Annotated in this window: 54 protein-coding genes (1 of these 54 running past the window's edge); 44 read left to right on the top strand and 10 right to left on the bottom strand. The window is 33.6% G+C overall.

Annotation, left to right across the window (positions count from 1 at the left end; genetic code table 11):
- The 3 genes from Q0845_RS23685 to Q0845_RS23675 form a co-directional block, all read left to right on the top strand.
- On the top strand, positions 1–463 hold the 3' portion of the coding sequence (locus Q0845_RS23685) for a UDP-3-O-(3-hydroxymyristoyl)glucosamine N-acyltransferase (protein ID WP_298519078.1). 479 nt of this gene lie to the left of the window's left edge; only the last 463 of its 942 coding nucleotides appear in the window; its start codon lies off the left edge, out of view; it ends in the stop codon at positions 461–463.
- A 104-nt stretch (positions 464–567) separates the two neighbouring features.
- Positions 568–1,440 (top strand): succinate--CoA ligase subunit alpha, encoded by an 873-nt coding sequence (gene sucD / locus Q0845_RS23680; RefSeq protein ID WP_298519076.1) that lies wholly within the window; start codon positions 568–570, stop codon positions 1,438–1,440.
- Between the two features lie 1,364 nt (positions 1,441–2,804).
- Complete coding sequence (locus tag Q0845_RS23675; protein WP_298519073.1) at positions 2,805–5,714, top strand: pitrilysin family protein; 2,910 nt, start codon at positions 2,805–2,807, stop codon at positions 5,712–5,714.
- 83 nt (positions 5,715–5,797) lie between these two features.
- Here the strand turns inward: Q0845_RS23675 and Q0845_RS23670 are convergent, their stop codons facing one another.
- The gene (locus Q0845_RS23670; protein ID WP_298519070.1) at positions 5,798–7,723 is read right to left on the bottom strand and encodes a S9 family peptidase; all 1,926 of its coding nucleotides are present in this window, start codon (positions 7,721–7,723) and stop codon (positions 5,798–5,800) included.
- A gap of 245 nt (positions 7,724–7,968) precedes the next feature.
- On the opposite strand from Q0845_RS23670, the gene fabG reads away from it, so the two are divergent.
- The 5 genes from fabG to Q0845_RS23645 all read left to right on the top strand — a co-directional run bounded on the left by fabG (position 7,969) and on the right by Q0845_RS23645 (position 14,868).
- Complete coding sequence (gene fabG / locus Q0845_RS23665) at positions 7,969–8,715, top strand: 3-oxoacyl-[acyl-carrier-protein] reductase (RefSeq protein WP_298519067.1); 747 nt, start codon at positions 7,969–7,971, stop codon at positions 8,713–8,715.
- Positions 8,716–8,735: 20 nt separating this feature from the next.
- On the top strand, positions 8,736–9,272 hold the full coding sequence (locus Q0845_RS23660) for a hypothetical protein (RefSeq protein WP_298519064.1): 537 nt from the start codon (positions 8,736–8,738) through the stop codon (positions 9,270–9,272).
- Positions 9,273–9,396: 124 nt separating this feature from the next.
- Positions 9,397–11,313: a VWA domain-containing protein gene (locus Q0845_RS23655; protein WP_298519061.1), complete on the top strand. Its 1,917-nt coding sequence runs from the start codon at positions 9,397–9,399 to the stop codon at positions 11,311–11,313.
- 19 nt (positions 11,314–11,332) lie between these two features.
- Complete coding sequence (locus Q0845_RS23650; RefSeq protein WP_298519058.1) at positions 11,333–14,050, top strand: T9SS type A sorting domain-containing protein; 2,718 nt, start codon at positions 11,333–11,335, stop codon at positions 14,048–14,050.
- Between the two features lie 5 nt (positions 14,051–14,055).
- Positions 14,056–14,868 (top strand): prohibitin family protein, encoded by an 813-nt coding sequence (locus Q0845_RS23645; RefSeq protein ID WP_298519055.1) that lies wholly within the window; start codon positions 14,056–14,058, stop codon positions 14,866–14,868.
- Positions 14,869–15,059: 191 nt separating this feature from the next.
- Here Q0845_RS23645 and Q0845_RS23640 read toward each other — a convergent pair whose 3' ends face one another.
- Both Q0845_RS23640 and Q0845_RS23635 read right to left on the bottom strand, forming a co-directional pair.
- Positions 15,060–15,635 carry a hypothetical protein gene (locus Q0845_RS23640; protein WP_298519052.1) on the bottom strand — a complete coding sequence of 192 codons (576 nt, stop codon included), beginning with the start codon at positions 15,633–15,635 and terminating at the stop codon, positions 15,060–15,062.
- A gap of 56 nt (positions 15,636–15,691) precedes the next feature.
- The gene (locus Q0845_RS23635; protein WP_298519049.1) at positions 15,692–16,537 is read right to left on the bottom strand and encodes an OmpA family protein; all 846 of its coding nucleotides are present in this window, start codon (positions 16,535–16,537) and stop codon (positions 15,692–15,694) included.
- 336 nt (positions 16,538–16,873) lie between these two features.
- Between Q0845_RS23635 and hisG the strand changes: the two genes are divergently transcribed.
- The 11 genes from hisG (at position 16,874) to Q0845_RS23580 (ending at position 26,478) form a co-directional block, all read left to right on the top strand.
- Positions 16,874–17,731: an ATP phosphoribosyltransferase gene (hisG, locus tag Q0845_RS23630; RefSeq protein WP_298519046.1), complete on the top strand. Its 858-nt coding sequence runs from the start codon at positions 16,874–16,876 to the stop codon at positions 17,729–17,731.
- Entirely contained in the window at positions 17,731–19,014 is a 1,284-nt protein-coding gene (gene hisD, locus Q0845_RS23625) for a histidinol dehydrogenase (protein WP_298519043.1), read from the top strand. Before hisG ends, hisD begins: the two co-directional genes overlap by 1 nt.
- A gap of 54 nt (positions 19,015–19,068) precedes the next feature.
- Complete coding sequence (gene hisC / locus Q0845_RS23620; protein WP_298519040.1) at positions 19,069–20,115, top strand: histidinol-phosphate transaminase; 1,047 nt, start codon at positions 19,069–19,071, stop codon at positions 20,113–20,115.
- Positions 20,116–20,243: 128 nt separating this feature from the next.
- The gene (hisB, locus tag Q0845_RS23615) at positions 20,244–21,377 is read left to right on the top strand and encodes a bifunctional histidinol-phosphatase/imidazoleglycerol-phosphate dehydratase HisB (RefSeq protein WP_298519037.1); all 1,134 of its coding nucleotides are present in this window, start codon (positions 20,244–20,246) and stop codon (positions 21,375–21,377) included.
- Between the two features lie 169 nt (positions 21,378–21,546).
- Entirely contained in the window at positions 21,547–22,128 is a 582-nt protein-coding gene (hisH, locus tag Q0845_RS23610) for an imidazole glycerol phosphate synthase subunit HisH (RefSeq protein ID WP_298519034.1), read from the top strand.
- 82 nt (positions 22,129–22,210) lie between these two features.
- Positions 22,211–22,966, top strand: a complete 756-nt coding sequence (gene hisA, locus Q0845_RS23605) for a 1-(5-phosphoribosyl)-5-[(5-phosphoribosylamino)methylideneamino]imidazole-4-carboxamide isomerase (RefSeq protein ID WP_298519031.1) — start codon at positions 22,211–22,213, stop codon at positions 22,964–22,966.
- Between the two features lie 78 nt (positions 22,967–23,044).
- Positions 23,045–23,800 carry an imidazole glycerol phosphate synthase subunit HisF gene (gene hisF / locus Q0845_RS23600; protein ID WP_298519028.1) on the top strand — a complete coding sequence of 252 codons (756 nt, stop codon included), beginning with the start codon at positions 23,045–23,047 and terminating at the stop codon, positions 23,798–23,800.
- Positions 23,801–24,105: 305 nt separating this feature from the next.
- Positions 24,106–24,750 (top strand): bifunctional phosphoribosyl-AMP cyclohydrolase/phosphoribosyl-ATP diphosphatase HisIE, encoded by a 645-nt coding sequence (gene hisIE, locus Q0845_RS23595; RefSeq protein ID WP_298519135.1) that lies wholly within the window; start codon positions 24,106–24,108, stop codon positions 24,748–24,750.
- A 168-nt stretch (positions 24,751–24,918) separates the two neighbouring features.
- Complete coding sequence (locus tag Q0845_RS23590) at positions 24,919–25,302, top strand: hypothetical protein (protein WP_298519025.1); 384 nt, start codon at positions 24,919–24,921, stop codon at positions 25,300–25,302.
- Between the two features lie 76 nt (positions 25,303–25,378).
- The gene (locus Q0845_RS23585; protein ID WP_298519022.1) at positions 25,379–26,167 is read left to right on the top strand and encodes a tRNA pseudouridine(38-40) synthase TruA; all 789 of its coding nucleotides are present in this window, start codon (positions 25,379–25,381) and stop codon (positions 26,165–26,167) included.
- Between the two features lie 143 nt (positions 26,168–26,310).
- Entirely contained in the window at positions 26,311–26,478 is a 168-nt protein-coding gene (locus Q0845_RS23580; protein WP_298519019.1) for a hypothetical protein, read from the top strand.
- 112 nt (positions 26,479–26,590) lie between these two features.
- Here the strand turns inward: Q0845_RS23580 and Q0845_RS23575 are convergent, their stop codons facing one another.
- Complete coding sequence (locus Q0845_RS23575) at positions 26,591–27,901, bottom strand: DEAD/DEAH box helicase (RefSeq protein WP_298519016.1); 1,311 nt, start codon at positions 27,899–27,901, stop codon at positions 26,591–26,593.
- Positions 27,902–28,093: 192 nt separating this feature from the next.
- Between Q0845_RS23575 and Q0845_RS23570 the strand changes: the two genes are divergently transcribed.
- The 3 genes from Q0845_RS23570 (at position 28,094) to Q0845_RS23560 (ending at position 31,831) form a co-directional block, all read left to right on the top strand.
- The gene (locus Q0845_RS23570) at positions 28,094–30,799 is read left to right on the top strand and encodes an FAD-binding protein (RefSeq protein ID WP_298519014.1); all 2,706 of its coding nucleotides are present in this window, start codon (positions 28,094–28,096) and stop codon (positions 30,797–30,799) included.
- A gap of 63 nt (positions 30,800–30,862) precedes the next feature.
- A complete protein-coding gene (locus tag Q0845_RS23565; protein WP_298519011.1) occupies positions 30,863–31,093 on the top strand; it encodes a hypothetical protein in 231 nt (76 codons plus the stop codon).
- A gap of 54 nt (positions 31,094–31,147) precedes the next feature.
- A complete protein-coding gene (locus Q0845_RS23560; RefSeq protein WP_298519008.1) occupies positions 31,148–31,831 on the top strand; it encodes a DUF2461 domain-containing protein in 684 nt (227 codons plus the stop codon).
- 2 nt (positions 31,832–31,833) lie between these two features.
- On the opposite strand, the gene Q0845_RS23555 is transcribed toward Q0845_RS23560, so the two are convergent.
- Positions 31,834–32,403, bottom strand: coding sequence for a hypothetical protein (locus Q0845_RS23555; RefSeq protein WP_298519005.1), 570 nt, complete (start codon positions 32,401–32,403; stop codon positions 31,834–31,836).
- Positions 32,404–32,521: 118 nt separating this feature from the next.
- Positions 32,522–32,941 (bottom strand): glyoxalase, encoded by a 420-nt coding sequence (locus Q0845_RS23550; protein WP_298519002.1) that lies wholly within the window; start codon positions 32,939–32,941, stop codon positions 32,522–32,524.
- A 158-nt stretch (positions 32,942–33,099) separates the two neighbouring features.
- Here Q0845_RS23550 and Q0845_RS23545 point away from each other — a divergent pair, with 158 nt between their 5' ends.
- The 9 genes from Q0845_RS23545 to Q0845_RS23505 all read left to right on the top strand — a co-directional run bounded on the left by Q0845_RS23545 (position 33,100) and on the right by Q0845_RS23505 (position 39,342).
- A complete protein-coding gene (locus Q0845_RS23545) occupies positions 33,100–33,999 on the top strand; it encodes a DUF72 domain-containing protein (protein WP_298518999.1) in 900 nt (299 codons plus the stop codon).
- A gap of 144 nt (positions 34,000–34,143) precedes the next feature.
- Positions 34,144–34,542: a hotdog domain-containing protein gene (locus tag Q0845_RS23540; protein WP_298518996.1), complete on the top strand. Its 399-nt coding sequence runs from the start codon at positions 34,144–34,146 to the stop codon at positions 34,540–34,542.
- 527 nt (positions 34,543–35,069) lie between these two features.
- On the top strand, positions 35,070–35,807 hold the full coding sequence (locus Q0845_RS23535; RefSeq protein ID WP_298518993.1) for a hypothetical protein: 738 nt from the start codon (positions 35,070–35,072) through the stop codon (positions 35,805–35,807).
- A 163-nt stretch (positions 35,808–35,970) separates the two neighbouring features.
- Positions 35,971–36,630, top strand: a complete 660-nt coding sequence (locus tag Q0845_RS23530) for a hypothetical protein (protein WP_298518990.1) — start codon at positions 35,971–35,973, stop codon at positions 36,628–36,630.
- Positions 36,631–36,738: 108 nt separating this feature from the next.
- A complete protein-coding gene (locus Q0845_RS23525) occupies positions 36,739–37,209 on the top strand; it encodes a Na(+)-translocating NADH-quinone reductase subunit F (RefSeq protein WP_298518988.1) in 471 nt (156 codons plus the stop codon).
- A 183-nt stretch (positions 37,210–37,392) separates the two neighbouring features.
- Positions 37,393–37,842, top strand: coding sequence for a hypothetical protein (locus Q0845_RS23520; RefSeq protein ID WP_298518985.1), 450 nt, complete (start codon positions 37,393–37,395; stop codon positions 37,840–37,842).
- Complete coding sequence (locus Q0845_RS23515; protein WP_298518980.1) at positions 37,842–38,042, top strand: helix-turn-helix transcriptional regulator; 201 nt, start codon at positions 37,842–37,844, stop codon at positions 38,040–38,042. Before Q0845_RS23520 ends, Q0845_RS23515 begins: the two co-directional genes overlap by 1 nt.
- A 75-nt stretch (positions 38,043–38,117) precedes the next feature.
- A complete protein-coding gene (locus Q0845_RS23510; protein WP_298518977.1) occupies positions 38,118–38,567 on the top strand; it encodes a hypothetical protein in 450 nt (149 codons plus the stop codon).
- Entirely contained in the window at positions 38,554–39,342 is a 789-nt protein-coding gene (locus Q0845_RS23505) for a tRNA(His) guanylyltransferase Thg1 family protein (RefSeq protein ID WP_298518974.1), read from the top strand. The genes Q0845_RS23510 and Q0845_RS23505 overlap by 14 nt, the downstream gene beginning before the upstream one ends.
- A 3-nt stretch (positions 39,343–39,345) precedes the next feature.
- On the opposite strand, the gene Q0845_RS23500 is transcribed toward Q0845_RS23505, so the two are convergent.
- Complete coding sequence (locus Q0845_RS23500; protein ID WP_298518971.1) at positions 39,346–40,419, bottom strand: adenylate/guanylate cyclase domain-containing protein; 1,074 nt, start codon at positions 40,417–40,419, stop codon at positions 39,346–39,348.
- A gap of 80 nt (positions 40,420–40,499) precedes the next feature.
- Here Q0845_RS23500 and Q0845_RS23495 point away from each other — a divergent pair, with 80 nt between their 5' ends.
- The 5 genes from Q0845_RS23495 to Q0845_RS23475 all read left to right on the top strand — a co-directional run bounded on the left by Q0845_RS23495 (position 40,500) and on the right by Q0845_RS23475 (position 45,828).
- On the top strand, positions 40,500–41,417 hold the full coding sequence (locus Q0845_RS23495; RefSeq protein WP_298518969.1) for a hypothetical protein: 918 nt from the start codon (positions 40,500–40,502) through the stop codon (positions 41,415–41,417).
- A gap of 122 nt (positions 41,418–41,539) precedes the next feature.
- Positions 41,540–42,853 (top strand): DEAD/DEAH box helicase, encoded by a 1,314-nt coding sequence (locus tag Q0845_RS23490; protein ID WP_298518967.1) that lies wholly within the window; start codon positions 41,540–41,542, stop codon positions 42,851–42,853.
- A 126-nt stretch (positions 42,854–42,979) separates the two neighbouring features.
- Positions 42,980–43,177 carry a hypothetical protein gene (locus Q0845_RS23485; protein WP_298518963.1) on the top strand — a complete coding sequence of 66 codons (198 nt, stop codon included), beginning with the start codon at positions 42,980–42,982 and terminating at the stop codon, positions 43,175–43,177.
- 150 nt (positions 43,178–43,327) lie between these two features.
- Positions 43,328–43,660: a hypothetical protein gene (locus Q0845_RS23480; RefSeq protein WP_298518961.1), complete on the top strand. Its 333-nt coding sequence runs from the start codon at positions 43,328–43,330 to the stop codon at positions 43,658–43,660.
- A 323-nt stretch (positions 43,661–43,983) separates the two neighbouring features.
- A complete protein-coding gene (locus tag Q0845_RS23475) occupies positions 43,984–45,828 on the top strand; it encodes a hypothetical protein (protein ID WP_298518958.1) in 1,845 nt (614 codons plus the stop codon).
- A 42-nt stretch (positions 45,829–45,870) separates the two neighbouring features.
- On the opposite strand, the gene Q0845_RS23470 is transcribed toward Q0845_RS23475, so the two are convergent.
- Positions 45,871–46,497, bottom strand: coding sequence for a TMEM175 family protein (locus Q0845_RS23470; RefSeq protein WP_298518956.1), 627 nt, complete (start codon positions 46,495–46,497; stop codon positions 45,871–45,873).
- A gap of 93 nt (positions 46,498–46,590) precedes the next feature.
- On the opposite strand from Q0845_RS23470, the gene Q0845_RS23465 reads away from it, so the two are divergent.
- Together Q0845_RS23465 and Q0845_RS23460 are read left to right on the top strand one after the other, a co-directional pair.
- Positions 46,591–46,926 carry a DUF6660 family protein gene (locus Q0845_RS23465; RefSeq protein WP_298518953.1) on the top strand — a complete coding sequence of 112 codons (336 nt, stop codon included), beginning with the start codon at positions 46,591–46,593 and terminating at the stop codon, positions 46,924–46,926.
- A 114-nt stretch (positions 46,927–47,040) separates the two neighbouring features.
- Positions 47,041–49,245, top strand: a complete 2,205-nt coding sequence (locus tag Q0845_RS23460; RefSeq protein ID WP_298518950.1) for a TonB-dependent receptor — start codon at positions 47,041–47,043, stop codon at positions 49,243–49,245.
- A 110-nt stretch (positions 49,246–49,355) separates the two neighbouring features.
- Here the strand turns inward: Q0845_RS23460 and Q0845_RS23455 are convergent, their stop codons facing one another.
- Complete coding sequence (locus Q0845_RS23455; protein WP_298518947.1) at positions 49,356–51,404, bottom strand: sensor histidine kinase; 2,049 nt, start codon at positions 51,402–51,404, stop codon at positions 49,356–49,358.
- 253 nt (positions 51,405–51,657) lie between these two features.
- Between Q0845_RS23455 and Q0845_RS23450 the strand changes: the two genes are divergently transcribed.
- From Q0845_RS23450 to Q0845_RS23440, 3 genes are read left to right on the top strand one after another with little or no spacing between them, the layout of a single operon-like run.
- Complete coding sequence (locus Q0845_RS23450) at positions 51,658–52,551, top strand: tetratricopeptide repeat protein (protein WP_298518944.1); 894 nt, start codon at positions 51,658–51,660, stop codon at positions 52,549–52,551.
- A gap of 5 nt (positions 52,552–52,556) precedes the next feature.
- Positions 52,557–53,558: a sensor histidine kinase gene (locus Q0845_RS23445; protein ID WP_298518940.1), complete on the top strand. Its 1,002-nt coding sequence runs from the start codon at positions 52,557–52,559 to the stop codon at positions 53,556–53,558.
- A complete protein-coding gene (locus tag Q0845_RS23440; RefSeq protein WP_298518937.1) occupies positions 53,552–54,226 on the top strand; it encodes a LytTR family DNA-binding domain-containing protein in 675 nt (224 codons plus the stop codon). Before Q0845_RS23445 ends, Q0845_RS23440 begins: the two co-directional genes overlap by 7 nt.
- Positions 54,227–54,234: 8 nt before the next feature.
- Here the strand turns inward: Q0845_RS23440 and Q0845_RS23435 are convergent, their stop codons facing one another.
- Positions 54,235–55,089 (bottom strand): DUF5694 domain-containing protein, encoded by an 855-nt coding sequence (locus Q0845_RS23435; RefSeq protein ID WP_298518934.1) that lies wholly within the window; start codon positions 55,087–55,089, stop codon positions 54,235–54,237.
- 398 nt (positions 55,090–55,487) lie between these two features.
- Here Q0845_RS23435 and Q0845_RS23430 point away from each other — a divergent pair, with 398 nt between their 5' ends.
- The 3 genes from Q0845_RS23430 to Q0845_RS23420 all read left to right on the top strand — a co-directional run bounded on the left by Q0845_RS23430 (position 55,488) and on the right by Q0845_RS23420 (position 57,513).
- Positions 55,488–56,525 (top strand): helix-turn-helix domain-containing protein, encoded by a 1,038-nt coding sequence (locus tag Q0845_RS23430; protein WP_298518931.1) that lies wholly within the window; start codon positions 55,488–55,490, stop codon positions 56,523–56,525.
- Positions 56,526–56,656: 131 nt separating this feature from the next.
- Complete coding sequence (locus Q0845_RS23425; protein WP_298518929.1) at positions 56,657–57,010, top strand: hypothetical protein; 354 nt, start codon at positions 56,657–56,659, stop codon at positions 57,008–57,010.
- Positions 57,011–57,039: 29 nt separating this feature from the next.
- Positions 57,040–57,513 (top strand): YHS domain-containing (seleno)protein, encoded by a 474-nt coding sequence (locus Q0845_RS23420; RefSeq protein WP_298518927.1) that lies wholly within the window; start codon positions 57,040–57,042, stop codon positions 57,511–57,513.
- The last annotated feature ends 158 nt before the right edge of the window (positions 57,514–57,671 follow it).

Here is a 57,671-nt window from a genome sequence, read left to right as displayed (position 1 = left end):
TGCATTCTATTATAAAAAACGTCCTGAAGGATTTGATAAATTAAAATCTGGAGGTCGTGTAGTATTAGAAGACAATGTTGATTTAGGATCGTTATGTACGATAGATAAAGGTGTAACAGGAGATACAACGATCAAAGAAGGAACCAAAATTGACAATCAAGTGCATGTTGGACATGATACTGTGATTGGAAAAAAATGTTTAATCGCATCACAAACAGGAATTGCCGGTTGTGTTGTCATTGAAGATGAAGTCACTATTTGGGGACAAGTAGGAATTACAAGTGGAATCACGATAGGAGCAAAGTCTGTTATTTCAGCACAATCGGGCGTCAGTAAAAGTCTAGATGCTGGAAAAAGCTACTTTGGAACACCTGCGGATGATTTTAGAAAAAAATACAAAGAAATTGCGTCAATTCGACAAATACCTGAATTGATAAAGAGAATAGAAAATTTAGAAGAATAGTTGGGTTTCAAAAGCATGCGAAATATTTCTTGATAAATCTCAAAAAATACTTTACAAATACTTTAGAAAAAACTATTTTTGTTCAGCCAAAAAACAAATATCAAATGAGCGTTTTAGTAAACAAAGATTCAAAAATAATTGTTCAAGGATTTACAGGAAGTGAAGGAACATTTCATGCAGGTCAAATGATTGAGTACGGAACTAACGTTGTTGGTGGTGTAACTCCAGGAAAAGGTGGACAAACACACTTAGACAAGCCAGTTTTTAATACAGTTGCAGAAGCTGTTGAAAAAGTAGGTGCTGATACAACAATCATCTTTGTACCGCCAGCATTTGCTGCCGATGCAATTATGGAAGCTGCCAATGCAGGAATTAAAGTGATCATCACTATTACGGAAGGAATTCCTGTAGCAGATATGACAAAAGTTGCTGCGTATATCTCAACGAAAGACTGTCGTTTAGTAGGTCCTAACTGTCCAGGTGTTATTACACCAGGTGAAGCTAAAGTTGGTATCATGCCAGGATTTGTTTTCAAAGAAGGTAAAGTTGGAATCGTTTCTAAATCAGGAACATTAACATATGAAGCTGCAGATCAGGTAGTAAAACAAGGATTAGGAATTACAACTGCAATCGGAATTGGTGGAGATCCAATCATTGGAACAACTACAAAAGAAGCTGTTGAGTTATTAATCAACGATCCAGAAACTGAATGTGTAGTAATGATCGGTGAAATTGGTGGACAATTAGAAGCAGACGCTGCTAAATGGTATCAAGAAAGTGGAAGTAAAAAGCCAGTTGTTGGTTTTATCGCAGGAGAAACAGCGCCAGCAGGACGTACAATGGGACATGCAGGAGCAATTGTTGGTGGAGCTGATGATACAGCAGAAGCTAAGAAAAGAATCATGCGCGAATGTGGAATTCACGTAGTAGATTCTCCAGCAGAAATTGGAAAGAAAGTTGCTGAAGTGATGGGATAATATCACTTTTCAAAATATACAAAAGCGCATTATCAATATATTGGTAATGCGCTTTTTAGTTTGTTGTTAATTCTAATCTAAATAATTAGATCACTAATTATCATAACATTCTGGATTATGAACATGTATGTTTCCTCCTGAAACACTATCTAAGTTCTTGATTTGATATTTTTTTAAATTTTCTAACATATTTCAATTTTTTAAGATTTATAATTTTATTTATTGATTCTCAAAACATTCTGGATTGTGAGCTTGATGTCTCCCTCCTGAAATAATTTCCTGATTTTCGATTTTGTATTTCTCTAAACTTTCTAACATATTTATTTTTTTATGATTACTAATTCTAATTTGTTTCTCCAAAACAATCTGGATTATGTGGTTCATTTTCTCCTCCAGTAATTTGTTCTTGGTTTTCGACTTGATACTTTTTAAAATTTTCTAGCATAATAATTTTTTTAAAGACTTATAATTTAATTCCCTTCATTTCTAAAACATTCTGGATCAACAATTATATTTTTTCCTCCAGTAATTTGTTCTTGGTTTTCGACTTGATACTTTTTAAAATTTTCTAGCATAATAATTTTTTTAAAGACTTATAATTTAATTCCCTTCATTTCTAAAACATTCTGGATCAACAATTATATTTTTTCCTCCAGTAATTTGTTCTTGGTTTTCGACTTGATACTTTTTAAAATTGTCTAACATAATAATGGTTTTAATAATTAATATGTCTAAAGGTATCTCATAAAAACCGAAAAATTATAGCTTAAATACTAAGTGTAAACCTAAATTCTTTAAAATAGGTCACTATAAAATGATCAAATAGAAATACTATAAAGACGAAAAAAATAGGAGGAAATGATGTTATAAGGTTGTTTTTTGATAAAATATTTCCATTCTAGTATTAAAGAGTGAAAATACAATATTTTTAAATTTAATGAATTGAAAATAAGAATGTTAGATCTTGTTTTTAGTGCTTAAGATTTATGAATCTGGAGTATGATTTCTTTTAAAATTGCTTTTTGATGTGTAGTTTTAGTATTGAAAAAGTTTAGAACATTTACCATGAAAAAAAGTTTTAGACAATTTCATTTCCAGGTAATGGAAACTGCTAGTAACATAGCAATCATGAAAAAAAGTGGAAAAGTGAACTTCGGTTCACTTTTTTTAGTTTTATAAATTTTCCTTCTTATAAAATCAGTTAAAAACTATTAAATTTCCTTCCATAAAAATGCACTCATAGAAAATGCCTGATCTGGCTTTGTAGAATGCGGTTTCCTCTTAAAAATGTAATATATTGCTATACGATACATACATTACAAATCAATGTAAAGTGTATATATGCTACTAACTAATCTAAAAGAATGAAAAAAAATAATCTTCTGCTGTTAATTGCCTGTCTTTTTGCAGTTTTCGGTTGTAAAAATAGCAGTTTTTCCTATGAAACTGTAGCAAACGATCCAACAGGTTTGCGATTGTATACTTTAGAAAATGGCTTAAAAGTTTATTTAAGCAAAAATACTGATGAACCTAAAATACAAACCTTTATCGCAGTACGTGCAGGTTCTAATTACGATCCTAAAGAATCTACAGGTTTAGCACATTACCTAGAACATATGTTGTTTAAAGGAACCGATGAGATTGGAACATCTGACTGGGAAAAAGAAAAAGTGGAATTAGAAAAAATCTCAGCCTTATACGAACAGCACAGAGCTGAAACGGATCCTGAGAAAAAGAAAATCTTATACAGAAAAATTGACAGCGTTTCTTTGGTTGCGTCTAATTATAGCATTGCGAATGAATACGATAAAATGACAAGTTCCTTAGGAACTACAGGTTCTAACGCGCATACGTGGTTTGAAGAAACTATTTATAAAGGTAAAATTCCTTCCAACGAGTTAGATAAATGGTTAGACTTAGAAAGCGAACGTTTCGGGCAATTAGTACTGCGCTTATTTCATACAGAATTAGAAGCTGTATTTGAAGAGTTCAATAGAAGTCAAGATAACGATTACCGAAAAGGGTTTTACGCATTGATGGATGCTTTATTTCCAAGCCATCCGTATGGACAGCAACGTACTATTGGAATTGCCGAACACCTTAAAAATCCTTCACTAGTAGATATTAATAATTATTTTGATAAATATTACGTACCAAATAATATGGCAATTGTTTTAGTAGGAGATTTGGACTTTGAAAAAACGATTGAAAAGGTGAACAATACTTTTGGGAAAATGAAGAAAAAGGAGGTAACACATCCTACATTGCCAAAAGAAAAACCAATCACAGCGCCGATAGAAAGAGAAGTTTTTGGGCCAACGGCAGCGAATGTTTTTATCGGATTTCGTTCTGGAGGAATCAATTCCGAAGATGAAATTTTACTAACACTAGCCAATAAAGTCTTGACAAACGGAAATGCTGGTTTGATAGATCTACATCTAAATCAACAACAGCAAATACAATATGCTACAAGTTCCACAACATTTCTGAATGATTATGGATATCAAATGTTTCGCGGTTTCCCAAAAGCAGGACAAGCCTTGGATGAAGTAAAATCCTTGATTTTAGCACAAATTGAAAAATTGAAAAAAGGAGAATTTGATGATTGGATGATTGATGCTGTAGTAAATGATTTGAAACTGAATCAAATAGAAAATTTCGAAAGTAGTTCTGCACTAGCAAAATCATATTATGAAGCGTTTATTCATCATGAAGATTGGTCGAAAAGAGTAGAATTCTTAGGCAAATTGGAAAAGATTACAAAACAAGATTTAGTTGATTTTGCAAACAGATTCTATAAAGACAATTATGTAGTTACCTATAAGCGAAAAGGAGCAGATGATAACGTCGTAAAAGTAGAAAACCCAGGAATTACACCCGTAAATCTAAATACGGATAAAAGTTCGGCGTTTTTGCAAGCATTTAATGCAAAAGAATCTGAAGCAATACAACCAGTATTTCCAGATTTAGAATCACAAATTAAACAAACACAACTCACCAACGGTATCAAGGTTTCTTTTATTGAAAATGAACAAAATGATTTATTTGAATTGGATATCATTTTTGATATGGGAAGTGATCATAATAAGAAACTTGGTTTGGGAGTTGGTTATATGCGATATTTAGGAACTGATACGTATACCGCAGAAGAACTAAAGAAAGAGTTTTACAAATTAGGAATTAGCTATTATGTAAGAACAGGTGCAGAAAAATCATATGTGGGTTTAAAAGGATTAAAAGAAAACTTACCGAAAGGATTAGAGCTGTTAGAACATTTATGGAATAACGCAGTGCCAAATCAAGAAGCATATGATAAATATGTGGCACAAATCACGAAACGAAGACAAGACAATAAAGTTCGTAAAGGAACTATTTTAAACAGAGGGTTGATGAATTATGCAAAATATGGAGAAAACTCTCGTTTGCGTAATATATACAGCAGAAGTGAGTTGCTTGACATGAATCCACAGGAACTGGTCGATTTAGTAAAAGATTTAAAAAATTACGAGCAACGTATTTTCTATTATGGAAAAGATGTAGGTCCTGCGATTGCTGCTTTAAATCAACATCATAAAGTTGCAGGTGAATTAAAGCAATATCCAGAAGCTACAGCATATGTAGAGCAAAAAACAGGCGGTTCTGTATTCTTTGTTGATTATGACATGGTACAAGCGCAAATGTTATTTTTAGCAAAAGGAAGTCCGTTAAAAATCGAAAATATGGCAGCTTCTAGTTTATTCAATACCTATTTTGGAGATATTGTATTCCAGGAAATTAGAGAATCAAAATCATTGGCGTATTCTGCATATTCCTATTACGAAGATGCTTCCAAAAAAGAAAAATCAGACTATATCATGGCATTTATTGGAACGCAAGCTAACAAACTTCCGGAAGCGGTAGATGCAATGATGGAATTGCTAAATAATATGCCTGAAGCGGAAGAGCAATTCAATGCGGCTAAAGAAGCTACATTAAAACAAATTGCGGCAGATCGTATTACAAAATCAAATATATTTTGGACACATGAAGACTTCAAAGAAAAAGGAATCAAGGCCGATGATATTGAAAAAATGTACAAAGCCATTGAAAAAATGACATTGGCAGACTTAAAAAAGTTCTTTGATCAAAACATAAAAGGACAGCAATACAATGTCATGGTTATTGGAAATAAAGAAGATGTTGATATGGAAGCATTGTCCAAACTTGGAGAAATTAAAGAAATGGATGTAGATTATCTGTTCAATTATGAAAAACCAAAAATCATCAAGCAATAATCAATTTTAAAAATATATAATGCAAACAAAAAGCGCTTCCATAGAGAAGCGCTTTTTTTATAGTTGTAAATTATAGATGCAAATTATCCTTTGATCTTAGTTTGCATATTTTCGTTTAAGAATGTGATCATAGAATTGTAAAAATCAAATCGATTTTCCTGATTTCTAAATCCGTGACCTTCATTTTCTTTCAACATATATTCTACAGTAACTCCGTTCTTTTTCAACGCTTCTACCATTTGATCAGATTCTGCTTGTACCACACGTGGATCATTAGCTCCTTGTGCAACAAACAATGCTGCTTTAATTTTATCTACATGGAATACAGGACTATTCGCCTTCATCATAATACTATCTTTTGTATTCGGATCTCCCACCATTTCGTATAACATTTTCTTATATGGTTCCCAATATGGAGGAATCGTTTCCATAAACGTAAATAAGTTAGATACACCAACATAATCAACTGCTGCTGCATATAAATCTGGTGTGTTTGTAATTCCTGCTAACGTAGCATAACCACCATAACTTCCACCATAAATTGCGATACGATCTTTATCAGCAATTCCTTCTTTAATTAACCATTGTACGCCATCGGTAATATCGTTTTGCATTTCCTGTCCCCATTTCTTAAAAGAACTTTCCCAGAATTTCTTTCCGTATCCAGTAGAACCTCTAAAATTCATTTGCAGTACCGCAAAACCTCTATTTGCTAAAAACTGTACCTCAGGATTGAATCCCCAATTATCACGTGCCCAAGGACCTCCGTGTGGATTTACAACAACAGGTAAGTTTTCTGCTTTTACACCAACAGGTAAGGTCAAATATCCATTGATTTTCATTCCATCTCTTGAAGTGTAGGAGATAGGTTTCATGTTGGCCATGTGATCAGAATTGATCCAAGGACTTAAATCAGCAAGATGTTTTAAATTATCTTTTTGAGCATCATAAAAATAATACGTTCCTCTTGTTTTGTCGTTTCCAGCATAAATTAAAAACTTGTTTTCATCTTTATTGCTTGAAGTAAGATAATATTCATTGTCAGCACCTAACTTTTCTTCGAGCATTTTAAAAAGATTCTCAGCATCTTTATCCAAAAACTTTCTGTTTAATTTTGCTCTAGTATAGCTGATGAATGTTGGAACTTTTCTTTTTGAAGAATACGATATACCATCAACATCAACTTCTGTGTCTACAAAAATCTCTTCAATTTCTGTATTATTTTTTAAATCATATTTTACAATTGCTGCTTTATCTCTTCCTAAGTTAGAAGCTGCGTACACAACATCGCCATTGTCAAAATCGAAGTATTGTGGTGCTAAGGTTTGTTTAAAGTTTGTAGTAATTACTTCCTTAAAAGGAGCATCTTCTGTTGGTCTGTATAAAATAGTATTATCAACACCATTGGTCATATACGCTAAACGTAATTTTCCATCGTGATCTGTTTGCCAACCTGTAATATTTCCTGGGTTTTCATAAAGAATGTTCATTTCTCCAGTATTAATATTCAGGCGATACGGATCAAATACTTGTGGAATTCTTTTGTTCAATCCAATAATCATTTCTGCCTGATTTTCTTCAAGTGCATCAATAATTTGTGAACGCACACCATCAAAAGGTGTTAAGTCTTTTTCGTTACTTCCATCTTTATTTACAGCAAAAAGGTGAAAATTTTCGTTACCTCCTTTATCTCTAATATATACCAAACGGTCATTGTTTGCCCAGAAATATCCCGAAAGATCTCGATCTTCTACACTAGTGACTCTAGTAACATCGTCACTGCCAATTTTTTGGATATGAATATTCATTCTATCCTTATAAGGTGCTAGGTATGATAAATATTCACCATTTGGTGACAAACGAAAAGATGTCTTTTCTGAATTCTTAAAAAAATCTTCAACTGAAATTTTTGGTGCAGGTTTCATTTCTGCAAGCTCGGTTTGTTTTTTTGGTTCCTCTTTACATGCTATAAAAAGCATCACTAAGGAAAAAAGCAGTAGTTTTCTCATGATTGTGTTTTTTGTATGATATTCCCGTATGACGCCAATAAACAAAAAATGTTACACTATGAATCTTATAATTTTCATAAAATTATCACAACTTCTTCCTTTTTTTGATACATTTATAAACTGTTGCTTAGGAAATTATTAGAATGGAATCCTTTGATTATTTTATGAATAATCCTAAAACTAACTATTGCAAACCTAACTATTCTAACTATATTTGACTAAATAAAATCAACCATAAATTACGTATGAAATTACTAGAAGGCAAAACAGCCATCATTACAGGCGCAAGTAGAGGAATTGGTAAAGGAATTGCGCAAATATTTGCAGCTCATGGAGCTAATGTTGCTTTTACATATAGTTCATCTGTTGAAGCAGCTAACGAATTAGAAAAAGAATTAAACGGATTAGGTATAAAAGCCAAAGGATATCAAAGTAATGCAGCAAATTTTCAACAAGCACAAGACTTGGCTGCCGAAGTATTAAAAGAGTTTGGCTCGATTGATGTATTAATTAATAATGCAGGAATTACCAAAGACAACTTATTAATGCGTATCTCAGAAGAAGATTTTGACAAAGTAATTGAAGTTAACTTAAAGTCAGTTTTCAATATGACCAAAGCAGTACAACGTACCATGTTGAAACAACGCAAAGGTTCTATTATCAATATGAGTTCTGTGGTAGGTGTAAAAGGAAATGCAGGACAAACAAATTATGCAGCTTCTAAAGCAGGAATTATTGGTTTTTCTAAATCAGTAGCTTTAGAATTAGGTTCTAGAAACATTCGTAGCAACGTGATTGCACCAGGTTTTATAGAAACTGAAATGACTGGGAAATTGCCAGAAGATGTAGTAAAAGGATGGAGAGATGCTATTCCATTAAAAAGAGGAGGAACTCCAGAAGATGTAGCAAATACCTGTGTATTTCTTGCAAGCGACATGTCAGCGTATATTACAGGGCAAGTGCTCAACGTTGACGGTGGAATGTTAACTTAGTAAACCACAACAATAATAATATGAAGAAAGCACTTTTTTTAATGGTAGTATTTTTTCTGTCGTTCAATGCTGTACAGGCACAAGACTGGGAGAAATATAAAGCAGAAGACTTAGATTTTGTAACTTATTTTCCTGGTGAACCCAAAAGAACTGTTCAAAAAATTAATACAGCAGTTGGTGAACTAGACATGCACATGATTATGTATGCACCAACTTCGGGTGATGATAATATGGTGTATTCTGTAATTCGCTCAGATTACCCTAAAGAACAATTCGAAAATGCAGATGAAGAATACAACAATACTGTTTTAGATGGTGCTGTTAAAGGAGCGGTGGCAAATGTAAAAGGATTTTTGAATTTTGATCATCCAGTCAAATTCAATGGATATCCTGGTAGAAGTATAAAAATTCAAATGGAAAAAGGATTTATATACATCAATGCATATCTAGTAGAAAATTCTATGTTTATCACACAAGTAATTTGTGAGGCAGACAAAGATCATAACAATAGTATTTTCCGCTTCTTAAAATCTTTTGAAATCATAAAAACAAAATAAACTATTGCAAACGACCACGATCGTATACATCTGTATAGCAGCTATAATATCAGCACTTGTTGCGATATTTCACTATTATTACAAAACGAAAAAACGCACTAAAAAATTAGTGCTTTTTTCGTTTTTGAGATTCTTAAGTGTATTTGCCTTATTACTCTTAATTATCAATCCAAAATTTAAACAAAAAAGTTATTATACCGAAAAACCAATATTGACCATTGCTGTTGATAATTCTTCTTCGGTAGCGGAATTGGGATATGATAGAAAAGTCACGGAAGTTGTAGGGATATTAAAAAACTCAAAGGAACTTCAAGATAAATTTGACATTGACACGTATTCGTTCTCAAAAGAAATAAAACAAAGTGATTCTATCAACTTCAAAGGATCGCAAACAAATATTAGCAAAGCACTAAAAGATATCAATAAACTCTACAAAGATGCCATTGCACCAACCATTCTAATTACTGATGGAAACCAAACCTATGGAAATGATTATCAGTTTCTATCTTCAAAAATAAAACAACCCATATTTCCTGTCGTAGCAGGAGATACAACAACTTATGTCGATTTAAAAATCGATCAGCTGAACGCAAACAAATACGCGTATTTAAAGAATAAATTTCCCGTTGAAGTCATTGCTACGTATACCGGAAACGAAACGATTCAAACAAATTTAGTACTAACAGCCGATGGAAAACGCTTGGCTAGTGAAACATTGACGTTTTCGCCAACAAACAATTCCAAAGTAGTCAACCTAAATATATCTGCGACCAAAATCGGAGTTCAAACACTGCGAGCGACTTTAACACCATTAGATTCTGAAAAGAACAAACAAAACAATTCACGCTATTTTGCCGTAGAAGTCATTGATCAAAAAGTGAAAATAGCATTGATTTCAGACATGATTCACCCAGATTTAGGTGCACTGAAAAAAAGCTTAGAAAGCAACGAATTACGCGGTGTAGACATTTTAAAACCTAATGAAGCTTCAAGTCTGTTGAATGAGTATCAATTGGTCATTTTATATCAGCCAAACCGAAAATTTCAAGAAGTATACGAAAGCGTAAAGCGTTTGACAAAAAATACATTGACCATTACAGGGACGCAAACAGATTGGAATTTCTTAAATGACATACAAACAAGTTTCCGTAAAGATGATTTGCAAGAAACAGAAGAAGTACAAGGACAACTCAATACAAATTATACAAACTTCTTAATTGAAAACATTGATTTTTCAGACTATCCGCCATTGGAAAATGCTTTTGGTGAAATAGAATTCAATGTCGCTCATGAAATCATTCTATCGCAAATAATTTCGGGTGTTTCAACGAATTCAGCCTTATTAGCAACGTATACAGATGATAATAAGCGTGCAGCCATCTTAGCAGGAGAAAATATATGGAAATGGCGCGCAAATAGCTTTTTAGCACAGGAAAACTTTATTGAATTTGATACATTTCTTGGGAAATTAGCACAATATTTGGCGTCCAATAAAAAACGGGAGCGATTGACTGTTGGTTATGAATCATTCTATTATGGAAATCGTGAAATTCAACTAACGGCACAATACTTCAATCCATCGTACGAATTTGATGCGAATGCGAATTTAACAGCCATCATCAAAAACAAAGATTCAGAGGAAATAACAACGTATCCAATGTTGTTAAGTGAAGGTTTTTATACAGTCGATTTGAATAACTTGCCGCCAGCATCGTATAGTTTTACCGTAAGAGCTGAAGGGAAAAATATCAGTAAATCGGGAAGTTTCAAAATTCTGGAATTCGATATAGAAAAACAATTCTTAAATGCAGATACGCAACGTTTACAAGCAATTGCAGCTTCCACTAGTGGAAAAACATTTCATATCAATGACAATTCGCAAAATCTAATCTCAGCACTTGTAAACGATCAACGTTTCAAAACGATTGAAAAAAGTAATGAAAAGGTCGTATCTTTGATAGACTGGAAATACTTACTGGCATTCATTGCAGTATTCCTTGCATTGGAATGGTTCTTAAGGAAATTTTACGGTTTAATATAACCAACTGATACAATTTTACATGAAAAAAATAATACTTCTAGTTGCATTACTTTTTAATGTCACAATTTCTTTTGCGCAATTACCTAATTATTATGAAGATGTTTATGTGAATGATTCACAAGGTATTGACATGTCTAGTTCTTACTTTGCTTATGATGCCTTATCTTTTTATTATGATGTCAGTATGCGAATGGATGCTTTGTTAGTGATGTATGAAAATACGGGGAATACTTATTATTTAAATCGTTTTTTGTGGAATGCTAATAGAACACTCAACAGACGTGATGATAATAGAAGTGATGTCATTCCAATTTCTGGCGCTGCAACTGTAACGTATGATCCTATAGAACCATATGATGGTAGTACTACGTTACATCCAGTTTGGTCCACCAGATACTATAACAAAGCCTGCCCAAGATATGAAGGTTTTGGAGGAGATGACGATTGGCATACAAATACGGATGATGAAACCAGGGAGTTTACAACCTGTCCAGTATGTAAAGATATTCCACACCTTATTGGAAACGCCAATATCATCTATACATTTGCAAAATTTCACAATATTATTCAAGCTAATCCTGCTATTCAGACTAATACCTTTAATCATTTTGGTCAAACGGAGAGTGATATTCAAACTTATTTGCAAATTGCAACTACGTTACGAATCGCTGCCGAACAGACATATTCATATTTCAATGCTTTTTGGGAAACTACTGTAGATGGTGCAGATACATTAGGATATTATAGACAACATAGTGGAACAGATGCGCTGTTAACATTTAAAGGCGCTAGATTACCTTTAAATATGCAAGCAAGCATGGGAAGAGTGTTTGTGCAATTATATATGGCTACTAATAGTTTAGAGTATTCAGATAAAGCTGAACAATTAGCTAATTATATTAAAAAATATTCTCCTAATGATGGATTTATAAAACAATGGACGTATTGGGGATATCCAGATCCACTACCTAATGGATTAATAAGTTCGCACGCTGATGCTGAACATCCCGATCCAGATAGAAGTGATAATCCATTACGAGAAGACATTTCACATTCGGCATTAACGGCTGCATTTGCCTATGAATGTTTTGATAATAACATTGCTGGAACCTTTGACGCTACAGATGTACAACAATATGCCAATACATTTTTGAACGATATCTATAGAGATGTATTACAACTGAATGATGGTGTATATAATGGGCATACAATTAACAATATGTGGAATTTTAAAAACAACTTAAATACACATCCTGCGGATGAATTTGATATGGCTCAAACGGAGGCTCCAGATGGGTATTTATATAATTATTGGATGCAGTACACAACTATAGATGCTAGAATTCATCAAGTGCTTTCGGATTTTAATACTACAAATTACTATCCAGTATTAAACTCTGCAGATAATTTTTCACGAAATCTTAGACGAGGAATAACTATTGCTCATTTACGCAAAACACAAGGATTATTTGCTCCAATAGCATCTGAGCATAAACATGCTGACAATATAAATTGGTGTGGTGTAGATGGTGGCGATTTTTATGGTGATACTACAGAAGAATTTGTATATGCGAATAGAAGAGAAGGAACTATCAGAATAGGAACAATAACGGCTGATAATGAAATAAAAGATGACGGACTTACGCCATTTTCTCACGGAGGTAGTTTTGATTGGGGAAATCTTGCTGCTGGAGATTTTTATGGTGATGATAAAGACGAAATTGTTATTGTCTCAAATGAAGTCGGAAAAAATGGATATTATATATATAGTATTTCAGGAGAAAGTATAGTTCAGGATACAGAAGCTATCGGTTGGGGACCCGCTTCTGATTGGGTAGGTGCCGCCGCAGGAGATTTTATAGTAGGTCACAAAGATGAATTTGTAATAGCTCGAAACTATAACTTAGAATTACGACTCTATAAATATAATGGTCTTGGGCAAAGAATCGCTGGACCAACTACCTTATTAACATCTTTTGGAATACCTGGAGATGCAACAATTGTAGGTTTAGCCTCTGGAAATGTTATTGATAATATACAAGGAGATGAATTGGTTGTATTGGTAAATTCTCCGAAACATGAATATAACGGTTATTTTGTATTCTCTTTAGATGCTACTACTGAGTTATTTACATTAGAAACACAAAATGTAGGCTGGGGAACAGGTCATAATTGGCAAGCATTGACTGTTGGAGACTATGATGGAGATGGAAAAGATAATATCATAATGCATAGCAATCTCAATTCAACATACAGAGTCTACCATGTAAACGAAACAGGAAGTACCTATATTATTGGAGCATTGGGAACAGAAACATTTCACAAAAAACAAATTGAAGGAAATATATTAGGAAGTGGTAACTTTAATGCTTCAACGAATAATGATGAACTCATTTCTTTGCGAAATACAGATGGAGGTATGATTGTATATACCTATAATGATAGATCGCTGGTATTTCCTAGAACCAACAATTCTGACACAGGTTTAATCATCGAAAATCCAACAGATTCAACAGATGAAATTACCATATATCCAAATCCAACAAAAGGAATTTTAACAATCAATGTAACAAATGATATTGCCAACATACATATCAATAACTTACTTGGAGAATCTATAAAAACAAACAGAAAAAAGAACACAGTTAATATATCGTCACTATCAAAAGGTGTCTATATAGTAACTGTAACACTAACAAACGGAAAATTAATCACTAAAAAAATAATCAAAAACTAAAAGAAATGGACAAATTACCTAAAATTGGAATCCCAATACTAATCGTAGTAATCGTAGTAATTGTACTAATTGCAAAATCAGCAGTAACCATAGGACCTGGAGAAGGTGGTGTTTTATTCGAACAATTTGGAGACGGAATTAACACCGAAAAAACATACGGAGAAGGATTTCACATCGTTGCTCCTTGGAATAATATGATTATTCGTAAAGTACGTCAGCAGTCAATTTCAGACGAAATGAATACATTATCTGTAAACGGTCTGCAAGTACAAGTAAACGGTACAATATGGTATGAGCCTGAGTTTTCAAATCTTGGAAAATTAATAAAAACTAAAGGAGAAGATTACGAAGAAGAATTACTAGATCCAGCAATTAACGCCGCAGCAAGAAGTGTTGTAGGTCGTTACACGCCAGAGCAGTTATATTCAAGTAAAAGAGATGTTATTGAACAAGAAATCTTGGATGAAGTTACCAAATTACTACAAGGACAATACGTAATTGTTAAAAAAGTATTAGTGGAAGATGTAATATTACCTCCAACAATTAAAGAAGCTATTGAGCGTAAATTGAAACAAGAACAAGAATCTTTAGAATATGAATTTAGACTTGTAACAGCACAAAAAGAAGCTGAAAAAGTACGTATTGAAGCACAAGGTAAAGCAGATGCCAACAAAATTTTAAGTGCTTCGCTAACAGATAAAATTCTTCAAGACAAAGGAATTGAAGCGACAATAAAATTATCTGAATCGCCAAACTCAAAAGTAATTGTAATTGGTTCTGGAGAAAGCGGAATGCCTTTAATCTTAGGGAATCAATAAGAAGAGAACAACAAAATAATACATAAAAGAAAAGGGAAACTGGCTTAAAGTTTCCCTTTTTTAATTCTGAGTAATTCTAGGTAAGGAGGAAGCTACAATTTCACTTAGCTAACCTTAATCTTAAATATTGTATAAAAACGATAAAGTTCAAAGAAGTCTAACATTCTAAAAATCTAAGTAGTCTAATAAATCTATTCTTCAGAGCTTAATCGTTTGCTAAAATCGGTATTGCCACCTTTTTTCAAAATAGCAGCTTGCCCTTTCCAATCGTCACGCTCTATACGTCCTGGGAAGAAAGAAATGAGTTCTGTTACGGCTTGCATATCTTCGGGTGTAAACTTACTAATCTGATCAAACGTGTAAATTCCGATGGTATTCAGTTTTTCTTCAATAAAAGGACCAACTCCTTTAATACGTTTCAAATCGTCTTTTTCTGAAGCATCCGCAACGCCAAAACTATCAAAATTTAAAGGAGAATTTTCGGTATCAACGGTTTCAGTCGAATCCGAATCTTTAGAATCGACAGCTTTTCCCGAGCGTTCACGGGTTTTTACAGCTCGTACACCTCTGGAAGGAGCATAACTTGTATTAATAAATTCGTCTTTTTTCTTTGACTTTTCGGCGGCGAGTAGTTTTTCATATTTTCGTTTGCAACTACGTTTTGCAAAAATCCAGCCAATCAAAAAACAACCAAATCCAATCAAGAATACAACAAAGTATTCCCAAGTAGAAACAGGAGCAAGGCTTTCTAAAAGTAAAAATGGCATATAATCAATTAGTTGTGTGGGTTAGTGTTAGTTATGTTTAGTTAGTTTATTCATAATTAATTGTTAGAAATATTGATTTCAATCCGTCTATTGAGTCGCTGTCCTTCTAAAGTATTGTTTGGGGCAATAGGAGTTGTTTCTCCTTTTGAAGAAATTGTCAGTTTATTAACATCAATTCCTTGAGAAACAAAATACTGCATCACGCTTTTAGCGCGTTCTTTTCCAAACCACATATTGGCTTCGGCTTCTCCATTGCTGTCAGTATGACCAATAATTTCAACTGTTTTAGTAGGATTTTTGGTTAAATAATTTTTCAACTCAATAGCATATGCATTAAGCGTATTGTCAGGCTTAAATGTTTTCGATCCAAAACCAGCATATAAAATCTTAGAAGCAATTCCTTTATCAATCGCTCTCATACGTTCTTCAGACATCTTTTGATACTCGTATGCAAATCCTTTATCGTATTGATTACTTTCAGAAAACGCAAAATCCTCTTGCTTGGTTTGCATCACAATACGATCCACATTAATTCCAAAATCGGCCAATCTCTTTCGAAGAATTTCATTTCTTGAAAGCGCAACAGCTCCATCTTCAGCTTTACTAAAGAAAGAAGTAATCACTAATTCTTCTTGTTGATTCGAATTCAAATAATCGAAAAATGACTGTAAAGGGTTTGAAACAGAATCAATCAATGAGACTTTTGAAGCATTCTTAGTAATAGAAAAGGGTAAAAAGGTAAGCGGTTTTTTTGCGGGAATTTCTTTGATAACCTTAATCGTATCAACGACTACAGAGGTCTTTGGTTCTTCACAAAGATTCTTTACATTGCACTCATAATAACGAATACCAAAGTAAAGCCATGTACCAAAAAGTACAAAGGCAATCAAAAAATGTTTCATAGGTGGGCTGGCTATTAAGTTCCTAAAATTAGGAATTCATTTTTGATATCGCAATCATAACAGCTAAAAAAATCTATTTTAATCGCATTTTTTCGATAAAATGCAGAAAAATAATTTTAAAAAAGACTTGGAAGCTATCAAAAATATTAATTACATTTGCATCAGAATAAAAAACAAACATGTCTTATACACAATTACATCATCATCATTTTCATACTTGCCCTCAAGCGAGCTGATAATGTATTGAAGTAATTTCAAAATATATTAAAACCCGTTTGAGTACATCAAACGGGTTTTTTAGTGCCCAATTTTTGTACTTGAACATAAAACAAAACAATGAAAAAGTTAAAAATTGCCATTCAAAAATCGGGACGACTCAACGAAGACTCGCTTAAAATCTTAAAAGACTGCGGAATTTCCATCGATAACGGAAAAGCTCAACTCAAAGCATCTGCACGAAACTTTCCTTTAGAAGTTTTTTACCTTAGAAACGGAGACATTCCACAGTATTTACGCGATGGCGTAGTCGATATTGCGATTCTTGGAGAAAATGTATTGGTCGAAAAAGGAGAGAACATCACCATTGCCGAAAAACTCGGATTCTCAAAATGTAAAGTATCGCTCGCTATTCCAAAAGGAAAAAGTTATAACTCTGTAAAAGACTTTGAAGGCAAACGTATTGCAACTTCGTATCCCGAAACTGTAAAAGCCTATTTAAAAGAAAAAGGTGTCAATGCTGACTTACACATTATCAACGGTTCTGTAGAAATTGCGCCAAACATCGGACTTGCAGATGCCATTTGTGATATTGTTTCTAGCGGAAGCACACTCTTCAAAAACAATCTTAAAGAAGTGGAAGTCATGCTAAAAAGTGAAGCTGTATTAGCAGTTTCGCCAAAAATAGATGAAGAAGGTCAAAAATTACTTCAAAAACTCCGATTCAGAATTCAGTCAGTACTAACGGCGCGCACTTCAAAATACATTCTTCTCAATGCGCCAAATGAGAAAATAGAAGCCATCAGCAAAATATTACCCGTATTAAAAAGTCCAACAATTCTTCCACTTGCCGAAGAAGGCTGGAGTTCACTACACTCTGTAATCAAAAAAGAAGACTTCTGGGATGTCATTGATGAACTCAAAGCCAATGGCGCAGAAGGAATTTTAGTATGTCCAATCGAAAAAATGGTATTATAATGAACAAAATATTCAATCCACAATCCACAACTTGGGCAACAATTTTAGAACGTCCAACACAAACGGTAGACGATATAGAAGACACGGTTTCACAAATTTTCTCTGAAGTTCAAAAAAATGGCGATATCGCTATCAAAAAGTATACTTCGTTTTTTGACAATGTAAAACTGGATGATTTGGTTGTCAGTCAAGCTGAAATAGACGCTGCTGCAAAAAACGTTTCTGATGATTTAAAAGCGGCTATCGCTATCGCGAAAGCAAATATTACTTCATTTCACAAAGCACAAGAAACTGCGGTAATTGATATAGAAACGACGCAAGGAGTACGTTGTTGGCAAGAAAAAAGAGCCATTCAAAAAGTGGGATTGTATATTCCTGGTGGAACCGCGCCTTTATTTTCTACCATTTTAATGCTGGCAATTCCTGCTACAATTGCAGGTTGTAATGAAATTATCTTATGTACACCACCAAACAAAGAAGGCAAGGTAAATCCGGCAATATTATATACGGCGCAATTATGTGGAATTACGAAAATATACAAAGTAGGAGGCATTCAAGCCATAGCAGGAATGACTTTTGGAACAGATACCATTTCAAAAGTATATAAAATCTTTGGCCCAGGAAATCAATTTGTAACGGTAGCAAAACAACTCGCTACTAAATATGGAGTAGCTATTGACATGCCAGCTGGACCAAGCGAATTATTGGTTGTTGCAGACGAATCTGCAAATGCGGACTTTGTTGCTTCCGATTTACTAAGTCAGGCAGAACACGGAACGGACAGTCAAGTGATTTTGGTAACGACCTCAAAGAACTTTCTAACGGAAGTAGAAAAAGCCGTAGAAAATCAATTAGAAGCATTGCCACGAAAAGAAATTGCTACAAAAGCGATTAGTAATTCAAAATTAATCTATGTAGAAAATGATCAAATCGCATTAGATTTAATCAACGAATACGGTCCAGAACACTTTATCATTTGCGTACAAGACGAGGATTTCTATACCAGCGGAATTCAAAATGCAGGTTCTGTCTTTGTGGGTAACTACACACCAGAAAGTGCGGGCGATTACGCTTCTGGAACCAATCATACCTTACCAACAAACGGATATGCCAAAGCATATTCAGGTGTCAACCTAGCCAGTTTCCAAAAAAGTATGACATTTCAAAAAATTACAGCAACAGGAATTCAAAACATTGGAAATGCTATCGAACAAATGGCGGAAGCAGAAGGTTTACAAGCTCATAAAAACGCTGTTAGTTTACGTTTAGAAAGCTTAAAATAATCCTATTTGTCACATTGATCACAGTCGAAATGTATTTGAAACAATAAAGTAGCAATGAAAACATTCAATATAAATTCTCTCATCAGAGAAAACATAAAAACACTCAAGCCATATTCCTCAGCCAGAGACGAATACAAAGCTTCTGGAAGTGAAATGGTATTTTTGGACGCCAACGAAAATCCTTATGAAAACGGAGTCAATCGATATCCAGATCCGCAACAAAAAGATGTAAAAGTGGCGTTGGCAGCAGTAAAAAACTGTAATCCAGCCAATATAGTTTTAGGAAATGGAAGCGATGAAATTCTCGATCTGATTTTCAGAGCATTTTGTGAACCAAAACAAGACAATATCATTACGTTGCCACCAACCTACGGAATGTACAATGTATTAGCTGGTATCAATGATGTGGAAATCAAAGAAATATTCTTAACGGAATCATTTCAACCTAAAGTGGACAAAATTTTAAGCACAGCAGATAAAAACAGTAAAATTCTATTTCTCTGCTCACCAAATAATCCAACAGGAAACAGTTTTAGTAGTGAAGCTGTAGAAAAACTACTCAAAGAATTTAATGGAATCATAGTGATCGACGAAGCATATATAGACTTCTCAAGCCAAGAAAGTTGGTTGAATCGGCTTGAGGAATTTCCTAACCTTATCATTACACAAACGCTTTCAAAAGCGTATGGAATGGCAGGCATCAGACTTGGAATCTGTTATGCTTCGTTCACTATTGTAGAAATTTTAAATCGTATCAAACCGCCATATAATGTTAATTTGCTCACACAATCTCGTGCATTGGAGCGTATTTCAGCATATGAAAGTGTACAACAAGAAATTGATCGCATCCAAGAAGATAAAGCACAATTAGCAAAAGCGCTGGAAGACGTCAATTTTATTGAAAAAATATTTCCATCGGACGCGAACTTTATCTTAGTAAAAGTAGATAATGCCAATCTTCGCTACGATCAGTTAATAAATAAAGGAATTGTAATTCGAAACCGAACGACACAACCTTTATGTGAAAACTGTTTGCGATTTACGGTTGGGACGGAAAGTGAAAATCAAAGATTAATCAAAGCTTTAAAAGAAATTGGCTAGGATTGTCATTCCTGCGAAGGCAGGAATCCAAAAATAATGAAAAGGAGATGCTGAATTAAACTCAGCACAACAAAAACATAGAAAACGTCACATTGAACTTGATTCAGTGTCACACACAAAAATAAACCATGAAAAAAGTACTATTCATAGATCGTGATGGAACAATCATCAAAGAACCTGCTGACGAACAAATCGACAGCTTTGAAAAATTAGAATTCTACCCAAAAGCTTTATCAGCATTGCGAAAAATTGCCAAAGAGCTTGATTTTAAATTGGTCATGATTACCAATCAAGACGGTTTGGGAACAGCAGTATATCCTGAAAATACATTTTGGCCAGTGCACAATTTTATCTTACAAACACTTAAAGGAGAAGGTATTGTGTTTGACGAAATCGTGATTGATAGAACGTTTGCAAAAGACAATGCGCCAACACGTAAGCCAAATACAGGTTTGTTGACCAAGTATTTTTCTGAAGAATATGATTTAGAAAACTCGTTTGTTATTGGCGATCGCTTAACGGATATTGAATTGGCTAAAAACTTAAACGCAAAAGGTATATATATCAATGACGAAACTTTTTTAGGAACAGATGAAATTACAGTAAAACGTTCAGAATTAGACGCTTTTATTGGTTTAGAATCCAATGATTGGGACGAAATATATGCCTTCTTAAAAGCCAAAGAACGCAAAGCTTCATTGACGCGTAATACCAATGAAACTCAAATTCAAATTGATCTGAATTTAGACGGAACAGGAAAATCAAATATGGAAACAGGAATTGCTTTCTTTGATCACATGTTAGATCAAATTGCACGTCACGGACAAATTGATTTAGATATCAAGGTTAATGGTGATTTAGAAGTTGACGAACACCATACAATTGAAGATACTGCGATTGCTTTAGGAGAAGTGTTTTCGGAAGCTTTAGGAAACAAATTAGGGATTGAGCGTTATGGTTTCTGTTTGCCAATGGACGATTGTTTAGCGCAAGTTGCTATTGACTTTGGAGGTAGAAATTGGTTGGTTTGGGAAGCAGATTTCAAACGCGAAATGATTGGAAAAATGCCAACGGAAATGTTTTTTCACTTTTTCAAATCGTTTACAGATGGCGCCAAAGCAAACTTAAATATCAAAGCAGAAGGAACCAACGAGCACCACAAAATAGAAGCAATTTTCAAATCCTTTGCAAAAGCCATCAAAGCAGCCGTAAAAAGAGATGTAGAAAAAATGATTTTACCATCAACCAAAGGAATGCTCTAGGAAATTTTAAATAGTTTCAAAGAACAAATTGTCAAATTGAAAAAAAAGAAAAACATAAAGGTATTTGGTCTTTGGTAGTAGGTATTAGTAAGTTACTCAAGAAGTACTATGAAATAGAAATGATACTTTTTAATACCAAAATCCAAGACCTAAAACCCAAGACCCAACAATGAAAATAATCATCATAAATTACGGCGCAGGAAACATACAAAGTATCAAATTTGCTTTGCAACGTTTGGGTGTTGAAGCAATTCTTAGCAATGATGCCGATGAAATTAGAAATGCCGATAAAGTCATATTTCCTGGTGTAGGAGAGGCGAGTAGTGCCATGAAAAAGCTTAATGAAAGTCAATTAGACACCATCATTCCAACCTTAACACAACCTGTTTTGGGGATTTGTTTAGGAATGCAGCTCATGTGTAATTCTTCGGAAGAAGGAAATACCAAAGGTTTGGGAATATTTGATACCGAAGTTATGCGTTTTTCTCAAAATGTAAAAGTGCCACAAATTGGCTGGAATACCATTCAAAACTTGAAAAGTCCATTGTTTGAAGGTGTACGTGAAAACGAATATATGTATTTGGTTCACAGTTTTTATGCTCAAAAATCAAATGAAATGATCGCAGAAAGCAACTATGATATTAGTTACGCTTCCGCATTACAAAAAGACAATTTTTACGGTGTCCAATTTCATCCAGAAAAAAGCAGCAAAGCCGGAAGCAGAATACTAAAAAACTTTCTAGAATTATAAAAATCGGTAAAACAAACAAGCGAAGCGTCCAAATAGACAGACAAACAAATCAACAGATGACAAATCAACAAAAAAACAAAAAATGAGAATCATACCCGCAATAGATATCATCGATGGAAAATGTGTGCGTTTATCCAAAGGCGATTACAATACCAAAAAAATATATAACGAAAACCCACTAGAAGTAGCGAAACAGTTTGAAGATGCAGGAATTCAATACTTACATATGGTTGATTTAGATGGTGCCAAGGCAAAACATATCGTTAACTATAAAATTCTAGAAAAAGTAGCTTCAAAAACCAATTTACAAATCGATTTTGGAGGCGGATTAAAATCGGATGAAGATTTACATGTTGCGTTTGAAAGTGGCGCAAAACAAATCACAGGAGGAAGTATTGCTGTAAAAGACAGCGAAACCTTTACCAAGTGGATTCAAAAATATGGCAGCGATAAAATTATTTTAGGAGCTGACGCAATGGATGAAAAAATTGCGATTAGTGGTTGGCAAGAAGAAAGCAAAGAAGAATTAATTCCGTTCATTCAAAAATACCAGCAAAAAGGCATTGAATATGTGATTTGTACGGACATTGCCAAAGACGGAATGTTAGAAGGTCCATCGTTTGATTTGTATGAGAAGATTTTAAAAAACTGTACGCAGAATGTCACATCGAGCGCAGTCGAGATGGCTTCAAAAACGATCAAACTGATCGCTTCTGGAGGAATCTCAACCTTTGATGAACTCCCGAAACTAAAAGAATTTGGCTGTGAAGGTGTCATTATAGGAAAAGCGATTTACGAAAATAAAATATCACTCAAACAACTAGAAACATTGATTTAATGTATTTCCTGCGTGTCATATCGAGCGCAGTCGAGATGTAATTTTTAATCATTCAATCTTTAAATTAACTAACAAAAAATGCTTACAAAAAGAATCATTCCTTGTTTAGATATTAAAAATGGACGTACAGTAAAAGGAGTCAATTTTGTCAATCTCCGTGATGCTGGCGATCCAGTAGAATTGGCTAAAATTTATGCAGAAGAAGGTGCAGATGAATTGGTCTTTTTAGATATTTCGGCAACGGAAGAACGTAGAAAAACATTGCAAAAGTTAGTCTTAGATGTGGCTGCACAAGTTGATATTCCATTTACTGTTGGTGGCGGAATTTCTTCGGTAGAAGATGTAGATCACATGTTGCAAGCTGGCGCAGACAAGGTTTCTATCAATTCGGCAGCTGTAAAACGACCAGAACTTATCAATGAACTCGCTTCAAAGTTTGGAAACCAATGTATTGTAGTGGCTATTGATGCAAAACAAATTGATGGCGAATGGATTGTACATTTAGTGGGAGGAAAAGTACCTACAGAAATCAGATTGTTTGATTGGGCAAAAGAAGTTGCGGAACGTGGTGCGGGAGAGATTCTATTCACATCCATGGACAATGATGGCACCAAAGACGGATTTGCAAACGAAGCATTGGCTACGCTTTCAACCATCGTAAATATTCCAATAATTGCTTCAGGTGGAGCAGGAAACATGCAACATTTCAAAGACACATTTATCGAAGGAAATGCAGATGCAGCATTGGCTGCCAGTGTTTTTCACTTCAAAGAAATCGGAATTCCAGAACTCAAACAAAACCTAAAAGATAACGGAATTAATGTGAGAATTTGAATTAAAAATGTCATATCGAGCGCAGTCGAGATATCTTTGAATAATGAACTTAAAAAATAGTTTTGAGATGTTAGTAGTGAGAATTGAGAAGTTTAAAAGTAGTTCTCGATACAAATTTGCTTTGCAAATTCACTCGAACTGACGTTAAGAGTAAAAACAAATCAACAAACAAGCGAAGCGCCTAAAAAACAAATCAACAGATTAACAAATAGACAAACAAGCAAAGCGCCCAAAAAAACAAATCAACAGATTAACAAATTAACAAACAAGCGAAGCGATCAAAAAACAAATCAACAGATTAACAAATAGACAAACAAGCAAAGCGATCAAATCAACAAAAAGAAAAACAAATGAATATCAACTTCAATAAAAATAATGACGGATTGGTTCCTGTAATCATTCAAGACTATAACACCAAAAATGTCTTAATGTTAGGCTATATGAATGAGGAAGCGTATACAAAAACAGTATCCACAGAAAAAGTGACATTTTTTAGCAGAACCAAACAACGTTTATGGACAAAAGGAGAAGAAAGCGGGAATTTCCTAAGCTTAGTCAGTATTCAAAACGATTGCGATAACGATACGTTACTCATCAAAGTAAACCCAGTAGGGCCAACATGCCACAAAGGTTCTGATACTTGCTGGAATGAAGAAAACACAATGACTTTTGGATTCTTAAGTCAATTAGAAGACACCATTCAAAATCGCAAAGAAAATCAAGATGATGAAAAAAGCTATGTGGCTTCACTCTTCCGAAAAGGCATCAATAAAATCGCTCAAAAAGTAGGAGAGGAAGCAGTAGAAGTAGTTATTGAAGCCAAAGATGATAACGAAGATTTATTCTTAAATGAAAGTGCTGATTTATTATTTCACTATCTAATTCTGTTACAAGCAAAAGGTTACAAGCTCAGCGACATCGTAAGTGTTTTAAAAAATCGCGAAAAGTAAACAAACAAATTAACAAACAAGCAAAGCGCCCAAACAAACGAATAACAAAAAGACAAATTAACAAACAAGCAAAGCGCCCAAACAAACAAATAAACAAACAGACAAATCCACAAACTAACCAACAGACAAAAAAAATCCTTATCATTGCACTGTCTTTAGTAAAAAACTATGTTCGATCAACTATTTTACAAAACAGTCTTAAGCTATAAAGCACAAGCAAAGAAACAGAAGCATAAAAAACTGATGTCTCTGGCAACTAACTATATAACAGTACTTCAACTGAGTATATTACTAGTGGTAAGCATTGTTTTGATCAAAGCAACCAACAGTACTTTCTTATTATATTCTAGTATCTACGAACAAGTTTTTTATATCATTTTAGCTGGAATTGTATTGTATTTATTCAATGCTTTGTATTACAATGGAAAACGCATGTTACAAATTAAAAACAGAGCTATTAAGGAAAATACCAAAGGCACTGAAGTTTGGAAACTATGGAGCATTCCTATCGTAATCATTGCTTTAGGATTTATTCTACTAAAAGCGGCATAAAAAGTCCTTCCCAAATCAACAAACAAGCGAAGCGCCCAAATCAACAAATCAACAAAAGTTAAATTCACAGAAAAAATTGAAAAGAAAACGCTATTACTATCTAATTACGCTCCAATACTTAGGATTTCGCTATCACGGATGGCAAAAACAACCTGATGTAAATACAGTACAGCGTATGACAGAACGTACTTTAGCGTATGTGTTTGGGCATAAAAACTTCAAACTATTAGCTTCGGGACGTACAGATGCCAAAGTATCTGCGAATGAAATTGGGATTGAATTATTTTTAGATAATGAAACGCTAGACATTCCTGAATTTTTACCACTTTTCAATAAAAACTTACCGCAAGATATTCGTGCTTTAGATATTATTCAAACGGATGAAAAATTCAACATTATTCAACATCCAAAAGTAAAAGAATATGTCTACTTATTTGCCTTTGGAGAAAAGTATCATCCTTTTGCAGCACCTTATATGACCAATGTTCTAGGTGATTTAGATGTGGAACTAATGAAAAAAGGAGCAAAGCTATTTGAAGGAAATCATTACCTGAAAACTTATTGCTACAAACCGACAGAACATACGGTTTTAGAAGGTGAAATAGAATTGTGTGAAATTGTGGAAAACGATCTTTTTACGGCTAATTTCTTTCCAAAAAAAAGTTATCTATTACGCGTGCAAGGAGCAGGATTCAAACGTCATCAGATTCGCATGATGATGGGCACACTCATACTTTTAGGTAGAGGAGAATTGGATTTAGACTTCATCAAACGTTCGTTATTGCCTGGTTCTACTCTAGAAGTCAATTACATCGCTCCAGCTTCTGGCTTAATCTTGAACAAAATGACCTTCAAAGATTTATAATTGTCAATCTTCTGTTGTATCTAAGCAACAAATTTACAATCATTTTTTTACAACCTCTAATTCATAAACCAACGGTAAACGTTCTTGTTTGGGCGTATTTTCTAAGCTAACTTCATACAAGTATTAATTTAAAATAAAGTATTATGAAGAAAAAACAAGTGAAACATTTAGAACTAACAAAAAAAGTAATTTCTAATCTTAGAGAAGAAACTTTGGTAGGAGGAAAGGCATCAACAACTTGGTGCGACATCGAATGCTATAAAGAATCTGATACCTATGCCAATCAAACTTGTGACTGTGAACCAAGGTAAATTGAATTTAAACACACTTTTAAAATGAGTATAAAAGAGGTTGTGAAAAACCTCTTTTATCATTAAAAAAGAAAAATATGTAGCAGTTAAATAAGTCTAGTAAGTCTTAAAACTAATCACGTCTTCTGTTTCGTGAACGCGAATTTTTACGCTTGCTATTTCTAGAATTGGAATTGGAATTAGAACGATTTCTATTGTTTTGACTTCCGCCAGAATTAGCTTTTCGCGAAGAATTTGACTTCTTTCGCGATCGTTGTGGACGTTCTTGCTTTGGTGGTGGCGTATAATTAGGATCTACTTCAAAACCTTCAATCTCTTCAGTAACTAACTTTTCGCCTAACAACTTCTCAATTCCTTGTACATATTCGTATTCTTCAGCAGAAACTAATGAAATAGCTTCTCCACTTGCACCAGCACGACCTGTACGACCAATTCGGTGTACATAATCTTCAGGAACATTCGGCAATTCAAAATTAATTACGTGTGGCAACAGCGGAATATCCAAGCCTCGTGCAGCAATATCTGTTGCGACTAAAATTCGAATAGCTCCTTTTTTAAAACCGCTCAAAGCTTTGGTTCGTGCGTTCTGAGTTTTATTTCCATGAATGGCTGCTGCACTAATATCTTTAGAAATCAACTTCTTAGTCAGTCGATTAGCGCCGTGCTTTGTGCGCGTAAATACCAAAACCTGACTCCAATTTCCATCAGAAATCAATTTAATCAACAAAGTTGTTTTTTGTGGTTTATCAACCTTATATACTTTTTGATTTACTTTTTCGGCAGTTGTATTCTCAGGAGTGGCTTCCACCGAAACAGGATTATGTAAAATACTGTTTGCTAGCTTCTTAATGTCTTTTGAAAATGTTGCTGAAAACAATAAGTTCTGTCTTCGTTTTGGAACGAGTTCAATCACACGTTTAATATCGCGCAAAAATCCCATATCCAACATTCTATCAGCTTCATCCAACACTAACATTTCTACTTTGGCTAAGGACAATGCTTTCTGACTATGTAAATCGAGTAACCTTCCTGGCGTAGCAACTAAAATATCCACACCATTTCGTAAAGTTCTAATCTGTGGTTTTGCATTCACACCACCAAAAATAACGGTAGAACGAATATCTAAAAACTCACTATATTCCTTCACATTTGCAAACACTTGAGCGGCTAATTCTCGTGTAGGCGTTAAAATTAATGCTCTAATGGGTCTTCTGCGTAATGGTGGTTGCTGTGATAACAATTGTAACATTGGCAAGGTAAAACCTGCTGTTTTTCCAGTTCCTGTCTGTGCAGATGCCAATACATCTTTGCGTTCTAAAACTAATGGAATTGCCTTTGCTTGAATGGGAGAAGGCGTTGTATATCCCTTTTTACTGATAGCACGTAACAGCGCATCAGATAATCCTAATGATTTGAATGACATAAAAATTGTTTATGAAATGACAATCTTTATGGTAAAACCTCATTTCTGTATGAAGTCCAAATGTACAACCATTTTTCTCTTTTAACCCTTTAAAGCAATTTAATTAAAATCGCGTACAATTACGTATTGTTTGTCTTACAAATTCATTCTAAATTCGATGTTTTTAGAATACAAATCTTAACCCAAACCTATATGAATTACGCTTTCAATTTTTCTGGTGACCATAACCAGATAGATGACAATTTGACCAAAAACAATTTCCAAGACGCTGATTTCACCCTACAATGCTGGATTCAAACAACTAAATCTGGCGAAATTCTGTCCAAGCAAACCAACAACACTTCTTTTTCGTTACATATAAATACACAAGGAAATATTGTGTTTACGGTCACAGAAAAAGGAATTTCAAGAAGCATTACAGCTTCAAATGTTTCTGTAATTGATAATGCATGGTATCACATAACCAGCGTAAAAACGGAACAATTTCTATATCTCTATATCAATGATTTTTCTCTAGCACTCGAAAATCATTCGGAAAGCGCACCGTCGAATTCAACTTCAGAATTTACCATTGGAGGAACTGAAAATCAGTATTTCAAGGGAACAATCAGTCAAGTTGCTGTATGGAACAAAGCATTGCTTGTGCATGAAGTTGCAAGGATCAGGGAAGAAGAAAATATAACGGATGCCGATGGTTTGCTAGATATTATAGCATTTATTATAAAAGAAGAAATTGATCGTATGTTTCCTGAAAACCTTGGATTAAAAGTGACTGTGAAAATACGAAATACATCGTATGAAACCCTTCATTTAAAGGATGCAAAGCGTTATCCAAGCTATATTCCTAAAACCATAGATGTAGGTAGTGAAGAAATAATTGAATTGATGTCAAGCAGTATAACTTCGGTGATTAAGCGTGAATTTTGCTATGAAAACAAAAGCGGAAGTACAACATTGTTGGTTCGAAAAAATTTAAACCAATTCGATACTATTATCAGTGTAGTTTCTGAAAAAGATTTGGTAGATGATTTAGCAATAAAAACGAACTTACCGTTAATTTCAGAAGCCGAATTGGTGATTGGAGAAAATATGGTGGTTGTCAATACACGAAATCTGTACAACTTTCTAAATGGATTACGAGGACACTTAAAATGTGATCAAATACAAACGCCAGGCGGAAATTTAATTGATGAAATAGAGTACAACAAAGCTAGTCAGGTATTTAACCGTAGATTTCAACTGAAACCATTTGCTATTATCTATTGTGAATCTACTGAAGATGTACAACGCGTGTACAAAGATGCCATAGCGAACAATTTACCAATCAGAGTACGATCTGGAGGACATGATCATGAAGCAGAATGTTCAGGAACTGATGTTATTTTACTAGACATGTCGCGAATTAATCATGTAGAAGTGAGTCATGATAAGAAAGTTGCACGTATTGGCCCAGGAATTCGTTTTAAAGATTTAACGCCGCAATTAGCGTTAAATGAAGTTATGATTCCACACGGAACTTGTGCCACTGTTGGTGTAGCCGGATTTACATTTGGTGGCGGTTGGGGACCGTGGACGCGAAAACACGGAATGAATTGCGAAGGACTGGTCGGCGCAACAGTCGTATTAGGAAATGGGAAAATTGTACAATTGACTACCGATTACAGTGATACAAAAGATTTATTATGGGCGCTAAAAGGCGGCGGCGGAATGAGTTACGGAATTGTCACAGAATTGCAATTAGAAGTCTTTCCATTGCCGGAAAAGCTTATCAAATATGAATTGGAATGGAATATGTATGAAAAAGATAATCCGTCTGTAATTGACACGCGTAAGCCAAACAAACATACAAAAGCGATTATCAAAGCTTGGGAAAATGTCATTATCAATAAAGACAATATATATTCTGGTGACGATTTTACGAATGATCAATTGATCGGAACAAATTTAAAAGTATCTGGACAGCACTTAGATGTTTCTCCAACTGAGTTTCATCCAGAAAAAGCCATTCACAATTGTGTCATGTATGGATATTGGCAAGGAACTGAAAAAAGCTTACTATCGTTTGTAGACCATTGTTTTGTAGGAGAAGCAAAACCTTATGAATTGCGTCTAATTGGGAAAGGCGGACAGCGTTTAAATTATGCTGACGACGGATTGATGAGTGCTTGGGATAGAGAATCGTTCAGTGCTATCAAAAGAACCATCAAACTTGCAAATTTTGATACTGCAGCCAAATCGAATGCCGAAGCAACCATTAACAAGAATGAGTCAACATACGATAAAGTCTATACAATTGGGGAAGTCAGTGCTAAAAACAGCAATTTGGATATGGCAACGGAAATATTTCAGCTTTCTTCCACAAAAAAACCATTACCACCAGATTTAGATGCGCCAGCACCACATAAAATTACATCTCGCTTGGCCAATGAAGGTGGTTTAGGAGATATTGGACTCAATCAATTAATTAGGTCCTTAACTTCGGAATTAATTTTACCAGACAATCGTTCGCTAGGTTTATTTAATTATATCACCTTAGGAGCCATTGTTGGAGAATATTATGATAACATGTCTGAAGAAGCTAAAAAACGAAGTGCTTTTCCATACAAAGACAAAGCGTATACCATTCAATATCAGACATGGTGGAATACAGAATTGCTTCAAAAAGAAGAAGAGCAAAACAATAAAGTATACGACAGAACCAATAGAGCTTTAGATTGGATGCAAGTTTGTCGAGATTATAAAATTAAAAATTCTGGAGGTGCATTTATCAGTTTCAAAGATGCTTCAATCCCAACAGAAACGTATTTTGGAGACAGTTATCCAGATTTGATTCAAGTGAAAAAAGACTATTCTAAAGATCCACTGAATCATTTTAGAACTCGAAAAACGATTGTATAATAAACGAACAGAATTTATAAAATAAGCATGCTATACGTATGCTTATTTTTTTATATTTAGTTTATGGAAGATCATATCATATTCTGGCCAATTGGTTATCTATACTTGTGGATTCGCTATAGAGATGGTGAAAAAGTAGCCAAAGTCAAAAGAGAATTATATGAAAACAGTTATTCAGTAGCAGGAGCACAGCTTCTTATCTCTGCTTTTGGAGTCGTATTATTTATAGTACTTTCGATCTTTCTAATTGCTGCGATTTACGCTGTCTTTAAACATCCGCCAGCAGCTTATTAAAAACAATTTTTCGTACCATTGAATATTTTGTATTTTAGTGAAAAATAATCGATAATGAACGAAACAATCCCAAGAGAAACCTTTTCATTTTTAAGCAGACTTCAAGAAAATAATACCCGTGAGTGGTTTACAGAAAACAAAAAAGAATTTAAGGAGATTGAGAAAGAGGTAAAGCAATTTTACAATCAATTAGGAGAGCATTTAAACAAGCACGACCAAATTGATAAGGTAAAAATATTCCGTATTTATCGAGATGTTCGTTTTTCAAAAGATAAAACACCCTATAAAACGCACTTTGGTGGAAGTTTTCATAGAGTAAAACCAAGATTGCGTGGAGGTTACTATCTTCATATTCAGCCAAATAATGAATCGTTTATTGCAACAGGCTTTTGGGAACCAAATAAAGATGACTTGCTCCGAATTCGTAAAGAATTTGAAATGGATGATACTGAAATTCGTAAAATCATCAATAAAAAAGCATTCAAAGACACTTGGGGACCGTTTGTTGGAGATGAAGTAAAAACAGCTCCAAAAGGCTTTAGCAAAGAACATGCGGCTATTGATTTAATCAAAAAGAAGCAATTTATATTTACCAAAAAATTGACGGACAAGGAAGTGACTTCTCCAGATTTTATGACGCAAATAGATACGTACTTTAAAGCAATTCGCCCATTTTTCAATTATATGAGTGAAGTGTTAACAACCGATTTAAACGGAGTTTCTTTATTTGAAGAGTAACCTTAGTTGTTTTTTAGCTTATAATCTGCTAAATTTTTATCGTAATTAGATTTTCCAGTCTCGTACTCTGAAGAAATTTCAGAATTTACGAGAATGAAAATGCTATTGGTAGCATCGTTGAAAATTTTGGAAGTATCATGAACGTCTTTTGGAGAAAAATAATCTACAAAAGAATTCAAATCATCAATCTGTTGTAATTGATCGTTCTTGTGATTGTATACTTTCGTTTGTAAATGAGAATCTTCTATATAATGTACTTGTATACCTGAAATATTAGGTGGATTTAAGGTTACATCTGTCGTATTAAAAATCGTATCTGTGTAAATCGTTACTGCTTGCACCGTTTTCGGATCATACGTTTTAGAAAAGAAATCCTTTAAAACATCTTTAAAATACTGAACAGAATCGTTTTTTATATACAAATGATACGAATCTTTATCTTCAGCATCAGGATGTGAACCCAACCAATATTCGATAGCAAAAGTGCTGTTCTTTATAGAAATATTTCGGTAACCATCAGCCTTTACTTGTTTTCTGCCAAAAAAATCACAGGAAACAAAAAATATACTCATAAGGACAACAAATGCAATAGTGAAACGCTTCATATCTTTTCTTCTAATAAATATGGTCGCAAAGATATTGAAAATGTCCTATAATTTTGTAGCGCAATTTAAAAAAATGCAATGCTCATTAAATGACTGCGGAAAATGCAATATCCTTCTCAAAAAGTAAAATATTATCTTTCAAACGCTCCACAACAATATTCATCATACGCTTATTTAACGGAGATGAATTCTGAATATACGTTTGATATTCTTGAAGCGTAAACTGTCCTATAATCATACCTTTGAGTGAATTGCGAAACTTCATGTCTTTTTGAATGGCATTTTCAATATACAGCAAACGTTTTTCCATAGATAAATCGTAAAAAACATTCTTTCGTTTAGCAATATAGTTTCGGAAAGCAGCAATTAATAAGGGACTTTGAAGTTTGATAACTGGACGTAGTGTGGAATTTTGAAAGCGCTCGTCTTTTGACATATTTTCAGAAATAGATTTCGGTGAAATCTGTGGTCGCGCTTTAACTAAATCATTTTCTCGATCGTTCATAACACTTAAGTTTTACTAAAATTAGAGATAATAGATGTTAATTCTCAACAGGTTATAAACAACTTGTTAACTATTTTATCAACAATACGAAAACTTACAAACAATAGATAAATGCTGTAAGAATTGCGTATTTTTATACTTTATTAAAAAAATAGCAAATGAAATTTGGAAAAGTCACGAATCCACAACAAATAGATTTTACATTACCAAAAGATCATCCCGAAACCGAAGTGGTATTTCAAAAATATAAGAACGATTCAACGCCATCTATTTATGTAGGTTGCGCCAAATGGAATCGACAAGATTTAAAAGGTTTTTATCCGCGAGGAACCAAAGATGAACTAGAGTATTATTCCACACAATTCAACGCCATAGAACTAAATGCAACGTTTTACAGAATGTTTCCTGCGGAACAGTTTGAAAAATGGCGCGACAAAACTCCTGAAGATTTTAAGTTTTTTCCAAAAATCACACAAGAAATCAGTCATTGGAAGCGTTTGCAGGCAACAGAAGCTTTGGTCGATTTGTATTTATATAATGCTTCACATCTGAAAGAAAAATTGGGAACCATCTTTTTGCAAATGCACGGAAATTTTGCTCCGAAAGATTTTGATAGGGTAGTACAGTTTATAGAATTTTGGCCAAAAGAAGTGGCATTATCCGTTGAATTTCGCCATACGGATTGGTTTAATGATGAAAAAATAGCCAACGAATTATACCATTTACTACAAGAAAATAATATTGCAAATACCTTAGTGGATACTGCCGGAAGACGAGATATTATGCACATGCGTATGACCAATAATGAAGCATTCATTCGCTATGTTGGCGCCAATCATGAAAGTGATTATACACGTTTAGACGATTGGGTAGATCGTTTGGAAAGCTGGATTGATCAAGGTTTGCAAAACATTCACTTTTTTATTCATCAAAATTTGGAAGTAGAATCTCCCTTATTATCCGCGTATTTTACCAGAAAACTCAATGAGCGCTTAGGAACGAAGCTAATAATTCCAAAAACGATTACAACACCACCAAAACCGCAAACACTATTCTAATCGTACTATAAAAAGAACTGAATCTTGCATTGTTAAACTCTATTTAAAATCCTAAAATAGGAGGAAAGGAAGCTGTATTTTTGTAGTGTTGTTAATTTGGAATACTCCAAAACCTAACACTCAAAACCCAAAACCCGATAGAACATGAGATTTCACACAAGAAAATGGGTAAAACCCGAAGATTTGAATCCTAACGGAACTTTATTTGGCGGACGACTCTTAGAATGGATCGATGAAGAAGCTGCCTTATACGCCATCATACAGCTTGAAAACCCGAAAGTTGTGACGAAATATATGTCAGAAATCGATTTCAGAAGTTCTGCAACAAAAGGTGACATTGTAGAAATAGGTATCGAAGTCGTGAAATTTGGAAAATCATCACTCAGACTTAAATGCGAAGTACGAAATAAAATGACGCAAGAAACCATCTTAACCATCGATAACATCGTGATGGTCAACCTAGATACAGACGGAAATCCGCTGCCACACGGTAAAAACAAAGTAGAATTTGTAAGCGATCGGTTGAATACAAAAGAAAAATAAAAACTTTTAGCTTTTTAAAAAACGGGAAGAGAAACTAGATAAGTTTCTCTTTTTTTGTTTGAATTTTTCGAAAAATTAGCTCTTGTTGCATTGTGATTTTATTAATAAAAGCGTTAAAAACTTAAGAAAAGTATATTTATTTAAAATATAATTTCCTACAAAAAAGAAAAAGTGGTAGGTTTGTAATTCAGCAATACTATAAAAAAACTTTAACAAGTTTTTATGAGCCCAATTCTCAATTGGGCTCTTTTTTTTGTATATTTAAGTAGAAAAGAATTAACATTAAATTTGCTGTTTAGTTAATAATTTTCGCATACTGGTCAATTCGGCTTAAATATATTGACCAGATAGCGTCCTTAATTTCCAATATTGGGGACGTTTTTTATGGAGCAATTTTTCTGCAAAACGCTCTTAATAATTCCCTGCAAGAAAACTCAAAAAAGAAATTAACAAATTGATTGTTAAAAAAAATAGTTTCCCATCTAAATAAGAATACTTAAATATGCACTGCAAAAGTATTCCCCGATATGAAAATTGTTCAAACGATTCCTGTATACAACAGAAAAAGTAAACGTGTGACGAGTCTTAAAATTGATGATTTTAAGATCATAAAGAATGAAAACGAAGAGTTTTTTGATGTACAAAGTGATTTTGTCATTATAAAAGACCGCTTTTTCAGAACTCCGCATTTAGTAAAACCTTGGACTTTTTGGGTAGAAAACGGAAAACCTCAGGCAGAACCCACAGAAGGCACAAAATACACAAAAGTGCTATTTACGGTAGAAGCGCCAGATAAAAATGAATTCGATTATAAAAACGATTTTAGAGCGATGAATCCGCTTGCAGGATACTTTCAGAGTTTTAAAACAGGTTTTATTGAGTTAATGAAACAGATCTCTGAAGAAGAATTGACAAATTTTGAGATTACATTTTATACGCTGGTTCCATATCAAACCTCACTACACTATTTATTAGGAAAAACAGGAAGTAACCAAACACGCTTGAATTTTTGGTTCTACGGTTGGATCAATCTAAAGTATCGAAATGATTTTATGAATTTCTTAAAGCAATATAAATTCGATTACTATATAAACGGAAGTACGAGTGCTTTTAAAGGAATCATTTCACAAGAATTATCACGTGTAATCGATATAGAATACCAAGTGCATCATCCTAATAGTGGGTTTTGGAAGCGAAAAAATATCAAATTGGGAATCAAAAAAATTGTGCATTTAGAACTTGCTGAGATTGAGTGGAATTCATAATTTCAAATTTGGAATGATAATTGTCTGTTAATATCTGAATGAGTAATTGAAAAAATGCGTAATATTGTGTTATAGCAGTTCAATTGATCTAAAATCAGCTATTTTGCCCGTGAATAATCTAAAACTAAAATTTCGTATCGTCTTCTTTTGTCTTCTTTGTGGGATGATGACACTCCACGCACAAAAAGATAGCACGAAAACAAAAACTACGGATGCTGATATTACGAAAGGACGAATAAAACTATCATTTCCAAAACCGAAAGAACCATTAAATCCGCAAAAAGGACCAACGTTCATGGAGTTTAAAACGCCAAGCTTATTGGTGAACAAACGTTCTAGCTTAATTCAATTGCCAAAATCGAAAAGAGCTTCTCTAAAAGAAGAAAAAGAAATTGACTTTATTGGGAAAGAACAATATGTAACTCGCAACAAGGAATTTGAACGTAAGTTAAACAACAAAGACAAGCAAATTCGACCAGAATACAAAGTAGAGCAGTACTTAGGTGATTTTAAAAGCAATGGTAAATTTGTGGAAATTGTATGTAGAGATCACGAATTTGTGGATGGTGACCGCGTACGTGTATACGTAAATGATGTTGTAGTTGTAGAAGACATTCGATTGGAAGCTGCTTATAAAAAATTAGACATTACACTACAAAAAGGTTTCAACAAGATCGATTTTCAAGCATTAAACCAAGGTTCATCGGGTCCAAACACTGCTGAATTCCGCGTATATGATGACAAAGGACAACTTATTTCTGCAAATGAGTGGAACTTAACCACAGGCATCAAAGCAACCATGATTATTGTAAAAGAAGAATAGTTCTTGCACAATCAATTTAAACACATTCCATTTAACGACTTTCTGAATATTTTTGTACAGTATATTTTATGACTTTTTTGTATCTTTTGTGTGCAAAAAAATGGTCACATGATACTTTCTAAACGATTTGAAGACGCAATACGAAAATTGTACGAAGCATTTCACAACAATATGATCAGTCCCGAATGCTGCAAACAATGCGCAGTTGGGAATATTTTAGACAATACAGATAGTTGGAAACACCTTTCTGACGATCATGGTTCCATGCAACTCAATTATGTTGGAAAAGTGCATCAACGTCTTGGACGCAAATTTGGCGGATATTCCCCGCTAGAATTGCTAAACATAGAAGCTATTTTCTTAGACGCTTGTGGCTATGAATTACCAATACATCACAGTCGTAAAAAACCTGACAATCCTAGAGACAAAGAAATCCTCTTTAATGGACTCTCCGCTGTAATCGCGTACCTTTGCAAGCTAGAAGGCATTGACAACATTATGGACTATTCTAAATTATTTGCCTACGAAAACAATCCACCTAAGTTTGAATTGGTGTTCACACTGAGCTCGTCGAAGTGAAGTAATCTTAGAGATTCCCGCCCAAACGGAACAAGTCTAAAAGCATAGCGAGTCCAACAATCTAACAATCTAACAATCTAGACAGTAAAGTTAAAAAAAACAAAATAGCGCTTGTGTTTTACAAAATGTAAAGTATATTTGTCATTATATCAAATAAAATTGTCAATCAAAACAAATATCATCATGGCGAAAGAAACATTTTGCGAATCAGAAAAACGAAGCATTGAAAAATTAGAAAAGATTTCATTACCAAATTCGTTCAAAAGAGTAGGAGTCATTCTATTCATTATCCTATTAGTATACATACTTTCTGCAAAAATATTCGGAATCGAAAATTCAGAAACATTAAAATACGTTCTCAAACGAGGATTATTAATTGCATTATTGATTATTACCTTATCTAGAGAAGAAATTGAAGATGAAATGATACGCAGTATCAGAGCCAAAGCATTTACGATGGCATTCGTTGTAGGAGCTATATATACGCTCATTCAACCGTTGATAAATTATATAGCGAATGTGCTAACTGGCAAAGAACAAGATATTTTAGAAGATTTGGGCGATTTTCAAATTCTTTGGTTTATGCTCTTTATGTACATCGTATTCTTTCACATACTTAAAAGAAAACAGTAATGAAGAATCGTATCAAGATAGAACGCGCTATTTTAGACCTTACTCAGGACGATTTAGCCAAGAAAATTGGAGTTTCCAGGCAAACGATCAATTCTATAGAAAAAGGACGATATGTGCCTTCTACGGTGTTATCATTAAAACTCAGTGAACTCTTTAAAAAACCTGTAAACGAATTCTTTTTTTTAGAAGAAACAGATTAAATTAAAAAGTTTCTTATCACGAAACACAAGGTTAATAAGTACATTAGACCAATTTTAATAAAACGATAGTACAAAATGGAATCAATAATTTTTATGGGAATTCAGGCATCTGGAAAGACAACATTCTATAAAAAACATTTTTTTGATACACATATCAGAATCAGTCTCGATCAATTAAATACTAAAAACAAACAGCATCGGTTTTTACAAACTTGTTTTGATACGCAATCTAAGTTTGTAATTGACAATACAAATCCTGAGGTAGAAACGAGAAAAGAATTTATTGAGAAAGCAAAAGAGAATAAATATAAAGTAATTGGTTATTATTTCAGTTCAGAAATTCAAAAATCAATTGAAAGAAATAAGAAGCGAGAAGGCAAAAAAAGAATTCCAGAAATCGGAATTAAAGGAACTTTTAATAAACTAGTATTGCCTAAATTTGACGAAGGATTTGATGAACTCTACTTTGTAAAAATTGTAGAAGACAAATTCGAAATAACTGCTTGGAAAAATGAAATTTACTGAATTAGATACTAAATTACGGATATACGAAACGGCTCACGACTTTTGCGTTCCACCTAATATTTATATGGTTGCAAGAATAGATGGGAGAAGTTTTACACGTTTGACAAAAGAAAAACATAATTTCGAAAGACCATTTGACATTAGGTTTAGAGATTTTATGATTGAAACTGTAAAACACCTTATGGATTGTGGCTTTCAAGTCATTTACGGTTTTACTGAAAGTGACGAAATTTCACTACTATTTGATGTCAATACAACAGTATTTTCAAGAAAAACTAGAAAATATAATTCCGTATTAGCAGGAGAAGCAAGCGCTAAATTTTCACTATTATTAGGAGATATTGGTGCATTTGATTGTCGAATTTCTCAACTTCCAAGAAAACAAGATGTTATCGATTATTTCAGATGGAGAAATGAAGATGCGCATAGAAATTCTCTAAATGCTCATTGCTATTGGATGTTGAGGAATAAAAACTATTCTGCCAAAGAAGCTACCAAAAAAATTGAAGGAAAATCTGTTGCTTTCAAAAATGAAATGCTATTTAAGGAAGGAATGAATTTTAATGATTTTCCAAAATGGCAAAAAAGAGGAATTGGCTTTTACTGGACTGAAGTCGAAAAAGAAGGTTTCAATCCTAAAACAAACCAAAAAGAAATGGCCATTAGAAATGAACTAAAAGTCGATATGGAATTGCCAATGGGAAATGAATACAGTCAAATGATAAGTTCGTTGATTGAAAATGGAAAACTAACGGCTAAAAGCGATAAAGATTAATATTTAGGCTAATGTAATACTATGAATATTAACGGTTTGCGCTTTCCCTCTTAATAGTAAATCGTTAATGTTTTTTGTGATATACTTTTCCGGAAGCTGCAAGTCATTCAATAAAGATTCAGAAATTAATACATTTGTATTATAGGTGTTGCATTGCGATTGAATTCTCGCAGTAGTATTGATAACATCGCCATGATACGCTAATTCTTTCTTTACACTTCCAACTTCAGTAACCATCAATGTTCCGCCGTGAATTCCAGCTTTAAACTGTGGAATTAGCCCGTATTTCTCTTGATAATACTCGCTTCGCTGATCAATTCGGTCATTAAAAGCAAAATAGAGTGCTACAGCATTATTTCGTTTAATTCCACGCTTGTATTTCCAACTCAACACAGCTTCATCACCAACATACTGATAAATTTCTGCATCATATTTTCGAACAATTCGATTCAAATCATAAAAACAATCCTGAATCAACTGACTATACTTATAATGTCCTAAGTTTTCAGCAAAAGTTGTAGAAGATTTTAAATCCAAAAACATAAAAATTCGCTTTTCTTCTTGAGGTTTGCGATACTTTCCTAGTAACATTTTAATAAAAACACCTTGTCCAAACTTTTCGTTTGCAATTCGAATAAAAGAAAACACCAACGACGCAATGACAAAGTAAATCATAATGGACCAAAAAGTCTTATTCGTACGCCACCAACCACGTTCTTCGGCCAACGAAACATCCAACATATAGCCTGTATACTCAACAACCGTGCTGACTAAGAAAATAAGCGTAACGAGATACAAAAAGGTTTTGGAGAAAATAATAACACCTAACGAAAGGGTTTTTGCTAAATAACGATCAAACAAAAACTCTACAGCAGCATAAAAAATTCCAAAAGGAATTGAAGACATACATACATAAAACAATAAATCTTGAATTGGAAGCTCATATTTTGGAAGAATACTAACGCCTTTTTCTTCAAAAATACCGAAATACCGAATGATAATCATAAAAGCAAAAGCTAGTACCCAAAACAGAATAGATCGAAATGTAAATAATAAGTATTGTTGGAAAGTTCTCATAATTCGCAAAATACTAAAAGTTCATCATAAATATTAAATTTGATTCTGTATTTTAGAGGGAAAATTTAAAAAACCGATTCATGAAAAATATCTTTACAATTGCATTACTTTCCTTGTGCATTATTGCTTGCAAAAATGAGAAGAAAGAAACTAAAAAAGAAACAAAGACAACACCTAAAGTTGCAAAATTGACACCTAAACTGCTACATGAGGTAAGCGGACTAACACATTGTGAATCTGTTGTTTACTATAAAAGCGAAAATGTATTGCTAGCTTCTTTAATTGGAAATAGAGAAGAAGGCGACGGAAGTATTGCTAAAGTTTCACTAGATGGAAAAGTAATCGATACTACGTTTGTAAAAGGATTGAACGATCCGAAAGGAATTGCCATTACAAATGATAAAATATATGTAAGTGATGTTACGGTTTTGGTTGAAGCTGATTTAAAAACAGGAGAAATTCTCAATAGACATACGACAGAAGGAACTGCATTTTTAAACGACGTAAATGTAGCTTCAGATGGAACGGTATATGTTTCAGATACCAGAAACTCTTCAATTTACATGCTAAAAACTGACGGAACGTTTTCAGAATGGCTCAAATCAGAAGCATTAGAACATCCAAACGGATTGTTACAAGTTGGCAATGACATGTATGTTGCTGCTTGGGGAAATATGGTTGGTGCAGAAGGAAAACAAAAGCAAAGCGGAAACTTTTTGAAAGTAAACATGGAATCTAAAGAAATTGCAAAAGTTTCTAAAGATACACTCGGAAACCTTGATGGTGTTCAGGTATACGACAAAGATAATTTTATAATTTCTGCTTGGCGTACTGGAAAAATCATGAAAATAAGCAACCAAGGAACTGTAGAAGATCTTTTAACAGTTGGACAAAGTGTAGGCGATATTTTATACATTCCAGGAACAAAACTCTTAGCATTACCAATGAACATTCAAAGTCAATTATTGATTTATGAATTTCAAGAAGTTACCGAATAAAACATACATTTTTAGACTCGCTTAGTTCTTGAAAAGCAAAGAATCTAAGTGAGTCTATATTTCTACATTTAAAAAATTAAAATCAATCTTTCAATTGACATAAATAGCTGTACTTTTGCAGCATGTCAAAAATCATTAAAAATCAGCGCGATATCTTAGCTAAATTGGGCATTTCAGCACTTAATGAAATGCAAGAAGAAGCAAAATTAGCTATCAGTTCGCATCCTAATACAATTCTGTTATCACCAACAGGAACTGGAAAAACATTAGCGTTTTTGCTGCCTGTTTTAGCAGAACTAGATCCAACACTAGAAGAAGTACAAGCCTTAATTTTAGCGCCTTCGCGAGAATTGGCAATTCAAATAGCGCAGGTAACTCGCGAAATGGGAACAGGTTTCAAAGTCAATGAAGTCTATGGTGGACGTAATTTCTCTAAAGATAAAATTGAATTAAAACATCGTCCTGCAATCTTAGTAGGAACACCCGGAAGAATTGCAGATCATTTACGCAGAGAAACTTTTAGCACAGCTGCGATTAAAACCTTGGTTTTAGATGAATTTGATAAATCGTTAGAAGTTGGTTTTGAAGATGAAATGAAAGATATTGTTTCGTTATTGCCAACTATTGAAAAACGCGTGCTTACATCTGCAACGAAAGACATGGAGATTCCACAGTTTGTCGGAATGAAAAATCCACTAACAATCAATTATTTAGGTGAAAAAATAGCAAAACTAACTGTAAAACGCATTCTTTCGCCAACAAAAGATAAACTAGATACACTACTCAACACGATTTCTTTAGTGGCAAATCAACCAGGAATCATTTTCTGTAATTTTAAAAACACCATTCAATATGTAAGTGATTTTCTCAATCACAAAGGCATTCCGCATGGTTGTTTTTATGGTGGAATGGAACAAAAAGATCGTGAACGCGCATTGATCAAATTCAGAAACGGAACACATCAACTCATCATTGCGACAGACTTGGCAGCACGTGGTATTGATGTTCCAGAGATCAAATTTATCATTCACTATCAATTGCCTTTAAAAAGTCAGGAATTCACACATCGTAATGGTCGTACTGCGCGTATGCATGCAGAAGGAGCTGCTTTTGTATTGCAATGGGAAGAAGAAACAGTTCCAGAATTTATCGCTGAAGTAGAAGTCATAGAAGAAGTTCTAGCCACAAAAAGACCCAAACCTTCTGGTTGGTCAACCTTATTTATTTCTGGAGGAAGAAAAGATAAAATCTCCAAAGGTGACATTGCTGGCTTATTCATGAAACAAGGAAATCTAAACAAAGACGAATTGGGCATGATTGAACTTAAAAGCGATTGTGCATTCGTTGCTGTAAAAGCTTCCAAAGTCAAAGAAGTCATTCAAAAAACAAATAACACACGTTTAAAAAAGAAAAAAGTAAGAGTTTCGCGAATATAATGTGGCACTTTTAATTCATAAACAGGAATAGAGTTGATAGTTCATAAACCATCAATTCTATTCTTTTTTTGTGCCCTATTTTCTTCCTTCTTTTGAATCATTATTAACTACAAAACAAAATCATTCATGAAGAAAATGCATCTTAATTCGCTAAAACTGAACAAAAAATCAATTTCTAATTTAAACCAACACACACTCAAAGGAGGATTGAATACTTTAGGAGGTGGAGCTTGTCCTATATTACCTCCTATTAATAATCCTGCTCCAGACCCAATTGATAATCCAGACCCAGAACCAATCTTTTCTATTATCGAAGTATGTTAATACTGACTGTCTTAAATTATGATTAAATAAACGGACTTCGATTCAGTCATGGCTTGGATTTTTTCTAACCATGACTGAATTCGGTTCGTTTTTTGTGTTTCACTTGATGATTATTTTAGAATATTAGTACCTTACAAAAAATCATTTGACATGAAACGTATCTATCCATTTTTATTCCTCTTACTTATAAGCTTAGTATGTATTTCAGCATCTTCACTACCATTACAACAAGACGATTGCACATTTGAAGGTAAAAAACTCTACGGAAAAATTCGTTTTGTAGAATATGCTAATGATGCTGATGTAAAAATTAAAATTGTAAATAGTTTTTCAGACATCAAAGTAAAGTTCGTCGAAAGTTTCGCGGATGATTGTGGTGAATGGCAAGTAGTAGAGTATGGAGAAGACTTAAAGGTAGCTGTTGTGGAGCATTTTCCAGATATCAAAGTAAAGTTTGTGACTAGTTTTCCGGGTATGGATTAATACATAAAATACATTTATATATTGATAATCTGAGTTTGTAGATATTAAAATTATCAAAGTCAAACAAGTCTCATTCACAATAAATAAAAACATACATATTAAGTCAAAAGCACTAATACCGTACATTTGATGGTTCAAAATTCAATTGATAATTCATAAAACATCAATAACATCCCTTTTTCATACAGTATTAAATTCTTTCTTTTGAATTATTAATTGACTACAAAATATAAGTAACGAAATCAAATTTTCATTTGACTATAATAATATATTTATCAAATTTGTAATCCTATTTTTTTAAATTAAAGGCAAATTTTCATTTTATGAGAAAGTATCTATTGTTAGTAATCTGCTTTATAATGATTCTCAATTTTACAAATTGTGAAAATGATGATGTAACTGAGAATTCCATCGAAAATCCTGATATGAATCAGAACGAAAATCCAAATCCGATAACTCTAAATTATGATTTTGGAAATGATGTCAATCGAAATTTTATTGGAAGAGTCATCAATGAAGACAATGAACCTTTAGCAGCAGCTACGATTACTATTGGAAGCGAAACTACACAAACAGACTTAAACGGTATGTTTGTAATGAATAGTATACTGGTAAAAGAAAATTTCGCATACATAAAAGCATCTTTAGTAGGCTACTTTAATGGTTCAAAATCCATTATACCTTTGGATGGTGAAAACGTCATTACAATTATGCTAAAAGAAAGATTTAGCGTTGTTAGAGAAGCGGGTGAAGCCTTTACATTAGAGTATGATGAATATGCTATTGGATTCAGTGGAGATTTTGTAAGAGAAGATGGTTCATCGTATTCAGGACCTGTAACCATTGCTTTTAATTATGTAAGTCCTTCAGATGAAAACTTGTATAAGCTTATGCCAGGTATGTTATTGGGGCAAGATACGGATGATGAAGCCAATCTTTTAGAAACCTATGGAATGCTAACAGTTGAATTAACTGGAAGTGCTAATGAAAAGCTGCAAATTGCCTCAGATTCAGAATTAAAATTCCCAATTGTTGAAGAACAATTAGCAAACGCACCCGATACCATTCCACTTTGGTATTTTGATGTAGATCACGGTTATTGGATAGAAGAAGGAGAAGCCACAAAAGTAGGAAGTCAATATGTAGGAACTGTATCGCATTTTACTACTTGGAATTCAGGTATTCCATATTCTAACACAAAAATTGATATAACCGTTTTAAATCAAAATAATATTCCTCTAGTAGGTATCGATGTTTATGCATATCCCCAAGGAGGAGCATTATTTCCAATCATATTAACAACAAATCAAGACGGAAAAGCTTCTGATTTTATTTTTACAAATACTTTAATGGTTTTAGAAGTCAAAGGCCACTGTGAAGAAACAATCACAACATTAAATGTAGGTCCCTTTCCACAAGGAAGCACAAGTGTAATTCCTCCAATAGTCATTACAGAAACGATAGCACCTCAATCAGAAATACAAGGAACCTTAAAACAATGTGACAATGTAAATGTTACAAATGGATATGTAATATTGAGGAGAAATGATCCTAATCCTGTCTTTTATACTATATCTGATGGAGATTTTGAATTTAGCACTTTAATATGCCAAGGAGAAACATCTTTTTCCCTAGAAGGATACGATGTTAATAATTTTCAAAGTACTGGAGAAAATAGCTATAGTTTTGTGACTCCAATAACAGATGTGGGGGATTTGATGACTTGTAATGACGTTGATGAATATATAGTGTATAATTTAGATATTTCAACTACTAGTTTTAGCTTGTCTGAACAAAGGTTAGTTTTAGAACCTTTTCATGCTAGTATAGAACCCGATAGGTTGTATATAGAAAAAACTTTAGAAGAAGAATTCATTATGGATTTTAATCCTTCTGATGGAGAACAGTTTATAAACGCTACAACTTATGAAACGGATAATAATTTCATATTTAAGCATGATTTTGGACAGTCACCAACATTAAACTGGAGATTATTTATAGGAAGTATTCCTATAGCTGTAAATGAAATGACACTAAGTTTTAGTGAAATCGGAGCGATTGGTGAATATATTACGTTCACATTTGAAGGAGAACATGTTCAGATTGACGATAGTAATATTTGGTCTGAAAGAGTCTCAGGAACAGCTCGTGTACGAAGAGATCAATAAAGAATATTGAGAAATATTTTTAAAATATTTAAAATTCAACATTCATAATATATTTTCAACTTCCTGTTTCGCTAGCTTCTTTTTAAAATAACGATTGATCAACGGTTGAAATATAAAAATCAAGATAAAGGTAAATCGTGATGGCATTGGAATCACAAATGCCAAGAAACCAGACAAAACCCATACAAAAGTACTGTTCAATGCTCGTGCTTTTTCCCATTGTCCCATAAGCGACGTAACTTCAGGTGCTGTTTTTGCGATGTATCGAATCATCAAAAAATTAAAAAAACCAATAGCAGACAAGTTGAAGCAATAAAACGCAAAGGGAGAAACGGCATTAAAACCTTTTACATACAATCCTGTAGAAAAGGGCAGTAGTACGATAAAAAGTAGTAGAAAGATATTTAACCACAACAAAGTATAGCTTACTTCTTTTACATATCGCATAATGCGCATGTGTGCAACCCAATACAAAGCAGTTACTAAAAAACTAACCAAAAGTCCAATAAAACTAGGAATTCGATTGCCTAAAATACTGCCTAAATTCTCTTGCGAAGCTTCTTTTGCTTCAGGAATAGCAACTTCTAGCACAAGCAGTGTCATCGCAATAGAAAACACGGCGTCGCTAAAACTTACCACGCGCGATTTATCAAAGGTAATAGGCTCCATACAATACAGTTTTCTCAAATATACTATTTAAAAACAAACAAAAAGAAACATTTCTACGACAGAAAAATCTTTTATTCTATCTTTGTAAGACAAATGAAAAACATCAGTTTCATACTCGGATTTCTAATTTTAGCCTTGGCACTCAAACCATGCGCTGATGGATTCTGTGATGAGAATGAAACAGAAACTGAAATTTGTTCAGAATATTCAAATGATCACGAAAAAGATCATAAAAACGATCACGAAGACTCTTGTCCAACACTTTGTGTGTGCAATTGTTGTGGAATGCTAGTTGTACATCAAGTGCCGCAAACATTTATACTACAATCAAAAATTAATATTTCTACACAAACCAATACACATTACGAATCACATTACCGATTCGATCTATTATTCGCCATTTGGCAACCGCCGCAAGTCATAAGTTAATATATTCAGCGAAATTAACTGTAGACAACAAAACTACAGTGTACTCAAAAATAAACGATGAATCTTAGACAATAATGCTAGATTCTAATCATAAAACTTATAAATAAAAAAAATATGCAACTACGTATATGGAGCATACTGTTCCTATGTATGCTTAGCGGATGGGTCAACGCACAAAACAACGACTTCAAAATAAAAGTATTTTCAGAACACGAAAAAGAAGCTTTACTAGGCGCAAATGTATTGTTTAAAGACTTGCAGAAAGGCGCGATTACCAACAATGAAGGAATTGCCACTTTTACAGGAATTCCGAGCGGTTCGCACAAACTCATGATTTCATTTTTAGGGTTTGAAACCATTGAAACGACAGTTACAATCAATGCTAATACGGTAGAGATTATCTTTGCTATGAAAGAAGCGAAAGGTGAGTTACATACAGTTACGATTGAAGCAACACGTAGCACACGTGACATTCGAAGAATTCCAACGCGAATCGAAGTGATTGGCGGCGAAGAGCTAGGAGAAAAGAACATGATGAATCCTACCAATATTTCAATGGTATTGCGCGAAAGCACAGGAATTCAAATGCAGCAAACCTCTTTAAGTAGTGGAAATCAAAACATTCGTATTCAAGGTTTGGACGGACGTTATACACAATTATTACGCGATGGTTTTCCGCTATTCGGCGGATTTTCAAGCGGATTGAGTATCATGCAAATTCCACCTTTAGACTTAAAACAATTTGAAATCATCAAAGGAAGTGCTTCTACCTTATATGGTGGTGGCGCCATTGCCGGTTTGGTGAATTTAGTATCAAAAACACCCGATTTTGAACCAGCATTAGACATCATGTTAACACAAACACATGCTTTAGGAACTACCGCAAATGTCTTTTATAGCAAGCGAAACGAGAAATTTGGTGTCAGTTTGTATGCTTCTGGAAACTATCAAAAAGTATACGATCCGGAAGATGACGGATTTAGCAATTTGCCCGAAACAACATCTATTGCTTTCAATCCAAAATTTTATTACTATCCATCAGAAGAAACTACTTTGTGGGTTGGTTTAAACGGAACCTATGACGATCGAATTGGAGGCGATGTTTCCACAATAGAAGATGGACAAAACGGAATTCATCAATATACTGAAGAAAACATTTCAAAGCGTTTGAGCAGTCAAATTGTATACACCACCAAACTAGATTCTGCGCGTGTTTTTACCCTAAAAAATAGCTTTTCCTTCTTTGATCGTGAATTAAATGTGCCTGATATGCAATTTAAAGGAAAACAAGTAAATTCCTTTAGTGAAGTAACTTTACAGCACAATTATGACACCAATGATTGGACCTTAGGAGCCAATTTATATACCACAAGTTTTGATGAAGATGAAAGCGCACCTTTGCAACGCGATCAAAATGATTTGACCTTTGGCGCTTTTGTCAACTCTAACTTTGATTTCTCTGACAATTGGATCTTAGAAACAGGCTTGCGTACCGATTTTGCAAGAGGTTGGGGAGTATTTGTATTGCCAAGAGTTTCGCTACTCTATAAAAATGATGCAGGATTTTCGAGTCGATTTGGTGGTGGATTAGGATATAAAACGCCCGATTTATTTACAGAAGAAGCTGAATTCATCAATTTTGAAAACATTCTAAAAATAGACGAAGATGTATTAAAAGCAGAACGATCGTATGGTTTGAATCTTGATTTTAATTATAAAACCAAAATTTTCAATGAAACGGTAGGTTTCTCCATCAATCAATTGTTTTACATGACGGCTATTGATAATGGTTTATTGCTAAATATAAATGCAGACAATCTTTTTCAGTATGAAAATGCAGACGGATTGATTTTAACACAAGGAGCAGAGACGAATATTAAATTCTCGTACAATCATTTTAAATGGTTTGTAAACTATGCATTGATTGATGCCAAATTGCGTTACTTGCCTGGAAATCCTAGAAAACCATTGACAGCAAAGCACAATGCAGGAAGTGTGATTATGTATGAAACAAGCACATGGCGTTTGGGTTATGAAACCTATTATACAGGTTCGCAGGTATTATCAAATGGTACAGAAACAACCGATTTCATTTCGATGGGATTCTTAGCAATGCGTAATTTTGAATGGGGCGGAATTTATGCCAACTTTGAAAACTTTACCGATCGTAGACAAAGTCGTTTTTCACCATTGGTATTGCCACCACACGAAAATCCTACGTTTCCAGAAATTTACGCACCTACAGATGGATTTATCTTTAGTGTAGGAATCATTATCAAACCATTTGGAAATCATAGTGAACATCATGATGATGATTGATAGTTAGACAGTTAGATGTTTAGACTGTTAGATTGTTAGATTGTTAGATTGTTAGATTGTTAGAAAAGTATGTAAACCGTTATTGTTAGTACGATAGCGGTTTTTTATATTTAAACGATCCACGAAAATTTAATGGTAGTTCCAACACTATTTTTTGATTCAATGGAGATTTTACCGTGATTGGCAGAAACGATCTTCTTAACAATAGCAAGTCCAATTCCAGTACTTTCAGCAGCATCGCTCTCTTCCAATTGGTAAAACATCTCAAAAACTTTATCATGGTATTTCGGATCAATTCCTGGACCATTATCTTGTATCGTAAAAATATACTTATTGGACGATTTGCTATAAGAAATCACTATTTGAGCATTTTCCTTATCGCAATGTTTTATGGCATTGCTCATCAAGTTTAAAAACACGTGTTGAAACTCTATTTTACTTGTATGAATATCGCTATCCTCTTTGGGTAATACAATGCTGTGTTTTTTCTCAGGATCAATCGTATCTGCAATTTCTTGAAGCAAATTAGTAATACTAAAAGTCACTTTGGTCTTTTGTCCTTGCGCGATTCTTGAATATTCCAACAATCCGTTAATCAACGAATACATTTTAGAAATTCTGCCTTTTAAAGCGTTAAAATGACTCTCTGCATCTTTATTTACAGGAACTTCTAAATCTTCTTCAATAAAAGAAACCAACGAATGCATGGCCACTAATGGCGCTTTTAAATCGTGCGATACAATATGATTGAAACTATCCAATTCTGCATTATAATTCTTTAACTGACGTACATTTTCTTTCAATTCTAGATTTACATTTGAGAGTTCTTGTGACTTTTCAGAGATTTCTTTTTTCTGTGCTAATGCGACCACTTTTGCTTCTTCAAGTGCTTTGAATGAATCTGAAAATCGTGTCATCAAAAGCATTGAAAGCAACAAAAAGACAATGATGTATCCAAAATTCACATATATAATTCCGTTTCCATTACTTCCTAAGAAAATAAAGATATGTGCAAAGAAGATGAATGAAGTCAATATCATACTTGTCAATAACAAAATAGATTCATGTCGTTGGCGTGTAATGGCTTTAAAAATGATAAACGTTGCATAGAGTATATTCAAAATCATCAATAAAAGAAACGGCAATACTAATCGTGTAAAATGCGGAGCAGGTAAAAATATTGCTAATAAGCAAAGTGCATAAAAACCGTAAGTAGTGATCTTTTTATAGAGTTCAGGAACAAATTTGATAAATATATGATAGAAGAACATGCTTGCAGAAAAGCCTGCTAAAAACAACGTTATATATTCAATCGTAGTTAATAAAATCCAGCTGACAGATTCAAATATTTGTGCAAATGGCGCATATCTATCGCTCAAAGCCATATAAGCTAACGAAAGACATAAAATGGCAAAATACAGTACTGCACGGTCTTTATTCCAATAAAATAAGAAGAAGAGCAGGAAGAAAAGTCCAATAAAACTCAAACTTCCAATAAAAACCATGTCAGTAATAATGCGTTTTGTTTTTTTATTCTGAAGATGTTGTGTCGTGCCTAATACAATTGGTTCACTAATTCCGCCTTTATTATGATAAAAATTTGCCACTTGAATAACCACTTCAAAATTTGTTTCGTGAATATCTAGTGGAATTGTTTGTGCAAAACGTCGGTGCAATGTTTCTGCTTTAGACTTGCCAACACGACCAATTTCTGAAAACAACTTTCCATTTACCCAAATTTTTGAAGCCGCATATGCTTTAGGAATGTACATGGAAATATGTGGTCTCTCTTCTGGAAGTGAAAATTGCAATCGGTACGTAGCGTAACCAAATGCAGGAAGGTTTTCGGTATCTGAAAGCGGAAAATTGGTCCAACTATCCAATGAAACTGTTGTAAATGGCACTTTGGTATTGAAATTTCCAGGTTCAAGCAAAGCATTCCAATAAAATTCCCAATCTGTATCAAGCGTAATTTCTGTTGAATTTCCAAGAGTTTCTTCTTGTAAATCAATTGTAACAGTTTCTTTTTGTAGAGATTGCCCTAAAACAGCGAAATTAAATGCTGTCAATAGAAATATAAAAACAACGCATAGCAATCTTGCATGCTGTTGCTGCAACAAGCTTGTATAAAGTAGGTAAAATGGTTGTCGTATATTCATCTTTGGGACATCCAAAATAGCTAATATAAATGACTTATGGAAATCATTGTCCAATATCCTATACTTTGATTTTATTGAACTAGAACCGATGACGTATAGAATAATGTTTATTTTACTTTTTCCAGATACTGCCAAAACAATATTCATAGATCAAATAGGGAAGTCCATAGATGTTTTTTGTAGAATTGTATCTTATTGATGAGATTTGGATACGAAATCAAAAAACAAACAGGAATTTTTAATACACGATCTTATGAAAAAAGCAATCATCATCTTAGGAATTATTCTTTTATACGCTTGCAAAGGTGAGCAAACAACAACACAAACGCTTGAAATACTTGCAGATAATGAAGAATTAAAAACGATTTACAAACAAGATCAAGGTGACAGAAAAGAACGTCCAATTGACTGGAAAGTAGTGTCAAAAAATGATAGTTTGCGTCGTGTGCGAATCCATGAACTATTAAAAGAAGACAAAATTCATACTTCATTAGACTATCACAATGCCGCTATGATTTTTCAGCATGGAAGAGACTCTGTAGATTATGGAATGGCAGTAAAATTGATGCGAAAATCTATTGAATTAGATTCTACAGCTGATAAATGGTTATTGGCCGCTGCGATTGATCGTCATTTATTAAGTAAAAATGAACCGCAAATCTATGGTACACAGTATGAAAGACAGCAAGATGAACCGTGGAAATTGTCAGCGATTGATACCACAAAAATTACCGATAAAGAACGCATCGCATACGGAGTACAAACTTTAGCACAGCAACGCGAACGTGTTAAAAAAATGAACAGTAAAAAGCTTTCAGAACTAGCGGATTCGGGTAAATCGATTGTGGAAATCATAGCATTCGTAAAAAAAGAAAACCTAAAAACTTCTAAATATGATCTGTCTGAAAGCGGCATCAATCAGTTTGGATATGGCATTATGGGGAATGGAAATGCAAAAGAAGCTTTGGCCATTTTTAAACTCAATACAGAATTGTATCCAAATGCGTTCAATACGTTTGACAGTTATGCGGAATGTTATTTAACGCTTGGAGATACTGTCAATGCTATAAAATTCTATCAAAAATCATTAGAACTAAACTCAGATAATACAAACGCTACTAAGGTTCTTGCTGAAATAAAGAAATAAATTATATGGCATCATTTCGCATAGAAAACATCTTAAAAAGGGAAATCTATCTGCATCTTTTATTCTGGACGCTGTACATTACGTATCCGTTATTAAAACATATAGATAGCAACTATATCTTGGTACAATGGATTACCGCCAATAGCAATATTGTTTTGCTGTTAGTGCTAGTATATGTGTGTTATTATTTTTTCTTTCCTTGGCGGAATCGCTATAAAATACCGCTATTGCTATTGTTTTTTGGTGTGATGACTGTACTTGGTGTATTTTTTTCTGAAGCTATTCTGAATCTATACATCTATCATTTGGATGGATATTCGTATAAAACACACGCCTTAGGAATATTGAGTGAGTATATTTTAGTGAGTTTAATTTTCTACAGTTTTTACAGTTTTAAAAAATCGTATATTCTTAGCAATCACCTTCGAATTGCGGAACTAAAGAACTTAAAAAGTCAAATAAATCCACATTTTTTGTTCAATACCTTAAATAATATCTATGCGTATACATTGACCAATAATGAAAAAGCTTCTGAGCTTATTCTAAAACTTTCGGATAATTTTAAATATATCTTGCGCGAAGGAAAAAAAGAGCAGGTTTCTGTGGAACTTGATTGGCAACATATCAAAGATTTTATATACATCAATAGTTTGCGTTGGGAAGATAAAATTGTGTTTGAAATAGATGAAGAAATTACAAACAATAAGCTGCTTATTTCTCCTTTGATTCTAATTACGTTTGTTGAAAATGCAGTAAAATACACTAGTAAACTAAAAGGTGAGAATAGAATCGTTATTAGCTTAAAAATCAACAATGAAGAATTATTTTTTACCTGTAAAAATCCTTATAATGCTGAATACGTATTATCGGACGATTGGGAATCTAGTGGAATTGGTTTAAAGAACACTAAAAAGCGATTGGAATTGCTATATCCTAACCGACATGAATTGATAATAGAAGATCAAAATGCACTGTTTAACGTCATGCTAAAACTAGACTTATGCTAAAATGTATTCTTGTAGAAGATGAAAAAAATGCACAAGCTGTTTTGTTGCATTATATCGAAAAAACGAACTTTATTACTTGTATTGGCGTCTATGAATCTGGATTAGATATTCCGCTAGAAGTCTTACAAATGATTGATTTTATGTTTTTAGATATGGAATTGCCCGAATTAAATGGTTTGGCCTTTTTAAAAACGCTCACAAATCCACCAAAAGTCATCATTACAACGGCATATCCTGATTTTGCTATAGCAGCTTTTGAACAAGCAGCTGTGGATTATATGGTAAAACCGTTTTCATATGCTCGCTTTCTAACGGCTGTCAATAGAATACATGCAGCAAAATCTATGAAGAACGATGATGATTCAGACTATATCTTGATCTACGCAGACAAAATCACACATAAAATAAAACGTAACGACATTTTGTATATCAAATCAGAACTAGATTATGTGGCCATTATCACCACAACCGAAAAAATTCTAACCTTAGGAAGTTTGGCGAATTGGCTTAAAAAACTAGACGCATCAAACTTTATACAAGTTCATAGATCGTATATCATTAATACAAATCGGTTAAAAAAGATTGCAGCAGCAAGTGTTTTTATAGAAACGACGGAAATACCTATTGGTAGTACGTACAAAGCAATCGTTAAAAATTTATTCCACTGATTTTAGACTTAATTTGACAACCACGAACTCGCTTTTATTACTTCAAAATAAGGATTCGCAGTAAATAAATATTCTAAAATTGGTACATGATCGGCGCCTATGATTAGGAAAATTGCATCTTCTTCATAACTCAATTGATTGATCATTTTTGAATAAATCATGATATTTCTGCGATACCAATCGGCTGTAACTTCTGCGCCAAGTAAGGTATCATCATCGTCGTAATTATAATAATCGGCGCTACCAACTTGAGGATCATTTACAATATAGCTCGCATGTGATGTTTGCATGACTGCTTCACTATTGATCCATTTAATATAGTCTAACAACGAACTATTTTTCTGAATAGAATCTTCATCTACACGATCGTCTTCCCGAAGTACTGTTCCTTTCGCAGAAGCATCAATATAGCCCATTTGATTGTGTTCCTTTGCATACTTCAATGCAGCACTAAAATAACGTCCGTATTGCCCAGGATGATCGCATTGATATACTTTTGAATGCTTCAATCGTTTGGCTACTCTAAAACCGACTTGATACAATTCATTTCGATACGGCAAAACATCAGTATCAACATAAACTTTGAACAAACTATCGTATTTATTTCTAAACTCATACTCAGGTTGTCGTTCTATAAAAACTTTATCTGGTTTTTGCTTCACGACAATATCACAGAGTTCTTCTATACTTTGCTGATGTTTCGCATCTAAAACATTATACGTACTATCGGTTTGTGCAAAATGAAAGGTTCCTAGCAAGTAGACTTTAATTTTTTTGGTAGCATTGGTGGTGGCAATTTCTTCTTTTTGTTCACAGCTTACTAGCAAACTTAAAAATAATAGACAGACAATATGATTCTTCATGAGATTGTTTTTTGATCGATTTATAACACTAACTTATTATTTTATAGGGATTTATGGTTTTATTTTACAGGAACACGGTATTTTTTAGGATGAACATGGTTTTTGAGTGGATGACTTTGAATTGCTATAGATTCCAGCATACGTAAGAATGACAAATGAAAATCATTTCTATAAATAGTGAAACGTCATTTCGAGTGATTTTTCGAAACAGAATGAAGAAAAATTGTATCGAGAAGTACTATGAAAAATAGATTACTTCAAAATATTTCTCGATACAATTCGCTTAGGCAAATCACTCGAACTGACATTAGTATATAATATGTCATTTTAAAATGACAGTAACACATAGAATAATATTCTATATTTACAGCGCTTAAAAAGATAAATTCAAACAGTTCATGGTCACTAAGATTCATGCCGAAATCAACAAAGTATATTTTATTGAAAAGTATACCTTAGTACATATTCTTGAAGGTTCAGGAAATATTCAAGTTGATTTTAAAAACTATCAAGATTGGGAAGATAAAGCCATTTATTTAGAAAAAGGACAGTATATTAAGTTCCTTTCAGATGATTTTGTAGTGCGTTTTATTCACTTTCCGGATGAAATTATCTTTAAATCTAAAGATGTTCGAATTCTCTTCAAACACTTAATTTCCTTAGGATATATCAACTTTAAAGAATGTGATGATTGCAAAACGTTTTTAAATACGACGATTTTTAATGATAATATGTCTGATCTGATCGATATTTCTACCGAACAATGGTATTGGCAAAATCCATTTCAAGCAAATAAAGACGAATATCAAATCATTTTTGATGTCAAAGAAGTCATTGATCAAGAGTTTGCCAATACGATCAATACAACGGCTTTGGCAAATCATTTGACACATTCGGAATATCATGTAAAACAGTTGGTTAAAAATAAAATTGGACTGTCTGTCAAGAATTTAATTCAGAATAAAAAACTGATCGAAAGTCAAAAGGACATTGCTTTTACCGATAAAAACATTCAGGAAATCGCTTATGATCAAGGCTTTAAAGATCCAGGATATTTCAATCGTACCTTCAAAAACAAAACTGGACAAACACCGAAACAGTTTCGCGATAATTTCGATTATAGAGAACGTGATTTGTTTACGCAAGATTTAATTCACCTGATTCAAGAGTTTCATAAAGAACAGCATACACTAGGCTTTTATGCCGATCAAATGAATATCAGTGTCAAAGCCTTGTCCAAAAAAGTAAAACTAAAGATGAATACGTCGCTAGGACAATTGATCCGTTCGCAATTAATTATCTCTGCCAAAGAAATGTTGGCTCAAGAAGTCGCTATCAAAACCATTGCACATACCTTAGGTTTTGAAGAAGCCAATCACTTTTCTGCATTCTTCTCACATTATGTAGGTGTTTCTCCTTCCAATTACAAAAAATAATCAAATCTCGATTGTCGAATAAAAAGTACAATTTTAGGCGTCTTTTTTGTAGCGTCTAAACAGCGATTCGTCCGCATATTTGCAATGTAATTAACAATAACAAATTAATTAACATTCAAAAAAATATACAGATGAATATTAAAGAACAAGCCACACAAATGGATAGCATCGTAGCGCAAGGCGCCATAGTAGATGCTGTAAAACAATTCTTTGCAGACAATGCAACCACTTCAGATTATAATGGTTTAGCAACTGCCAACAAACAAGAAATGGTTCAAAAAATGGAAGGTTTTGCTGGTGCCATTGCACAAGTAAACGGAATTACGCATCACAATACCATTGTTGATGGAAATCTTTCTGCTTCCGAATTCACGTTTGATTTCAATATGAAAGACAACAGTAAAATCTACTGGCATGAAATCATTCGTCGCAAATGGAATGATAAAGGAGAAGTAATCCAAGAAGAATATTTTAACGCACAATAACTAATACGAATCACTAAAAAACAAAAACAATGAAAAATATCATAAAATCTAGTATCTTAATTTTAAGCATGTTAGCAAGTACACTCATATTTGCACAAGACAACAAAGCAAACAACATTGACAATAGTAATATTGCATTACAAGGTTACAGTCCGGTTTCATATTTGGACTTAGGAATTGCACAAAAAGGTGTCAAAGAACACAAATCAGAATACAACAAAGTGATCTATTATTTTACATCTGCGGAGCAAAAAGCAACTTTTGATGGAAATCCTAAAAAATACCTTCCACAGTATGGCGGATTCTGCGCTTTTGGAGTGTATGCAGGTGCAAAATTCCGTCCAGATCCTAACAAATTTATTGTCAAAGGAGGAAAGTACTTCTTGTATTTATACAATTTAGAATTGGATGCACAACAATTGTGGTTGGCAGAAAACAATCACGGGAAATTGGTTTCAACAGCAAACAAAAACTGGAAAAAATTAAAGAAGACGTATAATTAATCACAAGTCTAAAAATCAATAACATACCAGTATTTGTCACTTCGAGTGCCATTGAGAAGATAGAAATCTAAATCATTCTACATCTCGATTGCACTCGATCTTGTATTATAAAGTCAGTACCAAACGTCAGTTCGAGTGAAATTCTGAAAGAATTTTGT

The sequence above is a fragment of the uncultured Kordia sp. genome, assembly GCF_947489565.1.
Lineage (GTDB): Bacteria > Bacteroidota > Bacteroidia > Flavobacteriales > Flavobacteriaceae > Kordia.
This window is presented reverse-complemented; position numbering and strand designations above follow the sequence as displayed.

Coding starts and splice junctions, on each gene's coding strand:
- hisH (WP_298519034.1), top strand. CDS start 21,547: ATGAAAATAATCATCATAAATTACGGCGCAGGAAACATACAAAGTATC.
- hisG (WP_298519046.1), top strand. CDS start 16,874: ATGAAAAAGTTAAAAATTGCCATTCAAAAATCGGGACGACTCAACGAA.
- Q0845_RS23640 (WP_298519052.1), bottom strand. CDS start 15,635: ATGCCATTTTTACTTTTAGAAAGCCTTGCTCCTGTTTCTACTTGGGAA.
- Q0845_RS23530 (WP_298518990.1), top strand. CDS start 35,971: ATGATGACACTCCACGCACAAAAAGATAGCACGAAAACAAAAACTACG.
- hisF (WP_298519028.1), top strand. CDS start 23,045: ATGCTTACAAAAAGAATCATTCCTTGTTTAGATATTAAAAATGGACGT.
- Q0845_RS23560 (WP_298519008.1), top strand. CDS start 31,148: ATGAACGAAACAATCCCAAGAGAAACCTTTTCATTTTTAAGCAGACTT.
- Q0845_RS23590 (WP_298519025.1), top strand. CDS start 24,919: ATGTTCGATCAACTATTTTACAAAACAGTCTTAAGCTATAAAGCACAA.
- Q0845_RS23660 (WP_298519064.1), top strand. CDS start 8,736: ATGAAGAAAGCACTTTTTTTAATGGTAGTATTTTTTCTGTCGTTCAAT.
- Q0845_RS23445 (WP_298518940.1), top strand. CDS start 52,557: ATGGCATCATTTCGCATAGAAAACATCTTAAAAAGGGAAATCTATCTG.
- Q0845_RS23650 (WP_298519058.1), top strand. CDS start 11,333: ATGAAAAAAATAATACTTCTAGTTGCATTACTTTTTAATGTCACAATT.
- Q0845_RS23425 (WP_298518929.1), top strand. CDS start 56,657: ATGAATATTAAAGAACAAGCCACACAAATGGATAGCATCGTAGCGCAA.
- hisD (WP_298519043.1), top strand. CDS start 17,731: ATGAACAAAATATTCAATCCACAATCCACAACTTGGGCAACAATTTTA.
- Q0845_RS23635 (WP_298519049.1), bottom strand. CDS start 16,537: ATGAAACATTTTTTGATTGCCTTTGTACTTTTTGGTACATGGCTTTAC.
- Q0845_RS23540 (WP_298518996.1), top strand. CDS start 34,144: ATGAGATTTCACACAAGAAAATGGGTAAAACCCGAAGATTTGAATCCT.
- Q0845_RS23565 (WP_298519011.1), top strand. CDS start 30,863: ATGGAAGATCATATCATATTCTGGCCAATTGGTTATCTATACTTGTGG.
- hisB (WP_298519037.1), top strand. CDS start 20,244: ATGAAAAAAGTACTATTCATAGATCGTGATGGAACAATCATCAAAGAA.
- Q0845_RS23475 (WP_298518958.1), top strand. CDS start 43,984: ATGAGAAAGTATCTATTGTTAGTAATCTGCTTTATAATGATTCTCAAT.
- Q0845_RS23670 (WP_298519070.1), bottom strand. CDS start 7,723: ATGAGAAAACTACTGCTTTTTTCCTTAGTGATGCTTTTTATAGCATGT.
- Q0845_RS23440 (WP_298518937.1), top strand. CDS start 53,552: ATGCTAAAATGTATTCTTGTAGAAGATGAAAAAAATGCACAAGCTGTT.
- Q0845_RS23455 (WP_298518947.1), bottom strand. CDS start 51,404: ATGAATATACGACAACCATTTTACCTACTTTATACAAGCTTGTTGCAG.
- Q0845_RS23545 (WP_298518999.1), top strand. CDS start 33,100: ATGAAATTTGGAAAAGTCACGAATCCACAACAAATAGATTTTACATTA.
- Q0845_RS23435 (WP_298518934.1), bottom strand. CDS start 55,089: ATGAAGAATCATATTGTCTGTCTATTATTTTTAAGTTTGCTAGTAAGC.
- Q0845_RS23555 (WP_298519005.1), bottom strand. CDS start 32,403: ATGAGTATATTTTTTGTTTCCTGTGATTTTTTTGGCAGAAAACAAGTA.
- Q0845_RS23460 (WP_298518950.1), top strand. CDS start 47,041: ATGCAACTACGTATATGGAGCATACTGTTCCTATGTATGCTTAGCGGA.
- Q0845_RS23470 (WP_298518956.1), bottom strand. CDS start 46,497: ATGGAGCCTATTACCTTTGATAAATCGCGCGTGGTAAGTTTTAGCGAC.
- Q0845_RS23510 (WP_298518977.1), top strand. CDS start 38,118: ATGGAATCAATAATTTTTATGGGAATTCAGGCATCTGGAAAGACAACA.
- Q0845_RS23500 (WP_298518971.1), bottom strand. CDS start 40,419: ATGAGAACTTTCCAACAATACTTATTATTTACATTTCGATCTATTCTG.
- Q0845_RS23520 (WP_298518985.1), top strand. CDS start 37,393: ATGGCGAAAGAAACATTTTGCGAATCAGAAAAACGAAGCATTGAAAAA.
- Q0845_RS23430 (WP_298518931.1), top strand. CDS start 55,488: ATGGTCACTAAGATTCATGCCGAAATCAACAAAGTATATTTTATTGAA.
- Q0845_RS23525 (WP_298518988.1), top strand. CDS start 36,739: ATGATACTTTCTAAACGATTTGAAGACGCAATACGAAAATTGTACGAA.
- sucD (WP_298519076.1), top strand. CDS start 568: ATGAGCGTTTTAGTAAACAAAGATTCAAAAATAATTGTTCAAGGATTT.
- fabG (WP_298519067.1), top strand. CDS start 7,969: ATGAAATTACTAGAAGGCAAAACAGCCATCATTACAGGCGCAAGTAGA.
- Q0845_RS23575 (WP_298519016.1), bottom strand. CDS start 27,901: ATGTCATTCAAATCATTAGGATTATCTGATGCGCTGTTACGTGCTATC.
- Q0845_RS23420 (WP_298518927.1), top strand. CDS start 57,040: ATGAAAAATATCATAAAATCTAGTATCTTAATTTTAAGCATGTTAGCA.
- Q0845_RS23515 (WP_298518980.1), top strand. CDS start 37,842: ATGAAGAATCGTATCAAGATAGAACGCGCTATTTTAGACCTTACTCAG.
- Q0845_RS23505 (WP_298518974.1), top strand. CDS start 38,554: ATGAAATTTACTGAATTAGATACTAAATTACGGATATACGAAACGGCT.
- hisA (WP_298519031.1), top strand. CDS start 22,211: ATGAGAATCATACCCGCAATAGATATCATCGATGGAAAATGTGTGCGT.
- Q0845_RS23535 (WP_298518993.1), top strand. CDS start 35,070: ATGAAAATTGTTCAAACGATTCCTGTATACAACAGAAAAAGTAAACGT.
- Q0845_RS23550 (WP_298519002.1), bottom strand. CDS start 32,941: ATGAACGATCGAGAAAATGATTTAGTTAAAGCGCGACCACAGATTTCA.
- Q0845_RS23645 (WP_298519055.1), top strand. CDS start 14,056: ATGGACAAATTACCTAAAATTGGAATCCCAATACTAATCGTAGTAATC.
- Q0845_RS23580 (WP_298519019.1), top strand. CDS start 26,311: ATGAAGAAAAAACAAGTGAAACATTTAGAACTAACAAAAAAAGTAATT.
- Q0845_RS23570 (WP_298519014.1), top strand. CDS start 28,094: ATGAATTACGCTTTCAATTTTTCTGGTGACCATAACCAGATAGATGAC.
- Q0845_RS23450 (WP_298518944.1), top strand. CDS start 51,658: ATGAAAAAAGCAATCATCATCTTAGGAATTATTCTTTTATACGCTTGC.
- Q0845_RS23490 (WP_298518967.1), top strand. CDS start 41,540: ATGTCAAAAATCATTAAAAATCAGCGCGATATCTTAGCTAAATTGGGC.
- Q0845_RS23675 (WP_298519073.1), top strand. CDS start 2,805: ATGAAAAAAAATAATCTTCTGCTGTTAATTGCCTGTCTTTTTGCAGTT.
- Q0845_RS23485 (WP_298518963.1), top strand. CDS start 42,980: ATGAAGAAAATGCATCTTAATTCGCTAAAACTGAACAAAAAATCAATT.
- Q0845_RS23480 (WP_298518961.1), top strand. CDS start 43,328: ATGAAACGTATCTATCCATTTTTATTCCTCTTACTTATAAGCTTAGTA.
- Q0845_RS23465 (WP_298518953.1), top strand. CDS start 46,591: ATGAAAAACATCAGTTTCATACTCGGATTTCTAATTTTAGCCTTGGCA.
- Q0845_RS23495 (WP_298518969.1), top strand. CDS start 40,500: ATGAAAAATATCTTTACAATTGCATTACTTTCCTTGTGCATTATTGCT.
- hisC (WP_298519040.1), top strand. CDS start 19,069: ATGAAAACATTCAATATAAATTCTCTCATCAGAGAAAACATAAAAACA.